This is a genomic window from Bacillus sp. RO1 (genome assembly GCF_012524115.1).
In the GTDB taxonomy this organism is placed as follows: Bacteria; Bacillota; Bacilli; order Bacillales; family Bacillaceae_I; genus Sutcliffiella_A.
This window is the reverse complement of sequence record NZ_JAAZWB010000064.1, coordinates 1-56,713: the sequence shown is the minus strand read 5'-3', so window position 1 is coordinate 56,713 and position 56,713 is coordinate 1. Positions and strand designations below refer to the sequence as shown.

59 protein-coding genes are annotated in these 56,713 nt (G+C 39.5%); 10 read left to right on the top strand and 49 right to left on the bottom strand.

The window, feature by feature from the left end; all coding sequences use genetic code 11:
- Positions 1-534: 534 nt before the first annotated feature.
- The 22 genes from ftsZ to HC179_RS09090 form a co-directional block, all read right to left on the bottom strand.
- Positions 535-1,704: a cell division protein FtsZ gene (gene ftsZ, locus HC179_RS09195; protein ID WP_060665815.1), complete on the bottom strand. Its 1,170-nt coding sequence runs from the start codon at positions 1,702-1,704 to the stop codon at positions 535-537.
- A gap of 218 nt (positions 1,705-1,922) precedes the next feature.
- On the bottom strand, positions 1,923-3,215 hold the full coding sequence (ftsA, locus tag HC179_RS09190; protein WP_168864057.1) for a cell division protein FtsA: 1,293 nt from the start codon (positions 3,213-3,215) through the stop codon (positions 1,923-1,925).
- Positions 3,216-3,327: 112 nt separating this feature from the next.
- Positions 3,328-3,690 carry a small basic family protein gene (locus HC179_RS09185; RefSeq protein ID WP_060665813.1) on the bottom strand — a complete coding sequence of 121 codons (363 nt, stop codon included), beginning with the start codon at positions 3,688-3,690 and terminating at the stop codon, positions 3,328-3,330.
- 2 nt (positions 3,691-3,692) lie between these two features.
- Complete coding sequence (locus HC179_RS09180) at positions 3,693-4,409, bottom strand: DUF881 domain-containing protein (RefSeq protein WP_168864056.1); 717 nt, start codon at positions 4,407-4,409, stop codon at positions 3,693-3,695.
- A 39-nt stretch (positions 4,410-4,448) separates the two neighbouring features.
- Positions 4,449-5,135: a DUF881 domain-containing protein gene (locus HC179_RS09175; RefSeq protein WP_168864055.1), complete on the bottom strand. Its 687-nt coding sequence runs from the start codon at positions 5,133-5,135 to the stop codon at positions 4,449-4,451.
- Positions 5,119-5,910 carry a cell division protein FtsQ/DivIB gene (locus tag HC179_RS09170; protein WP_168864054.1) on the bottom strand — a complete coding sequence of 264 codons (792 nt, stop codon included), beginning with the start codon at positions 5,908-5,910 and terminating at the stop codon, positions 5,119-5,121. Before HC179_RS09170 ends, HC179_RS09175 begins: the two co-directional genes overlap by 17 nt.
- 107 nt (positions 5,911-6,017) lie before the next feature.
- Positions 6,018-6,926 carry a UDP-N-acetylmuramate dehydrogenase gene (murB, locus tag HC179_RS09165; RefSeq protein WP_168864053.1) on the bottom strand — a complete coding sequence of 303 codons (909 nt, stop codon included), beginning with the start codon at positions 6,924-6,926 and terminating at the stop codon, positions 6,018-6,020.
- 456 nt (positions 6,927-7,382) lie between these two features.
- Positions 7,383-8,483, bottom strand: a complete 1,101-nt coding sequence (gene spoVE, locus HC179_RS09160; protein ID WP_168864052.1) for a stage V sporulation protein E — start codon at positions 8,481-8,483, stop codon at positions 7,383-7,385.
- 156 nt (positions 8,484-8,639) lie between these two features.
- Complete coding sequence (gene murD, locus HC179_RS09155) at positions 8,640-9,989, bottom strand: UDP-N-acetylmuramoyl-L-alanine--D-glutamate ligase (protein ID WP_168864051.1); 1,350 nt, start codon at positions 9,987-9,989, stop codon at positions 8,640-8,642.
- 1 nt (position 9,990) lies between these two features.
- Positions 9,991-10,965: a phospho-N-acetylmuramoyl-pentapeptide-transferase gene (gene mraY / locus HC179_RS09150; RefSeq protein ID WP_168864050.1), complete on the bottom strand. Its 975-nt coding sequence runs from the start codon at positions 10,963-10,965 to the stop codon at positions 9,991-9,993.
- Between the two features lie 504 nt (positions 10,966-11,469).
- Positions 11,470-12,939: a UDP-N-acetylmuramoyl-L-alanyl-D-glutamate--2,6-diaminopimelate ligase gene (locus tag HC179_RS09145; RefSeq protein ID WP_168864049.1), complete on the bottom strand. Its 1,470-nt coding sequence runs from the start codon at positions 12,937-12,939 to the stop codon at positions 11,470-11,472.
- Between the two features lie 149 nt (positions 12,940-13,088).
- Entirely contained in the window at positions 13,089-15,026 is a 1,938-nt protein-coding gene (locus HC179_RS09140; RefSeq protein WP_168864048.1) for a stage V sporulation protein D, read from the bottom strand.
- Positions 15,027-15,206: 180 nt separating this feature from the next.
- Positions 15,207-17,438 carry a penicillin-binding protein gene (locus HC179_RS09135; RefSeq protein WP_168864047.1) on the bottom strand — a complete coding sequence of 744 codons (2,232 nt, stop codon included), beginning with the start codon at positions 17,436-17,438 and terminating at the stop codon, positions 15,207-15,209.
- Positions 17,439-17,798 (bottom strand): cell division protein FtsL, encoded by a 360-nt coding sequence (gene ftsL / locus HC179_RS09130; RefSeq protein WP_168864046.1) that lies wholly within the window; start codon positions 17,796-17,798, stop codon positions 17,439-17,441.
- Between the two features lie 33 nt (positions 17,799-17,831).
- Positions 17,832-18,770 carry a 16S rRNA (cytosine(1402)-N(4))-methyltransferase RsmH gene (rsmH, locus tag HC179_RS09125; protein ID WP_168864045.1) on the bottom strand — a complete coding sequence of 313 codons (939 nt, stop codon included), beginning with the start codon at positions 18,768-18,770 and terminating at the stop codon, positions 17,832-17,834.
- 130 nt (positions 18,771-18,900) lie between these two features.
- On the bottom strand, positions 18,901-19,332 hold the full coding sequence (mraZ, locus tag HC179_RS09120) for a division/cell wall cluster transcriptional repressor MraZ (protein ID WP_060665799.1): 432 nt from the start codon (positions 19,330-19,332) through the stop codon (positions 18,901-18,903).
- A gap of 299 nt (positions 19,333-19,631) precedes the next feature.
- A complete protein-coding gene (gene bshC, locus HC179_RS09115) occupies positions 19,632-21,287 on the bottom strand; it encodes a bacillithiol biosynthesis cysteine-adding enzyme BshC (protein ID WP_168864044.1) in 1,656 nt (551 codons plus the stop codon).
- Between the two features lie 57 nt (positions 21,288-21,344).
- The gene (locus tag HC179_RS09110) at positions 21,345-21,734 is read right to left on the bottom strand and encodes a DUF3397 domain-containing protein (protein ID WP_168864043.1); all 390 of its coding nucleotides are present in this window, start codon (positions 21,732-21,734) and stop codon (positions 21,345-21,347) included.
- Positions 21,735-21,808: 74 nt separating this feature from the next.
- Positions 21,809-22,726, bottom strand: a complete 918-nt coding sequence (locus tag HC179_RS09105) for a 2-dehydropantoate 2-reductase (RefSeq protein ID WP_168864042.1) — start codon at positions 22,724-22,726, stop codon at positions 21,809-21,811.
- A gap of 129 nt (positions 22,727-22,855) precedes the next feature.
- Positions 22,856-24,400 (bottom strand): acyl-CoA carboxylase subunit beta, encoded by a 1,545-nt coding sequence (locus tag HC179_RS09100; protein ID WP_168864041.1) that lies wholly within the window; start codon positions 24,398-24,400, stop codon positions 22,856-22,858.
- A gap of 36 nt (positions 24,401-24,436) precedes the next feature.
- A complete protein-coding gene (locus HC179_RS09095; RefSeq protein WP_148986613.1) occupies positions 24,437-24,649 on the bottom strand; it encodes an acetyl-CoA carboxylase biotin carboxyl carrier protein subunit in 213 nt (70 codons plus the stop codon).
- 34 nt (positions 24,650-24,683) lie between these two features.
- Positions 24,684-26,027 (bottom strand): acetyl-CoA carboxylase biotin carboxylase subunit, encoded by a 1,344-nt coding sequence (locus HC179_RS09090; RefSeq protein WP_168864040.1) that lies wholly within the window; start codon positions 26,025-26,027, stop codon positions 24,684-24,686.
- Positions 26,028-26,245: 218 nt separating this feature from the next.
- Here HC179_RS09090 and HC179_RS09085 point away from each other — a divergent pair, with 218 nt between their 5' ends.
- On the top strand, positions 26,246-26,740 hold the full coding sequence (locus HC179_RS09085) for an N-acetyltransferase (protein WP_010193040.1): 495 nt from the start codon (positions 26,246-26,248) through the stop codon (positions 26,738-26,740).
- 48 nt (positions 26,741-26,788) lie between these two features.
- On the opposite strand, the gene HC179_RS09080 is transcribed toward HC179_RS09085, so the two are convergent.
- The 6 genes from HC179_RS09080 to HC179_RS09055 form a co-directional block, all read right to left on the bottom strand.
- Positions 26,789-27,418, bottom strand: a complete 630-nt coding sequence (locus HC179_RS09080) for a methanogen output domain 1-containing protein (RefSeq protein ID WP_205825271.1) — start codon at positions 27,416-27,418, stop codon at positions 26,789-26,791.
- Between the two features lie 15 nt (positions 27,419-27,433).
- A complete protein-coding gene (locus HC179_RS09075; RefSeq protein ID WP_481747966.1) occupies positions 27,434-27,844 on the bottom strand; it encodes a thiol-disulfide oxidoreductase DCC family protein in 411 nt (136 codons plus the stop codon).
- 152 nt (positions 27,845-27,996) lie between these two features.
- The gene (locus tag HC179_RS09070; RefSeq protein WP_168864038.1) at positions 27,997-28,614 is read right to left on the bottom strand and encodes an RsfA family transcriptional regulator; all 618 of its coding nucleotides are present in this window, start codon (positions 28,612-28,614) and stop codon (positions 27,997-27,999) included.
- Positions 28,615-28,702: 88 nt separating this feature from the next.
- Positions 28,703-29,464 (bottom strand): enoyl-CoA hydratase/isomerase family protein, encoded by a 762-nt coding sequence (locus tag HC179_RS09065; protein ID WP_168864037.1) that lies wholly within the window; start codon positions 29,462-29,464, stop codon positions 28,703-28,705.
- Between the two features lie 470 nt (positions 29,465-29,934).
- Positions 29,935-30,108: a 50S ribosomal protein L32 gene (rpmF, locus tag HC179_RS09060; RefSeq protein ID WP_010193033.1), complete on the bottom strand. Its 174-nt coding sequence runs from the start codon at positions 30,106-30,108 to the stop codon at positions 29,935-29,937.
- 47 nt (positions 30,109-30,155) lie between these two features.
- Positions 30,156-30,671, bottom strand: coding sequence for a YceD family protein (locus tag HC179_RS09055; RefSeq protein WP_168864036.1), 516 nt, complete (start codon positions 30,669-30,671; stop codon positions 30,156-30,158).
- A 159-nt stretch (positions 30,672-30,830) separates the two neighbouring features.
- Between HC179_RS09055 and HC179_RS09050 the strand changes: the two genes are divergently transcribed.
- Positions 30,831-32,075 carry a nucleotidyltransferase gene (locus HC179_RS09050; RefSeq protein WP_168864035.1) on the top strand — a complete coding sequence of 415 codons (1,245 nt, stop codon included), beginning with the start codon at positions 30,831-30,833 and terminating at the stop codon, positions 32,073-32,075.
- Between the two features lie 342 nt (positions 32,076-32,417).
- On the opposite strand, the gene HC179_RS09045 is transcribed toward HC179_RS09050, so the two are convergent.
- Positions 32,418-33,443: a SepM family pheromone-processing serine protease gene (locus HC179_RS09045; protein WP_168864034.1), complete on the bottom strand. Its 1,026-nt coding sequence runs from the start codon at positions 33,441-33,443 to the stop codon at positions 32,418-32,420.
- Entirely contained in the window at positions 33,433-34,230 is a 798-nt protein-coding gene (locus tag HC179_RS09040) for a patatin-like phospholipase family protein (protein ID WP_168864033.1), read from the bottom strand. Before HC179_RS09040 ends, HC179_RS09045 begins: the two co-directional genes overlap by 11 nt.
- A 327-nt stretch (positions 34,231-34,557) precedes the next feature.
- On the opposite strand from HC179_RS09040, the gene ylbJ reads away from it, so the two are divergent.
- Positions 34,558-35,814 carry a sporulation integral membrane protein YlbJ gene (gene ylbJ, locus HC179_RS09035; RefSeq protein ID WP_481747965.1) on the top strand — a complete coding sequence of 419 codons (1,257 nt, stop codon included), beginning with the start codon at positions 34,558-34,560 and terminating at the stop codon, positions 35,812-35,814.
- Between the two features lie 53 nt (positions 35,815-35,867).
- Here ylbJ and coaD read toward each other — a convergent pair whose 3' ends face one another.
- From coaD to HC179_RS09020, 3 genes are all read right to left on the bottom strand, one after another.
- On the bottom strand, positions 35,868-36,356 hold the full coding sequence (gene coaD, locus HC179_RS09030) for a pantetheine-phosphate adenylyltransferase (protein WP_148986628.1): 489 nt from the start codon (positions 36,354-36,356) through the stop codon (positions 35,868-35,870).
- Position 36,357: 1 nt separating this feature from the next.
- Entirely contained in the window at positions 36,358-36,930 is a 573-nt protein-coding gene (gene rsmD, locus HC179_RS09025) for a 16S rRNA (guanine(966)-N(2))-methyltransferase RsmD (RefSeq protein ID WP_168864060.1), read from the bottom strand.
- Between the two features lie 310 nt (positions 36,931-37,240).
- Entirely contained in the window at positions 37,241-37,558 is a 318-nt protein-coding gene (locus HC179_RS09020; protein WP_168864031.1) for a hypothetical protein, read from the bottom strand.
- A 93-nt stretch (positions 37,559-37,651) separates the two neighbouring features.
- On the opposite strand from HC179_RS09020, the gene HC179_RS09015 reads away from it, so the two are divergent.
- Positions 37,652-38,041, top strand: a complete 390-nt coding sequence (locus tag HC179_RS09015) for a glycine--tRNA ligase subunit alpha (RefSeq protein WP_168864030.1) — start codon at positions 37,652-37,654, stop codon at positions 38,039-38,041.
- A gap of 86 nt (positions 38,042-38,127) precedes the next feature.
- Here the strand turns inward: HC179_RS09015 and HC179_RS09010 are convergent, their stop codons facing one another.
- Positions 38,128-38,403, bottom strand: coding sequence for a YlbG family protein (locus HC179_RS09010; protein WP_168864029.1), 276 nt, complete (start codon positions 38,401-38,403; stop codon positions 38,128-38,130).
- A 131-nt stretch (positions 38,404-38,534) separates the two neighbouring features.
- Between HC179_RS09010 and HC179_RS09005 the strand changes: the two genes are divergently transcribed.
- Positions 38,535-38,867 carry a hypothetical protein gene (locus HC179_RS09005; protein WP_168864014.1) on the top strand — a complete coding sequence of 111 codons (333 nt, stop codon included), beginning with the start codon at positions 38,535-38,537 and terminating at the stop codon, positions 38,865-38,867.
- A gap of 233 nt (positions 38,868-39,100) precedes the next feature.
- Here HC179_RS09005 and HC179_RS09000 read toward each other — a convergent pair whose 3' ends face one another.
- The 4 genes from HC179_RS09000 to HC179_RS08985 form a co-directional block, all read right to left on the bottom strand.
- The gene (locus tag HC179_RS09000) at positions 39,101-39,550 is read right to left on the bottom strand and encodes a YlbF/YmcA family competence regulator (protein ID WP_148986976.1); all 450 of its coding nucleotides are present in this window, start codon (positions 39,548-39,550) and stop codon (positions 39,101-39,103) included.
- A gap of 67 nt (positions 39,551-39,617) precedes the next feature.
- Positions 39,618-40,031 carry a hypothetical protein gene (locus HC179_RS08995; RefSeq protein WP_168864028.1) on the bottom strand — a complete coding sequence of 138 codons (414 nt, stop codon included), beginning with the start codon at positions 40,029-40,031 and terminating at the stop codon, positions 39,618-39,620.
- 109 nt (positions 40,032-40,140) lie between these two features.
- Positions 40,141-40,380 carry a YlbE-like family protein gene (locus HC179_RS08990; protein WP_088018023.1) on the bottom strand — a complete coding sequence of 80 codons (240 nt, stop codon included), beginning with the start codon at positions 40,378-40,380 and terminating at the stop codon, positions 40,141-40,143.
- A gap of 15 nt (positions 40,381-40,395) precedes the next feature.
- On the bottom strand, positions 40,396-40,788 hold the full coding sequence (locus tag HC179_RS08985) for a YlbD family protein (RefSeq protein WP_168864027.1): 393 nt from the start codon (positions 40,786-40,788) through the stop codon (positions 40,396-40,398).
- A 137-nt stretch (positions 40,789-40,925) separates the two neighbouring features.
- Between HC179_RS08985 and HC179_RS08980 the strand changes: the two genes are divergently transcribed.
- Together HC179_RS08980 and HC179_RS08975 are read left to right on the top strand one after the other, a co-directional pair.
- Positions 40,926-41,411, top strand: coding sequence for a PaaI family thioesterase (locus HC179_RS08980; protein WP_168864026.1), 486 nt, complete (start codon positions 40,926-40,928; stop codon positions 41,409-41,411).
- 14 nt (positions 41,412-41,425) lie between these two features.
- Entirely contained in the window at positions 41,426-41,797 is a 372-nt protein-coding gene (locus tag HC179_RS08975) for a hypothetical protein (protein WP_168864025.1), read from the top strand.
- Between the two features lie 20 nt (positions 41,798-41,817).
- Here the strand turns inward: HC179_RS08975 and HC179_RS08970 are convergent, their stop codons facing one another.
- Positions 41,818-42,879: a CAP domain-containing protein gene (locus HC179_RS08970; RefSeq protein ID WP_168864024.1), complete on the bottom strand. Its 1,062-nt coding sequence runs from the start codon at positions 42,877-42,879 to the stop codon at positions 41,818-41,820.
- Positions 42,880-43,429: 550 nt separating this feature from the next.
- A complete protein-coding gene (locus HC179_RS08965; RefSeq protein WP_168864023.1) occupies positions 43,430-43,843 on the bottom strand; it encodes a CBS domain-containing protein in 414 nt (137 codons plus the stop codon).
- Positions 43,844-44,084: 241 nt separating this feature from the next.
- Between HC179_RS08965 and HC179_RS08960 the strand changes: the two genes are divergently transcribed.
- Positions 44,085-44,441 carry a YugN family protein gene (locus HC179_RS08960; protein WP_168864022.1) on the top strand — a complete coding sequence of 119 codons (357 nt, stop codon included), beginning with the start codon at positions 44,085-44,087 and terminating at the stop codon, positions 44,439-44,441.
- A gap of 65 nt (positions 44,442-44,506) precedes the next feature.
- Here the strand turns inward: HC179_RS08960 and HC179_RS08955 are convergent, their stop codons facing one another.
- Positions 44,507-44,851, bottom strand: coding sequence for an Asp23/Gls24 family envelope stress response protein (locus HC179_RS08955; protein ID WP_168864021.1), 345 nt, complete (start codon positions 44,849-44,851; stop codon positions 44,507-44,509).
- Between the two features lie 211 nt (positions 44,852-45,062).
- On the opposite strand from HC179_RS08955, the gene ytvI reads away from it, so the two are divergent.
- The gene (ytvI, locus tag HC179_RS08950; protein ID WP_148986641.1) at positions 45,063-46,121 is read left to right on the top strand and encodes a sporulation integral membrane protein YtvI; all 1,059 of its coding nucleotides are present in this window, start codon (positions 45,063-45,065) and stop codon (positions 46,119-46,121) included.
- Between the two features lie 48 nt (positions 46,122-46,169).
- Here ytvI and HC179_RS08945 read toward each other — a convergent pair whose 3' ends face one another.
- The 7 genes from HC179_RS08945 to cyoE all read right to left on the bottom strand — a co-directional run bounded on the left by HC179_RS08945 (position 46,170) and on the right by cyoE (position 53,458).
- The gene (locus tag HC179_RS08945) at positions 46,170-46,637 is read right to left on the bottom strand and encodes a DUF420 domain-containing protein (protein WP_168864020.1); all 468 of its coding nucleotides are present in this window, start codon (positions 46,635-46,637) and stop codon (positions 46,170-46,172) included.
- Positions 46,638-46,926: 289 nt separating this feature from the next.
- A complete protein-coding gene (gene ctaG / locus HC179_RS08940; RefSeq protein WP_168864019.1) occupies positions 46,927-47,835 on the bottom strand; it encodes a cytochrome c oxidase assembly factor CtaG in 909 nt (302 codons plus the stop codon).
- A gap of 478 nt (positions 47,836-48,313) precedes the next feature.
- Positions 48,314-48,646, bottom strand: coding sequence for a cytochrome c oxidase subunit IVB (gene ctaF / locus HC179_RS08935; protein WP_060666854.1), 333 nt, complete (start codon positions 48,644-48,646; stop codon positions 48,314-48,316).
- Between the two features lie 6 nt (positions 48,647-48,652).
- Complete coding sequence (locus HC179_RS08930) at positions 48,653-49,276, bottom strand: cytochrome (ubi)quinol oxidase subunit III (RefSeq protein ID WP_168864018.1); 624 nt, start codon at positions 49,274-49,276, stop codon at positions 48,653-48,655.
- Positions 49,276-51,147 (bottom strand): cytochrome c oxidase subunit I, encoded by a 1,872-nt coding sequence (ctaD, locus tag HC179_RS08925; RefSeq protein ID WP_481747964.1) that lies wholly within the window; start codon positions 51,145-51,147, stop codon positions 49,276-49,278. Before ctaD ends, HC179_RS08930 begins: the two co-directional genes overlap by 1 nt.
- A gap of 25 nt (positions 51,148-51,172) precedes the next feature.
- Entirely contained in the window at positions 51,173-52,234 is a 1,062-nt protein-coding gene (gene coxB, locus HC179_RS08920; protein ID WP_168864017.1) for a cytochrome c oxidase subunit II, read from the bottom strand.
- 282 nt (positions 52,235-52,516) lie between these two features.
- On the bottom strand, positions 52,517-53,458 hold the full coding sequence (gene cyoE / locus HC179_RS08915) for a heme o synthase (RefSeq protein ID WP_481747963.1): 942 nt from the start codon (positions 53,456-53,458) through the stop codon (positions 52,517-52,519).
- A gap of 492 nt (positions 53,459-53,950) precedes the next feature.
- Between cyoE and HC179_RS08910 the strand changes: the two genes are divergently transcribed.
- Complete coding sequence (locus tag HC179_RS08910; protein WP_168864016.1) at positions 53,951-54,889, top strand: COX15/CtaA family protein; 939 nt, start codon at positions 53,951-53,953, stop codon at positions 54,887-54,889.
- A gap of 44 nt (positions 54,890-54,933) precedes the next feature.
- Here HC179_RS08910 and HC179_RS08905 read toward each other — a convergent pair whose 3' ends face one another.
- Positions 54,934-56,358: a cryptochrome/photolyase family protein gene (locus tag HC179_RS08905; RefSeq protein WP_168864015.1), complete on the bottom strand. Its 1,425-nt coding sequence runs from the start codon at positions 56,356-56,358 to the stop codon at positions 54,934-54,936.
- Positions 56,359-56,713 lie beyond the last annotated feature (355 nt).

Sequence of the window (56,713 nt, the reverse complement as noted above, 5' to 3'; positions counted from 1 at the left end):
GCGGCGATGAAGACTTCTCGTCTCCTTTTTCCTGCTTACTGAAGTCTTCATGATGACCATGAGGACCTCCCTTCTCCTTTTTCCTCGTCACGCAGGTCTTCATAGCGGTGATGAAGACTTCTCTTTTCCTTTTTCCTCCTTACTGAAGTCTTCATGATGACCATGAGGACCTCCCTTTTCCTTTTTCCTCCTCACGCAGGTCTTCATTGCGGCGATGAAGACTTCTCGGCTCCTTTTTCCTCCTTACTGGAGTCTTCAGGATGACCATGAGGACCTCCCTTCTCCTTTTTCCTCGTCACGCAGGTCTTCATTGCGGCGATGAAGACTTCTCGGCTCCTTTTTCCTCCTTACTGAAGTCTTCATGATAACCATGAGGACCTCCCTTCTCCTTTTACCTACTCCCACACGTCTTCATCCCGACGTTCAAGAATTACCTAGACAACTATGCCAACATTTCCTTAAACAAAAAAAAAGCACCAAACCATCCTCAAAAATGGTTTGGTGCTTTTGGTTTAAGCCTGCAGCTAATGGAAATTAGCGGCGGCGGTTTCTGTTACGTAGGAATGTTGGGATATCCAACGTTTCTTCTTGTTGCTGAGATTGCTGTTGGCGACGTGGTTCTTGTTGTTCTTGTTGTTGATGAACCGGCTCTTCACGTCTTACTTCACGTTGCGGTTGTTGTGGCTTCTGCGCTGGAGCTTTTTGCGCTCCGAACACTGGACGTGCACCTTGTTTTGTATGGTTAATTTCTGCTTCGCTGAAACCTGTAGCGATAACCGTTACAACGATTTCGTCTTTAAGATTTTCATTGATAACAGAACCAAATATCATGTTCACTTCTTGATCAGAAGCGGATGCCACGATGTCTGCAGCTTCCTGTACTTCATACAAGCTTAAGTTAGTGCCACCTGTAATGTTCATTAATACACCTTGAGCTCCGTCGATAGAAGTTTCAAGTAGTGGAGAAGATACAGCTTTTTTCGCTGCTTCGGCTGCACGATTTTCACCTGTTGCAACACCAATACCCATCAATGCAGAACCTTTGTTTGACATGATTGTTTTCACATCGGCAAAGTCTAGGTTGATTAGTCCTGGAGTAGCGATCAAGTCAGAGATACCTTGTACACCTTGACGAAGTACGTTATCTGCTTCACGGAACGCTTCAAGCATTGGTGTATTTTTGTCCACGATTTCAAGTAGACGGTCGTTTGGAATGACGATTAACGTATCTACTCCTTCTTTCATGGAAGCGATACCGCCAGCTGCTTGAGTAGCACGCTTACGACCTTCGAAAGTAAACGGTCTTGTTACAACACCGACAGTCAATGCACCAAGATCACGTGCAATCTGTGCGATTACTGGAGCTGCACCGGTACCGGTACCTCCGCCCATACCAGCTGTGACAAATACCATGTCGGCACCTTTAAGAACTTCTTCTAATTGTTCTTTACTCTCTTCAGCAGCTTTTTTCCCTACTTCTGGATTTGCACCTGCTCCAAGACCACGAGTAAGTTTGCCACCGATTTGCATTTTCACTTCTGCTTTTGATAGGTTAAGAGCTTGAGCATCTGTGTTGACCGCGATGAACTCTACTCCTTGAACACCATGCTCTATCATACGGTTTACAGCGTTGTTACCGCCTCCACCAACTCCGATTACTTTTATGGTAGCTAATTGATCGATACTGTTATCAAAATCTAACATGACTGTTCCTCCTATTTCTCGAAAGTACTTGCAAGCTAAAGCTAGTAAGTTTACAAACACCGCTGTTATTTCCGCACTGGGCTTCGCTTGGGGGCTGACGAGAGCTTCCTCGGCCAACCTGCGGGGTCTCCACCTAGCGCTATCTCCCTCAGGTGTCTTCGCCCTGTGCTCCAATCAACAGCTATGTTATCCTAGCTACATTTCTTTGACTTTAGACCTTATTCAAAGAATAGTCCGAAGAATTTTTTTACTTTGTTGCCTACTTTTTCTTCTTCGTTTACTGGTTGCTTTGCCTGCTTTACTTTTTGTTGAGTTTGTTTTCCACTACGTTTTTCCGGGTATTCACTAGGTGCTGATGTAGTTTCAATTTTTCTTCCTTGCAGTTTTGCATTTTTGTAAGCAAATTGGATAAGCCCTACTCCTGTAGTATATTGAGGCTCTCTTACGCCTATATAATCCGGAACGGCTTTCCTTACATTATTGTTAAGAATTAATTGTGCCAATTCCAGAACTCCTGGCATGGCTACTACACCACCAGTTAATACGTATCCGCCAGGAATCTCCCGGACACCTAATCTTTTAATCTCATGTTGCACTAGCTCAAAAATCTCTTCCATTCTTGCTTCTATAATATCAGAGATTTCGAGTTGGCTGAATTGTTGGTGTTGATCGCTTCCGATAATAGGTACACTAAATACTTCTTCATCGGATGCATGGTCGTAAAAAGCATGTCCATGTTTTTGTTTGATTTTTTCTGCGTCTTCAGTGGAAGTACGTAAACCTATGGAAATGTCTTTCGTGATGTACTCCCCGCCAACTGGTAAAACACTTGTCGCCTTAAGGAATCCATCTTCATAAACGGCAATGGTAGTTGAACCTCCACCAATGTCTACAAGCGCCACACCAAGATTTCGCTCATCCTTTGACAATGCGATAGATCCAGATGCAAGTGGCTGCAAGCAGATATCCGTTATTTCCAATCCAGCTTTCTCTACACAACGCAGTAAGTTATGTAAGACTGTTTTTGATCCAGTGATGATGGTACCTTCCATTTCAAGTCGAACACCAAGCATTCCTCGTGGATCATTAATCTCATCCAATCCGTCAACAATGAATTGTTTTGGGATACAATCAATAATCTCTCTCTCAGGAGGGATGGAAAAGACTTGCGCCGCGTCAATCACCCTTGCGATGTCCTCGTCCCCTATCTCCCTGTTTTCACTAGAAACTGCTACCACTCCATGGCAATCCTGAAGTTGTACATGGTTTCCGGTGACGCCAACGACCACTCTATTAATTGGCATCCCTACCATTCTCTCAGCCTGTTCGATTGCCTTATTAATGGAATGAACAGTTTCATCTATGTCTACTATAGATCCTTTTCTTAAACCTGTTGATTTTACATTACCGACTCCAATAATATTTAAAGTATCATTCACCATTTCCCCAATGATTACTTTAACACTGGATGTACCGATGTCCAAACTGACGTATATTTCATTGCTGTTCATTCTATGGCACCTCCTTCTACTCCTAAAAAAACCAAATATTTAAGAACAACACCTGAAAAACATATTATATTAGAAAGTATTCCACAAATATGATGTTTTCCCTTTTTTAAAATCATTTTTTTTCGTTTTTTTCTTTAGAAAGCGTCCATTTTGACAATAATATTCTTCTTATGACTGCAATGTTCTGAAATAGCCTTACTCCAAAAGCAAATACTGCGGCTAAATATAAGTCTACACCAAGATGTACGCCTAGAAAAGCTAAACTTGCAGCTAGTAGGATATTAAAGAAAAAACCGGATACAAATACTTTATCATCATAATTATTTTGTAAATGAGCACGAATTCCACCGAACAATGTATCCAGTGCAGCAAGAACCGCAATTGATAAATAATTAGAATATTCATCAGGTACACGTATCTCTGAATATAGGCCCAAAACAATTCCTACGATCAAGCCCAGAAGAGGGAGCCACATAATCAGTTCCCCTCCTTCCCGGTTTTCACCGGTTCCATATGCTTTACGCGTATCTGCTCGTCATAAGGCGGAACGGTTACTTCGTTAATGGGTGTTGAAACTTCAAGCAGTAGGTTTTCTATCGCGAATTCATCCATTGCCCTTGATACTTGCAAACGATTATAAAGTTTTGTTGGGTCACTGATGATAACGATGATTTCAAAGTTTGCATTTGGAATCCAAGCATTGTTCACTTTCGTCCTACCATTTATTTCTCTTATAATCGTATTGCTAATAATTCGTTGATTGGCAATACTTATTTCTTCTACACCATAGGAATTCAATTCATTAACAAACCTTCTGAGGAGATCTGCAGATATGTTTTCCTGTATGTTTCCTAGGACATCTTCATCAAACAAAGGTTTGACAGTCATCTTTATGCCCGGTCCCTTCATTTCTGTTAACCCTGCTTCGACTTTTAGTTCTTCTAACGTTTCCCGAACGATAGTCTCTTTAGACTCATCACGTTCTTTGGAATAGTCTTGAAGTATTTTGTCATACTTTCTAATTTCTTGAATAATCTGTGATTGTATTTCTTGCTCACGATTCAAATCGCTCCTAAGTTGCCATGTATCACGAGTATCACGAATAATTGGCTGCTTTACGGTTTGAAATTGAATGGCAATCATCAATCCAACAATAATAGTAATAATGGTAAAACTAAATTTACGCTTGTCCATCTTGAACACCTTACCTCACCACAAAGCATGCATTCAGCCTTATCGAATAACAGGGTCAAGAACTACTTGATCTTTTTTTTGCATCTTCACTGTAATATTATCAGCAACCAATTGATCTTTCACCCCGCCAAGGATACTGAGTGCCGGAATGAGCACATCGGAATCTCCAATGGCAGTTATGACGAATGGCGCAGGATATTGATTTCCATCAATGGTTATAACAGGACCATTGCAAATAATATAGGAGTCTTTAGTAATTCTTTGTCCGTTTATGGCTATCCCTGCAGCACCTGATATAAACAGCTCATTCATTACCTTGAACACATGACTTTCGTGGACAATATAATTATTGATATTCTCCTCGGAAGGAACATAAGAAGCGTCGGCCAATGTTACTTCTACGCCTTCTCCTTGGACTTTGACATTACCATTGAACATACGAAGCTTTTCAACATCTTCCACTAGATTGAATAAAAGCTGTTCGCCTTCTGCAAGCTCTTCTTCTATGGTTTGAATTGCCTCTTGTTTTTCTTGTAGCTCTTTTTGTAATTCAAGATTTCGTTCTTCTGTCCTTATTAATGTTTCTCTAATTGCTCTATCACGTTGCCATTGTCTGTCAGTACCTACGACTTCTTCCTCGTTTGTTAGTTGAAACGAGTAAGAGACGATAAAGCCAAGGACTAGACAAACAAAGGACAAGACAACATGTTTACCCGTCACTTTCATCTGTTTCTTCCTCTTTCTCTCCACCAGTTTCGTACGGCTTGAAGAATGTACCCACTTCCAAATTGATGACACCTTTAACTTCTGGATCCAACTGTTCTACAATGGAAGGATAGGCGGCCATCTTCTCCGAGAAATCTCTAATCGTCGCACTAACTTCATAACCGTCATTCATGAACATGGTTATATGATAAGGGTCGATATCGGTTGGAGTATGATGTATTTCAGAAATGGAGTAAATGATGGATTCAGGTAATTTTATCAATTCAACAATAAAGTTCTCCACCATTTCACTGTTTTTCCAATTAAGCATGAGTGGCGCATCATCAGGCAAAGAATCCTCTTCATCAAGAACAGAGAGCATTTTGCCGTTTTCCATGACAGGGTAGTAATTTCCACTTTCATATATATATGCAATCCGCTTAAATTCTTCGACAACAATCTCAACACGGTTAGGGAAGATCCTCTGAACTTCCGACGAGGCAATTTCCTTGTGTTGCTGAATCAGTTCCGCTACTTTCTCTTCGTTTACACGCCAGATGCTTGTCTCTTCTGTCACACCACTTAATGTTATGACTTCCTTATCTGTGACATGTAAATTACCGCTTACAGTTATGCCAGAAACCTTACTAAGTGGAGATTGCGAGTAAATGATCAAAAACAACAAAATAAAGAATAAAGAAAGATATATAATTAATCTTCTGTTAGCCTTTTGCTTTCTCTGTTGTTTGATTTTAGGTACACGGTCTTCTAGCGTCACTACTTTCCCTTTTTCCATTAAAGACTATTTCACCCCACCGCGCGCCATGAAGCTACGCATGTTTTATACAATAATTTTCTAGCATAATTATATCATATGTGGGGTGAAAAAACGGAAAAAAACTACTATTTTCTTCCTATAATTTCAACTTCCGTTTCTAATTGGACATTGTATTTCTCAAGTATTGTTTTCTTGATGTATGCAATCAGGTCCAATACATCCTGAGCTTTTGCGCCATCGTCGTTTACGATAAAGTTTGCATGCATATCAGAAACTTTGGCACCGCCAATTTTGTGACCTTTCAGCCCGGCTTTTTCAATCAGCTGACCAGCATATTCGGGAAGTGGATTTCTGAAAATACTACCGGCACATGGATAGGAAAATGGTTGGGTATCACGACGATAATCTTTATTTTTTTGAAGTTGAGCAACTACTTCTTCCCGATTTCCCTGTTCCACATTTAACACAGCTTCCAAACAAATTCCTGGACGCTCTTTTTGAAGAATCGATGTCCGATAGGAAAAATTTAATTCATCAGCAGTCAGCCACTCCATCTTTCCATCTTCAAACAAGATATGAGCTTTCTTTAATACTTTAGACATGTCAGAGCCGTGTGCACCAGCATTCATATACACTGCGCCGCCTACTGACCCTGGGATGCCTCCAGCAAACTCGAGGCCTGATAACCCTTTTTTACTGATGATGGTAACTAGTTTGATTAAAGAGTACCCTCCTCCGACATGCACTTCATTATCTTTCAATTCAAAGTGATCCATGCCATTTCCAAGCTTTATTACGACCCCTTCAATACCAAGGTCTGATACCAATAAATTGGATCCACGGCCGATTGCCGTCCATTTGACCTGGTATTTATTAATCGTTTCCATTGTTACTTGAAGTTTTTCCAAACTTTTTGGCTCCACTAGTACATCTGCAGGTCCGCCAATTTTCATGGTCGTATGATTTGCAAGTGGTTCATTAGGGAGTACCTTGCCCACTTCTTTCTCTTGAAGTTCCTTTACTAACGCATCCATATAAAATCCTCCTAAATCCACGTTCATATAACATTTTTCATAACCTTTAATAGTAGAAAGATAATCCTTCATTCAAAGCGTGATGTAGGCTCAAAAATAATTATTAATATACTATGCATGTTAATTTATATCGGTACACTGGCCCATCACATTGAAGGCTTGAAGTTTGTTTCATGACAATTATGTAATTTATTTAAAAATGGACTATGATTACATACCCTAAAGTTCCTAAATATTAAACCTGTTATTTGTCATTTACATATTTTCTTTGAAGTAGGTAATTGTTATGAAATGTAGTTGTGCAAATCTTGTTAGCACAATACTTTAATAGTATATCCCTTGTTAAAGATGTGCAACGAATATTAGTTATTGTAATCAAATTTTTATTTTTTGTCATATTATGTCCGGATATGTAACAATAAAGCCGAAACCAGGAGGCTGGTTTCGGCTTTTAAATTAGTATTTTGCGTATCTGCTTATGTTTAGGAGGATTCCTACTGCTACTAGCATTAGGGTCAAGGAGGAGCCCCCATAGCTTAGGAATGGGAGTGTAATTCCGGTTACTGGCATTAGTCCTGTTACAACTCCAACATTAATGATGACTTGAATTGCGATCATGGCTATGATTCCTACCGCTAAGAAGCTTCCATATAAATCTGGTGCACCTAGTGCAATCCTTATTCCTCTCCATAAAAGCAAAGCAAATAGAAGAACGACAAGTGTGCCTCCGATAAACCCTAGTTCCTCTGCCAATATAGCAAAAATGAAGTCTGTCTGTGGTTCAGGTAGATAAAAGAACTTCTGCCTGCTTTGTCCAAGCCCTAGTCCAAGCAGCCCGCCTGGCCCTATCGCATATAAGGATTGGATAATTTGGAAGCCGCTTCCTAACGGATCTTCCCAAGGGTTCAAGAAGGAAGTGATACGTTTTATCCGATAAGGTGCCGAAAGAATCAGAACAACAAATCCTGCTACCCCTACTAAGCCTAACCCAACAAAATGACTGATTCTTGCACCTGCTACATAGATCATGACAATACAAGTACCAACCATTACAGTTCCTGTTCCTAGGTCGGGCTGGAGCATAATCATTCCAAAAGCCAAAAATACGAGAGAGAGACTTGGAACAAGCCCCTTTTTAAAGGAAGTAATTTTCTTTTGATTTTCACTTAAATATTTTGCTAGAAAAGCAATCATGGCTATTTTCATAAACTCAGATGGTTGAACAGAGAATGCACCTACTCCGATCCAGCTTCGTGATCCATTCCGTTCCATCCCCACACCTGGAATCAAAACGATGACAAGCAGGAAAAAACATACCAGAATAATTAATTTCGCCCAAGTTCTCCAAGTCCAGTAATCGACATTCATAATGAAAAACATCGCTACTACACCCAATCCAGCAAATAATAGCTGTCTTTTGGCGAAGAAGAATGTATCCTGAAACTTGTAATCAGCCCATACCGCACTCGCACTGTAAACCATGACAAGACCTACCGCAAGCAGTGTCAGTGTGGTTAGAATCAATATTATGTCCGGAGTTGATCGCTTGTTTGCCAACGTGAAACACCTCTACTACAAAAATTAGGGCAGATGGTGGCTTAACGTTAATGATACGTTCATGCCAATAGCCAGAAAAAGGCTTTGTCCGTATGCTTCCCATCCTTTAGTTGGGAAGCTATCAGAACAAAGCCTCTTAAACATGTGGCCAAGCCCTTATTTAAGCTTATGCACGGCGTCTATAAAAATGTCTCCACGTTGCTCAAATGTTTTATATTGATCCCAGCTTGCACAAGCAGGGGACAATAAAATGACATCTCCGCTCTCAGACATTTCGTATGCCACCGGTACGGCTTTTTCCACATTATCGACATGTTTTATTTGTTTTATTCCTGCTTCATGAGCTGTGCGTGTCAACTTCTCGGCTGTTTCACCAAAAGTCACTAGCATTTTGACAGTGCTTAAGTACGGCAGCAAATCATCAAACTCATTCCCTCGATCCAACCCTCCTGCGAGCAGTACTACATTGTTATCAAATGCCGAGAGAGCTTTTTGAGTAGCTAATATGTTGGTAGCTTTTGAATCATTATAGAAACGTCGCCCTTTAAGTTCACCAATGAACTGCAAACGATGTTTTACACCTGAAAAACTTGTAAGCACCTTTATAATTGCTTCATCACTGACTCCAAGAAGTTTAACAGCTGCCACAGCTGCGAGGATGTTCTCCAAATTATGTTTTCCAGGCAACACGATTTGGTCTATATCAATAACCTTCTCCTCTTTGAAGCATACAGAATCATCTTTCAAATAAGCGCCATCCACTACCCCACTAGTGGAGAATGGAACGATGGTCGGCTGAATTCCTTCAGCAAGTTTCATAACTTGTGCATCATCAGCATTGATAACCGCATAATCTTTTTCTGTTTGGTTGGAGAAGATTTTTGCTTTTGCTTTTCCATACTCATCCAACGTCCCATGATAATCAAGGTGAGCTTCAAAAAGATTCAAAAAGACAGAGATCTTTGGTCGGAATAACTCCGTGCCCATCAATTGAAACGATGATAATTCGGTAACCATAATATCTTTATCAGTAGCTTGCTGAGCCACTTCTACCGATACATTCCCAATATTACCGGCTATTAACGGTGATTTATTATCCGCAGACAACATTTCATCAATTAATGTAGTGGTAGTGGTTTTCCCATTGGATCCTGTGATTCCGATAATTGGTGCTTCACTGATTTGATAAGCAAGTTCTACTTCAGTAAGAACAGGAATTCCTTTATCACCAGCAAGTTGTACTAAAGGATTATGATAAGGAATGCCCGGATTTTTGAAAACAACATCAATTTTCTGATCAAAGATACTTGTCGGATGTCCCCCGCATACAACTTCCATTCCTTTAGAAAGCAGATACTCAGCTTGCTCGTTTCCCTCTAAAGGACTTCTGTCATTGACAATCACCTTTGCGCCTAACTTATGTAAAAGTTCTGCAGTGGCAGTTCCACTCTTTGCTAAACCTAGGACAAGAATCCTTTTTCCTTCATAATGGCTGATTTTCTTCATATTAGATCCACACCTCTAAATAAATTCCAAGCAACGCACACAACAATCCAACTGTCCAGAACGTAACAACCACTCGCCATTCTGACCAACCAACAAGCTCATAATGATGATGAAGAGGACTCATTTTGAAGACCCTTCTACCTGTCGCTTTGAAAGAGATGACCTGGATGATAACGGAAAGTGTTTCCATTACGAAAACTCCACCGATAATAATAAGAAGAATTTCTAATTTCAACAGTACAGCTACAGTTGCAATAGCACCACCTAGCGCCAAGGAACCTGTGTCTCCCATAAAGACTTTAGCAGGATGAGCGTTAAATACTAAGAAGCCAAGTAACGCACCAACAACGGCAACACTGAAAATAGAAACTTCAAATTGTGACTGGTACCATGCTAGTATGGCAAAGGCTCCAAATGCCACAGCAGCTGTTCCGGATACAAGACCATCAAGTCCATCTGTGAGGTTGACGGCGTTGGAAAATCCAACTAGCCAAAAAATTAGGAATAGAACATAAAAGAATCCTAACTCAATGGAGATACTTGTTCCTGGAATACTAACTGCAGTGGAAAATTCAAACTGAACAAATACAAAATAGAATATTACTGCAATTACAATCTGTCCAATTAACTTCTGCAAGGACGTCAATCCTAGGTTTCTTTTTAGGACAACTTTGATAAAGTCATCAAGAAATCCTAATAGTCCGTAACCTACCATCACAAAAAGCAGTAAATAAGTTTCAACGGAAGCTTCCGCAAATTGTCCTGTGATGACTAGAGTAGTTACCGCAACAGCCAGGAGTATCATTATTCCGCCCATAGTTGGGGTACCTGTTTTCTTTTGGTGGGATTGTGGCCCTTCTTCTCTGATACTTTGACCGAATTTCAGTCTGCGCAGGAAGGGAATAAATATTGGTGATACTAAAACGGTAATTAAAAAAGACATAACGATAGCAAATAAAATAACCTGTTGTTCCATCGTTATTCCCTCCTTTCTTGAATCTCATGATTAGAGGTATCATCCACCTATGATAACCGGCAGATAATACCCGTTTTTTCGTTTAGATTTCTTTTGGTTTACCACCGCTGTGGATTTCCGCAAATGGCTTCGCTTTCCTAGGGGCTGACGTGAGCCTCCTTCGGCTTCGCCTGCGGGGTCTCCACCTAGCGCTATCTCCCTCAGTAGTCTTCGCCTTTTGCTCCAATCCACAGCTAGAAATTACCATATACATTACATATCAGTTTTTCAGTGGCCTTCTTCGCCCTGTGCTCCAATCCACAGCTAGGAAAATCCACAAAGTTAGATGTTATACCAAAAGTAAATTTTATCGGTTTTTGGGGCATATGAAAATACTTTTTTTCATCTTTTTAATATTTCTTGATAAAACAACACTTTTTTATTATCCCCTGTTCAAATTCTGGGAGATTGTGAGGCTTAGGCAATGGTCTAATTGTTACATACAATCTTACACACCTTAACAGTCTATGAACTTTGCTTTGACTGTATGGCTTCTAAAGCAATTTTTCTATCATCAAATTCAAGCACTTTATCACCTATAACTTGATAAGTTTCATGACCTTTGCCTGCAATCAGCACCACATCACCTGATTTTGCTTGAGCTATTGCTTTGAAAATCGCTGATCGCCTGTCTTCTACTATTTCGTATTGCCGGTCCTTCACACCAGCTTCCATATCTTTGAAGATTTGCAGTGGACTTTCTGAGCGTGGATTATCCGATGTGAAAATAGCTTTACTAGAATAATTCACTGCAACTTCAGCCATCAACGGACGCTTTGAACGATCTCTGTCTCCTCCACAGCCAACAATACAATATATATTTTTTTCAGAAAGTTGTTTGGTTGTCTTCAACACATTTTCCAGGCTGTCTGGAGTATGAGCATAATCGACAATCACCGTAAAATCCTGCCCAGCTTCTACCGCTTCAAAACGTCCCGGCACCCCTGTCATGTTTTCAACTACTGGAATGATAGATTCCATGGGGATATTGGATACATAACTGGCGCTTATGGCAGCGAGAACATTGTACACACTGAACTTTCCGACCAATTTCAAATGGATAGGAACGGTTTTATTATCGTAAAATAGGTCGAACGAAGTGCCCTTCGCGGATATCTTCACATTCATTGCCCTGATGTCACTGGATTCATTTATCCCATAGGTTATGACTTGAGCAGCCGTTGCTCTTTTATATACATCACTCGTTGGGTCATCTGCATTCAAAACCGCATATTTAGGTTTAGTGAGATTATAGGAGTTTCCTAATGAAGAGAATAACAAAGACTTAGCATACTGATATTCTTCCATCGTTTTATGATAATCTAGATGATCTTGCGTTAGATTGGTAAACACTGCCACATCAAAGTCACAACCATGCACCCTTCCCATATGGAGAGCATGAGAGGAAACCTCCATCACTACAGTGTCAACGTTTTTCTCCACCATTTGGTGAAAGGATTCTTGTAAAGTTAAGGCATCTGGAGTGGTGTTTTTTACAGGGTATGTCTTGTTTCCTATTTTCATATAAATAGTACCGATCATTCCAGTCTTTCGCTGGTGATGTTGAAAAATGGATTCAATAATGTGTGTGGTAGTTGTTTTTCCATTTGTACCGGTTACACCTATTAAATGAAGTTTGTGTGTAGGCTGTTGGAAGTATACATCCGCCAAGATAGCCATTGCCCTCATTGTATCTGGAACCACGATGACCGGGACAGCAACATCCAATGGCTTTTCAGATATGATTGCGACAGCCCCTTTATTCACTGCATCTTGTGCGAATTGATGTCCATCTACCGTGTACCCTTTGATACAAAAAAATAAACTCCCTTCATTGACCTTACGGGAATCCATGACAATGGAAGATATCTCAGGGTTATCCTTAGAGGATACTTCATATCTGTGAAGATATTGAATTAATGTTTGAAGTTTCATGCGAATCAAACCCCTTTGGCTTACTTGAAGACCTAAATGCAGGATGAAAAACTAACAGGATAGATGGTGAGAGATAACCTTTATATTTTTCTGACTTACCTTTATCACCATTCTATCCTATTTAGGGAAATTAAACCAATCCTCTAGATTTATTCTTCATCAGTTTTGCTTTTCCCGGACATGTATACCCTAACGGTCGACCCCTCTTCCACTTTTGTTCCAGGAGCCGGCGCCTGCTGAACCACTGTATCCCCATCTCCGCTTATATCAAGTTTGAGAGTAACTAATTGTTGAAGGAGTTCTTTTCTTGTCATTCCTTTTAGATCAGGAACTTCCACAAGAGGTACATCCGGCCATTGCAATTCTTTTTCGATTTGTCCTTTTCTCTTTTCCACTCCCAAAGCATTTAGGCTATCCTCCATTATATTCCCAACAATCGGGGCTGCTACTACCCCACCAAACTGTACGGTGCCCTTAGGATTATCGACAGCAAGGTACACGACAAGTTGAGGATCATCAGCAGGTGCCACACCAATAAAAGATACGATATGATTGTTTTCCATGTATCTACCGTCTTTTACTTTTTGGGCAGTTCCTGTTTTCCCTCCAACTCGATAGCCCTCTACAAAAGCATTACGTCCCGTACCTTGCGCAACTACGCTTTCTAATGCATACCGGACTTGTGCGGAGGTTTCCTCAGAAATGACTCTTCTCTTCTCTACCGGTGTCTTTCTCGAGACTATATCTCCAGTGATTGGATCTACAAACTCTTTCGCGATAAATGGAGTGTATAATATGCCACCGTTCACCGCAGCAGAAACAGCCGCAACCTGCTGTATTGGAGTAACAGAAACCCCTTGCCCAAAGGCAGTGGTGGCTAGTTCTACTGGCCCTACCTTTTCTGGTTTAAACAGGATCCCCTTTCCTTCTCCAGCTAAATCAATCCCTGTCTTCTCCCCGAATCCAAAAGATTTTATATAATTGAAAAGGGTGTCCGTCCCTAAACGTTGGCCTAGCTCTACAAAACCTGGGTTACATGAATTTTGAACCACTTCCAGGAATGTTTGGTGACCATGTCCCCCTTTTTTCCAACAACGAAGCCTTGCTCCATCTACCATTGCAGCTCCGCTGTCATTGAAGGTATCGTTTTTTAAGTTGACTTTATTTTCTTCGAGGGCTGCTGCTAAGGTTATAATCTTAAAGGTAGATCCAGGCTCATACGTACTCCAAACAGGGAGATTTCGGTTATAAATTTCTGGTGCCACACTTTGGAATTCAGCAGGATCAAAATCAGGCCTACTCGACATTGCCAGAATTTCTCCTGTATTAGGGTCCATCGCAATTGCAATTATTCCATCAGGGTTATACAGTTCCTGTGCAAGGTCTAACTCTCTTTCCATGATAGTCTGTACCTTTGAATCAATGGTAAGCCTTAAGTCTAAACCGTCCTGGGGGGCTTCGTAATCATCTGGAATATCCGGCATTCTTCTTCCCTTTGCATCCGAATAAAATTGTACGTAGCCTTTTTCCCCTTTTAATTGTTCATCGTAATATAGTTCCAGACCCATTAATCCTTGATTATCAATTCCTGCAAAACCTAAAACATGAGAAAGATAACTACCGAAAGGATAATGTCGTTTTGAGTCCTCCGCAATGTAGACACCTTTTAAGTCTAGCGCTCTTATCTCTTTTGCTTTTTCATGTGAAATTTTTCTTCCTTCTGGGTTGATCCTCTCCATGGATGAGCTTTTAGTCACCAGCTTGTACACCTTTTCTTTGGACATATTTAAGACAGCTGCGAGCTTCTCAGCCGTGTCATTGGGATCTTTGATTTGTCTCGGTACAACCAAAACCGTCGGTGCACTCATGTTTGTTGCCAATGGAACGCCATTTCGATCTAGGATTTCTCCCCGCTCTGGTTCAAAAGGGATATTCCGACTCCATGAATCTTTGGCACGGTCTGTAAGCATATTCCCCAATGCGAATTGAACATATCCTAGGCGTAAATCAATAATACTGAAAAGTAGAATTCCTATAAGAAGTACAATGGTCAACCTTCTCCGAACCGTTACATGAGATACCCGCATATCCTATGAACCCCCTTTAATATTCGTAGTAATATATGCTTGTACGAAAGAGGATAGAACATGGTATTCACGGACCGCCCACAGGCAAGCGAAGCGCCTGGAACAAAAATCAACTGTTTTTATAACTATTAACATAAAAAAACACTGCCAAAGGTCATAGCCTTTAACAGTGCATATAAATTAACTACCCTCAGAGTCTTCTTCAGATTCTGATTCTTCCGTTTCTTCTTCCTCCTGCTCCTCCGTTTGCGGCAAAGGTCTATTTGAACCCAATTCCACAACAAGGCTGTTTCCTTCTTCAACTGGAGTTCCAGGAATAATATTTTGCTTTTGCACATACCCATTGCCAATAATCTCGGTTTCAAGCTTGAGTAAATTGGATATCTTGCGAACATCACGCAAACTCCAACCTGTCATATCTGGAATTGCCGGGGTATTTTCTGTTAATAGTATAACCCTCTCACCTTTTATGACTTCACGGCCTGGTTGAGGTGTTTGTTTTAATACTTTAGATCCTTCACCCACTAGGACATATTCCGGGCCTTGTGCATCAGCAGAAACATCCTGAATATTTTCCCCAACAAGATTTGGAACTTTCACTCCGACACTTTTCTTTTTCGGAGTATTCGCTTGACTTTCATCAGGTTGAATACTTAAATATTGCAGGCTTCGGCGCATCACGGTATTGAATACTCCCGATACAGGGCCTGCCCCATTTTCATGTTGAGCAATTTTAGGCTTTTCTACTGCAACATACATCAACAACTCCGGATCATCAGCCGGAGCCATCCCTGTAATAGAATAAATATATTCGCCATGACCAGATAAATAACCTCCTGGACCAGGAATTTGAGCAGTTCCAGTCTTGGCTGCAACTTTATATCCTTCAATACTGTAAGGACGACCTGTACCGTTTTCAGAACTTACTACTGATTCTAAGACATCTAGGACTTTATCAGCAGTCTTTTCTGAAATTGGATTTCCTTTTTGTTTTGGCTTATTTTCTAGTACGACTTCATTTGTGTTAGGATCGACAATCTTATCAATCACATAGGGCTGCATCATTTTTCCATCATTTGCAATCGCAGTTGCAGCCTGAATTTGTTGAATTGGAGTGAATGCAGAGCCTTGTCCAAAAGCTGTTGATATTCTATCTCTATAATAATTGTAGTTGATGTTGCTTGTCGTTTCATCCGGAAGGTCAATACCTGTCGGCTCATTCATACCAAAGGCATGAATATATTTTAAAAGAGTATCTGTTCCCATCTTATCTGCTAGCAAAGCAAATGCTACGTTGGAAGAACGTTGGACCCCTTCATCAAAAGATATAGTTCCCCACCCTGACCTGTTATGGTCGTAAACCGGGACAGGGTCTTTTGGAAGACTATATGAACCAGACTGATAGAGTTCAGATCCATTGTAAACCCCTTCTTCAATGGCTGCTGCCAATGAAAAGATTTTCATAGTCGAACCTGGCTCATACCTATAGGATATGGCATCGTTGTTCCAATTGTCCGTCAATCCTTCTCTTGTGTTTAAATCAAAGGTTGGCCGAGATCCCATTGCAAGTATCTCCCCGGTTTTCGGGTCTGCCACGATGGCTATGATTCTTTCTGGTTCATATTCTTCCACCACATTGTTCATCGCTTCTTCTAAAAATGTCTGAATGGTCTTATCTAATGTCAGATGCACATTTTTCCCGTTGATCGCAGGAACATAGGATACATCTGAGTCCATAGTAAGTTTAACCCCTTTATTGTCAGTTTTGACTGACAATGAACCATTCTGTTCTTTTAGTTCTTCTTCTAACATCTTTTCCAGGCCTGTTACACCAGTAACTACACCATCATCATTTGCTCTTGCAAAACCGACCACGTGACTGGAGAATTTGCCGTTGAAATAATAGCGTTTAGATCCTTCCACAAAGCCTATTCCCGGCAGTTTCATGTCTTCGATTTCTTTTTTTACTGACAATGGAAGATCTCTGCCCAATGCTCCAAATTCTACTTGTTTGCGATCCAACTGTAATTTTTCTAAAATCTCACTTTGATCAACTTCCAAGACAGATGCCAATTTTGCAGCCGTCTCGTTTGGATCGACTACATGACGAGGTTTCTTTTCATCTGTTGTCAAGGACTCGTCCAACACCGCCACTAGGTTGAAGGACGGGGTATCTTCTGCAATCGGATCTCCACTTCTATCAAATATGGATCCCCTTGTTGCATCAATTGTTTTGTTTACATTATATCTTTCACTAGCTTCTACAGATAAATTATGTCCATGTGCTTCGCCGGTTGCTTGAAGGTAAAAAAATCGCCCAATCAATAGAAAAAAGAGCAACGCAAAAAATCCGAGTAGAATTGCTGCTCCTAAGTGAATTCTTTTTTTATGAACGATGTTATGGGTACTCATCTAGTTCCCTACGTTCTTCACATTGTTCTCGTTTAATGTCAGACCAAGGTTTTTGGCTTTTTCAAGAATGACTTCATAGCTGCTCTCTTCCGCTACACGAAGTTCAAGTTCACGATTTTCCTTTAATTGCGATTCAATGGACCCTTCAAGCGATTGAATTTCGCTATTTACATGATAGATATTCACATGGTTAGTAACGACGTGGACTGCTCCGAAAGCCAGCATGCCAATAAACATATAGCCAAGTATCTTTTCCCCAAGCGTAATTTTTGAGCGTTTCTTTACGACCAATTGTCTTTTTGGCGCCTGCTGTATACGTTCTTCATGCTGCCTCTGAATTTTGTGAGCTAAGTTACTCATTCTCTTTCCCCCTAGTCTATATTTATTTTATATTTAGTCTTTCGCTTTTTCTGCAATTCTTAGTTTTGCCGATCTTGCGCGATTATTGGCTTCTAGTTCTTCTTCACTAGGTAGTATCGGCTTTCTTGTAATAAGTTTAAGCGTCGGCTGATATTCTTCTGGAATTATCGGTAGTCCAGGCGGCAGTTGTGGCAGCTGGCTTTTTTCTTTAAAGGCTACTTTACACATTCTGTCTTCAAGTGAATGGAAGGTGATAACAGATACTCTTCCCCCGACTTTTAAAACATCAATTGCTTGATGGATAGCATCTTCAAAAACACCCAACTCGTCATTTACCGCAATTCTTATTGCTTGGAAAACCCTTTTAGCAGGATGGCCGCCAGTTCTTCTAGCTGGAGCCGGTATGCCATCTTTGATGATTTCCACCAATTCAAGAGTCGTTTCAATCGGCTTTGATTTTCGATATTCTTCAATTTTCCTTGCAATTTGTTTGGAAAACTTCTCTTCTCCATATTGAAAGAATATTCTTACTAGTTTCTCATAAGGCCACTCATTAACAACATCATAGGCACTGAGGGGACTGTCTTTGTCCATTCTCATATCTAAAGGTGCTTCGTGATGGTAACTAAAACCTCTTTCAGGTGTGTCCAATTGAGGAGAAGAAACGCCAAGGTCGAACAACACGCCATCCACTTTGGTAATTCCTTGCTCATACAATTTCTCTTTTAGGTGCTTAAAATTGCTTTTAATGAAAATGACCCGATCCAGATAATTATGTAGCACACTTTTTGCATGTTCTAGCGCATGGTCATCCTGATCAAATGCAATCAATCTTCCTTTGTCTGATAACTGTTTTACAATTTCGGAACTATGTCCTGCACCTCCTAATGTGCAATCAACATACGTACCGTCTTCTTTAATGTTAAGACCTTCTACTGCTTCATTGAGTAGTACTGTTACATGGTGAAACATTCTCCACCGCCTTTCTAGCTCTAAGCTGTTTTCCTCTTAGCTGCTGCAAATTCTTTTCTCTCGGTATTTTCTCACCGACCATCTTGTTTTATCCAGGCTGTTCTTTGTATTCGTTGTAATTAAGTCCCTTTTATAAGTCAAAATCCACGAGGTTCTCTGCAATCTCTGCGAAGGAGTCTTCCGAGTCTTCTACAAAAGTATTCCAGTTGTCCTTGCTCCAGATTTCTATTCGATTAGATACTCCGATCACGACACATTCTTTTTCTAATTGTGCATACTGAACAAGTGGGGTGGCAATGTTCACTCGACCTTGCTTGTCCAATTCACACTCAGAAGCACCAGAAAAGAAGAAACGTGTAAATGCACGGGCATCCTTTTTAGTAAGTGGCAATTGTTTCAATTTGTCTTCAACAGTTTTCCATTCAGAGAGCGGATAGCCAAAAAGGCATTTATCGAGGCCTCTAGTAAGAACAAAGGTTTCACCTAAATGATCACGGAATTTCGCAGGCACAATCATACGCCCTTTTGCATCAATTGTATGATTATATTCGCCCATGAACATTTGGCTCTCCCACCCTTCTTCTACTTTCCCCCACAATCCCCCACTTCTCTCCACTTACTTTATTGTACTATTCTCTTCCCCAAAAGAAAATCCTTTAAGCCTACTTTTTTTTCGTTTTTCATCTTTTTACAACATTTTTTGACAAAAGGACGAATTAAGGTCAAACTTGGCTTTTTTTGACTCCATGAAAACATAATAAACGACCATTCTTCAGTAAATGCTCGTTTACGACTCTCTTTTTTACTTGTTAATGTCAGAAAAAGAATATAAAAAAACAGCAGGATTTTTCCCGCTGTTTCTTAAAGTTTAATTATTTTATGCTTCCCGTTATGCTCCAATGGCAATTCACATAGCCTTTGAACGAAATCCAGACCATATTTATTAATAAAATAGTAGATATTCCATACTCTCTCTTGCGGCATACCTTTTGGCAAGACAGCAAGTTCCACTCGTTCATATTTGTTCATCATGTTTTCATGTTTCTCATATGCCGAACGTTCAATCAGTCGATGAATGTAGGCGAATTGTTTATCAATCAAATTCCAATTTTTTTCAAAAGTTTTCTGATGATGCGGTATAGTATGATTGCCTAAATCTCGGAATCGATCATGAACTTTGGCATATTGTTCATGGTACGACGTCAATGTCGCTTCTATTGATTCAAGTTCTTCTTTATACAACCAAGCTTTACGCTTTTCTTCCAGGCCGTGTTCCACTGCATCTGAAATATCTTCACCCAATTCAAGTAACGTTCGATCGATATGGCGTTCCAATAAAGTCAAAGATATCCTAGGTACAACTGGTGGCATTTCAAGGCCCACTGAACGGAAACATCGACCGAGTTCAGCCCAGTAACTGATTTCTCCAGGTCCTCCGATAAAGGCAAGAGTAGGAAATAGAAACTCCTGCATAAGCGGCCTCGTTACAACGTTATTGGAGAAATTTTCAGGTTGTTCCTCCATCAACTTAGTTAGGTATTCAACCGTATACTGACGGTTAGAATCCTTTAAATAAGCAATCTGTTTCGTTTCATCCCAACATAGGAGTTCCCGCTCACCGTCTTGGTGAAAGAATAAATTCATCGATTCTGAGTCAATTTCTAACATCGGTGTATATCCTTGCTCCTCAAGTTCCATTTGAGCCTGCAGCATACCTTCACGAATTTGACTATGCTTCATTAAAAGTTGTTGCAAATAAGGAGTTTCAAGCTTCCGCAAAGATGGGTCGGAGGCATTCACTAAAACCAGTCCGGTACCTTTAAAGAGTTTTGTAATCAAGCGAGCAAATATATCCACAAAGGTAGAAGAATCTTCAATTGCTTGGGATAATTCTTGTTTTAACTCCTTTGTAAAAGGGCTTTCCCTATAAGAGTTAACAATTTCAAGAAACCAAGCGTGTAACTTTTCTTTATCATAGTGAAGCTCCGATACCATTTTTTTGCCTGCTTCTTTCATTTGAAACACATGTTTTTCTATTTCATTATTTTTTGGAAGGTTCACATGATTTATTTCCTGAAAATCATGATCTTCACCTGCTATCCAAAATATAGGAACAACCGGGATACCAAGCTTTAGCTCCTGTTCTTGGGCAAGTTTGATCGTACTGATTATTTTTGAAATAGTGTAGATCGGGCCAGTCAATAACCCTGCTTGTTGCCCACTGATAACAACAACCGACTGGCAGTCAGATAATTTTTCAATGCTATGTAAGGTTTGTGCATCCGCATCGTATCTTTGATTAAATTCAAGAAGATGGGCAACAAGCTCTCTTCTCCTAAAGCTTCTATTTTTCAATTGATCGTTTCTCTTTGTGTAGGTATCTACAGAAAAAGGATTATATGTAAAAAAGGGAAGTATGCTCTCCTTTTGAGCTAAATAAGCGGAGGAAAACTTATTAATAGTAGGGAGCGTTAATTCTACTACATTCATAAAGTACGTCCTTTCTGAATCGTTCATATGTGTTGATGTCTCCATGAGTATAGCATTGATTTCCATTGTTTCAAAAAATATTGCTTAAGTAAATGTTTCAAAAATCCGTTTAACTATTCCAAATGTCAAAAGAGAAAAATATGCTAGGAAAAACAGAAGGAAATTCAACCTCCAAAACCCTTTAAATAATCTTCTAAAATGGATTTCCTCTTTGATTTTATAATGTGTCAAAACCATCACGGTTGCAATCAACAATAAAACAGTTAAAATGACCGAAAGAAACGACGTATCCCAGATAATAATCATGATAAAGTGCACGGCTAAGATAAAAAATAGTGTCGAAGCATCAATCGCCAAATGAAAGGACTTTTTACTATTTCTTGTTACCAATTTAGCTATATAAAAAAAAGCAATCATCGCGAAGATAGGAAGAGTAACGATTGTAGCGAAAGTCCCTGCTAAAATTCCAGACATTTTTAACATACCTCTTTTCACTTACTTGATTATTTTTTGTAATTTACAAGCAGGATGAACTAGCATAAGAGGTATTAACAGCTTGCATCGTTTTGAAGCCCTTTAACTGCTTCATAAATAAATTCTGTTAGCGGAACTGATTTTCCTTGTTTTTCAGCCAAATTTATCATATATCCCAAGATTGCATCGACTTCGGTTTCTCTCCCTGCATTTATATCCCGTTTCATAGAAGAGGAGTTTTCCGCAGTTTTCTCGCAAATGGAGTAGATATGATTCCACATATGCTCCCTATTATCTGTTTCAACCAAAAAATCCATCTCATTATATAAACGCTTCATGCAGTTTTGATAATATTGGTTTGATAACAGGTCCCCATTACGAACATCAAAAATAGCCGTCAACGGGTTGATGATAGCATTAACAAGCAATTTTTCAATCATCATTCCGTAATAATCCTTGCACACTTTAAGTGGGAAATCCACACCTAAAGAATCCATCCAACTATTTATGAAAATAGCTGCTTGCCGGTCTTTGCTTGTCAAAGGATAACCTGCTATTTTCGTACGTCCTTTTCCTGTCCACATTACGGTGCAATCATTGATTTTCTTTACACCATGCTCTACTACCCCTAATAAAATTTGAGGTTTCGAGAGCTGTTCGAGCAAATCAACATGTGACATTCCATTTTGGAGAAAAAGGATCGATTGTTCTCTCGAGCACATTTTTAGGACAGGGAGGATGGCGGTTAGGCCATATTGCTTTGTTGCAACAATGATTAAGTCGTCCTTTAAAGGAACATCGTTATCCCACTCCATGACTCCAACTTTTCTTGTTTCTTTCCAATTTTCACTGTGCAGGACAGTTATCCCTTGTTCTTTTAGTAGTTGTTGTTGTTCTTGCCGCTTAACATATAGAGAGACAGCAAATTGTTTTGATAACTGGGAGGCATATAGAAGGCCGACAGCACCTCCACCAATGATTCCAATATTCATCGTATCCCCTTCTTTAGTCCTATTTTCTACTATTGTACCAATTTATCGTTATAGGTTGTACTGTTCTTTTCCCCTGCAGGTATTGCACATAAAAAATATCCAGTGCCATAAATGGGCACTGGACATTTTTTACACCGGATAAACCGGGTGTTTACGATGACTAAATGTCATTTGCTTGCTAGAGTAATAATGGAAGCGGCTAATCAATACATTTCGCAAATCTTTTGCAGGTACAATATCATCTACAATCATTTCCGAAGCTAATTTATAAATATCGATATGCTCCTTATATTCCTGGTGTTTTTCTTGCACAAAAGCAATTCTTTCCTTTGGATCTTCAATTTCATTAATTTTGTTGGAGTATACCGCATTGACCGCCGCTTCAGGTCCCATTACTGCTATTTGTGCAGTCGGAAGTGCAATGCAGCAATCCGGTTCAAATGCTGGACCTGCCATCGCATAAAGTCCAGCCCCATAAGCTTTTCTTACCACAACAGAAATTTTTGGAACCGTGGCGGAACTCATCGCTGCAATGAGTTTTGCTCCGTGGCGGATAATACCTGCTCGTTCCACTTTTGTGCCAATCATGAAGCCTGGAACATCTGCAAGGAACAGTAAAGGAATGTGGTATGCATCACAAAGTTGAATGAATTTCGCACCTTTGTCTGCAGAATCTACAAAAAGTACTCCACCCTTCACTTTTGGCTGGTTCGCGATAATCCCGACAACCTTTCCATCCATCCGGGCGAAACCGGTTATTAATTCTGGCGCGAATAATTTCTTTATTTCAAAGAAACTGTTTGCATCAATCAACTGATCTATCGCTTCATACATATTAAATGGCGCGTTTTGATTTACAGGGATGATATCTGTCAGCGTTCTTCCTTCTTTTGGGCTGACAGGATCCACTTCTTTTGTCTTCTCTTGGTAACTACCAGGAAAATATTCAAGGTACTTTCGGGCTTGATGAATAGCTTCTTCTTCAGTAGCAGCTAGGACATCTCCACAACCACTGACAGAGCAATGCATTCTTGCTCCACCCATTTCCTCTAATGTAACCTTCTCCCCAATTACCTTTTCCGCCATCCGTGGTGATCCTAAATACATGGATGCATTTCCGTCTACCATCACAACAATGTCACAGAAAGCCGGGATATAGGCACCTCCAGCAGCAGATGGACCGAATAACAGACAAATTTGAGGTACCATTCCAGAAAGCTTCACTTGGTTATAAAAGATTTTCCCAGCTCCACGTCTATTTGGGAACATATCTAATTGGTCTGTAATTCTCGCTCCTGCAGAGTCAACAAGATAAAGAATCGGAACCATTAATTTTTCGGCAGTTTCTTGAATTCTAATGATTTTTTCTACCGTTCTTGCTCCCCATGAGCCTGCTTTTACAGTAGAGTCATTTGCCATCACACACACTGTCTGACCATTTATTTTCCCAATGGCAGTTACAACACCATCAGCCGGAAGACCTTTTGCTTTATTATTGGCAAAAAGCCCATCCTCCTCGTATTGTCCGTTGTCAAATAGAAGAGCAAGGCGGTCACGAACAAATAGCTTGTTTTGTTCTTTTAATTTCTCGTGATATTTCTCACTTCCGCCGCTCTTGATTGTTTCTACCGTTTCTTGAAACTCTTGTTCTAAATCAGTGGTGGTTTTTATCATCTTATTCCCCCGCTTTCTTCTCAACGTTGTAAAATACTATTCCAATTCCAGCAGCACATCTCCATCATTTACGAATTCTCCTTCTGCAGTAGAAATGCTCGCCACTTTTCCGTTCATCATTACTTCCACTGGAATCTCCATTTTCATGGACTCTAAAATAATAACAGTTTGACCAGCTGTTACTTCATCGCCAACTTCCACTAACACTTTCCAAACTGTACCTGCCATTGCCGCTTCAACTTTTTTCATTGTAATTTCCTCCTGATCTCATGTTGTAATAAATTTAAGTAGTAATTGGGTTCATCGACTGAATGAAACCAGTATGATAGTGACCTGAGACAAAATCATCTGTCTCCAGAGCGCGAATCAAAAATGGAAGATTCGTTTTTATTCCTTCAACTGAAGCTGCCGTTAAATACTCCTTCGCCCTTTCAATTGTCGCTTCTCTCGTCTCACCGGAAACGATAATTTTTGCAATCATTGGGTCATAAAATGGTGTTACTTTTAGATCTGGGCCATAACCGCTGTCCACTCTGACTCCCGCTTCCATAGGAAGGTGCCATTTTGTGATGAGCCCAGGTGAAGGAAAGAATTTCACTGGATCTTCTGCATACAGACGAAATTCTATCGCGTGTCCAGTGCTTGTGATTTCCTTCTGTTGCAACGGCAGCTCTTCGCCAGCTGCCACATGAAGTTGCCATTCTACAAGATCAAGGCCAGTGATGCACTCCGTAATCGGGTGTTCAACTTGCAGTCTTGTATTCATTTCAAGGAAATAAAAATTCTCCTCTTCGTCCATGATGAACTCAACAGTACCGGCATTCTTGTAACCTACTTCTTTGGCAGCCAGGACAGCAGCTTCACAAATTTTCATTCGAGTCTCTTCGCTCATTGCCGGACTCTGCGCTTCTTCAATAACCTTTTGATTCCGTCTTTGAACAGAGCAGTTCCTTTCAAACATATGTACGACATTTCCATGTGCATCTCCGAAGATTTGCACCTCTATATGCTTGGCATTACCCACGTATTTTTCAATAAACATATCCTCATTCTTGAAATAAGCTTTCGCTCGTTTCTTGGTCTGTTCGAAAGTGTTCTCGATATCCTGTTTGTTTTCACAGCGGTGCATACCAATTCCACCGCCTCCTCCACTAGCTTTTAACATAACAGGGAAACCGATTTTCTCTGCAAGAACCAGCGCTTCCTCTAATGATTCAACTGGCTGCTCAGAGCCAGGAACAACTGGAACTCCAGCTTGAATCATCGCTCTGCGGGAAGATAATTTATCTCCCATTAACTTAATGACATCTACATTTGGACCGATAAATGTCAGTCCTGCATCATGAAGCGCTTGTGCAAACTCTCCATTCTCCGATAAAAAACCGTAGCCTGGGTGGACTCCATCTACCTTTTCTTCCTTAGCGATTTCCAAAATCCGTTCAACGTTTAAATATGATTTTTGAGGCGGGGCCTCACCTACATGTCTTGCTACTGTCGCTTGCTGAACATAAGGCAAATCTTTATCAGCATCTGAATATATAGCAACTGTTTCTACCCCTAATCGCTGACATGTTCGTATGATTCTTTCTGCAATTTCTCCTCGATTAGCAATCAGTATTTTTTGCATGGAGTTATCCCCTTTCTAAAGAACTTGCAATTTAAACCCCTAACAAACTACTATTTCTACATAATTCCTGGATTTCCTTCTTTAATTGCAAGCGCTTTCTAAAATTATTGCAGAATTTTTTGTTTTTTTGTTATATAATTAATATTAAAATAAACCATTCTGCCTAATATGTATAGTGGTAGGCGCTTCAATTAGAGATATTCAAGGGGGAAATGTAAATGACTGTAAAAAAACTATCAATTAACTATAAAACATTGGAAGAGTTCAAACAGTTCAGGGAATACGGCATACAGGAACTATCTATGTTAGAAGACCTTCAAGATAACATTATCGAGAATGACAGCGAATCACCATTCTATGGAATTTATTATGGTGAAAAACTTGTGGCAAGAATGAGCCTTTACCGTGTTTCTAAAGAACTTGATAAATATTTCGAACCTCGCCAAGACTATTTAGAGTTATGGAAACTAGAAGTATTATCTAACTACCAGCGCAAAGGCTTTGGAAAAGAACTAGTTGATTTCGCGAAAGGATTTGGGCTTCCAATTAAAACGAACCCTCGTGTCAAATCGGCCGACTTTTGGAATCGTATGGGCTTCACCTCTGTACATTATGATGTGGAGCGTGATTTAGGGGAAAACCCGCTTGTGTGGTATCCAGAAGGAGTTAAGGCACAAGAAAGACTCTCCACTAAAGAGGAAACTACAGATTAAAAATAAAAAAGGTAATTGCTTCAATTTTGGCAATTACCTTTTTTGGTTTCACTTTTTATCCACCTGTTTTTTCAAGCTTTCCAATTCGTCGATCAGCTTGACCACAAGTTCATCACTTTTTCGCAGCTCCTCATTCAAAAGCACAATCGTCTCACTTTCCCACTGAAAAGGATCTGCATTCTCTGGTGTTCGAGGCAGGTTTTCATATACATCACCATTGACAAGTTCATTGGGTTTAATATAGATGACTACTTCACAGCCATGATCACCAACGGCTATTCTTTTCTTCAAATCAACCTTCCCATATCCAAACTTCCTTGAGGCAATTCCCCCAAAAACACTAGACGTCATATTACAAAGGTGTGGAGCATCCCTTACCATTTCGCCGAAAGGGCAACGGTTCGCTTTTACTATTACATACTCTGGAGTAATGGTTGAGATATAGAATTCTCCACCTATGGAGTTTTTCAAATCGACAATCACTTCTGCATATTTGTTCACAGACCAATCATCATCTCTTTTGCCATAAAAGTCCTCAATCCATTCGCCTGTTCTCAGTCCTATTTGGCGAATATATTCACCGGCGGTTTTCCCCACTGTCTTTTCATGGATAAATGCATATTGCGTAATGAGTTTTGAAAGAAATATCGAGCCCGTCAGTTGTGTTTTAGTGCTCATTATTCTCTTCCTCTCCTATAAAAATCTTTTTTTCATTTCTGGACTTGGCAACATACATTGGTCTTTCTTTCCAAACCACCTATATCGATTTTTTGCAATATAGGAATAAACTAAATCTCTTAAAGGCTTAGGTATAATAATTAATGGATAGAAAAGCTTCCACGAGCCATCTAATTCTTTTGCCACTTTCAAAGCTGCTGTCGACTTCGTAAATAATTTATTGGATTCAACATAATAGAAGCTATCAAAATGGTCCAACGGCAGAGAGTGTTCCTTTAAAATGGTTTGTCCCACTTCAGACTGAAGGGAAGCAAATTTAAAGGTTGCTTCTTGATCACGTTTAATTACAAAAGTCACCAATGAATTACACAAATTACATACACCATCAAAAAGAAGAATAGGATGCTCAGTTTGAATCTCAGGCACTAAATCTCTCCTTTCAAGAACCATCCAGATCATTCCAATACATTACTTCTTCATTATACAACTAATATTTCAATATGTATCTAAATTACTATCATCATTACTAATTAACATGAAAAACCACCCTTGAATAGGATGGTCTTGATTTGTAGATGCTATTTCTCCACTCTCTCTAAATTTCCGTTGCGATCCATTTGAAATTTAACTTTTTTGTTTTTTTCATCATCTTGTAATACAACCATTTTCCTGGCGCGCTCCATAATTTCGATTAAAGCTCGGTAATCTTCTTCTACCAAATTCATCGATGATTCCAGTTCCAGCTTAGCCTCTGCTATATGTTTAAGATCAGCTTCTAGCTGTTCCACTTGTTTTTTCAAGCTTTGATTCTCTTCTTTGATTTTGGTATATTCATTTTCTAATTGCTCTAGATGGTTTAAGTAACTAATCACAGCTGAAATTGTCAGGTTATCACCTGCATATAATTTATTATTTATTGCACTAAAGTCATTTTCAAAGGTGACAGGTTGAGGAGCAGCTTGCTCTTTTTTTAGCTCTTTACGTTGTTTCTTCGCCAGTTCAATTCCTGTTGCATATTGTTTCCTCACATATGAATTCCACCTAAAACCGCAAGCAGCAGATGTCCGAGAAAGCTTTTTTCCCACTTCCTCAAACGCAGTCAATTGGGTTCCACCTTCTCTTATATATCGTAAAACCACTTCCGCCAACAATAAATCTTCATCTTGAGTCCAAGCATCTTGACGAACAGTAGACATATTGCTATCCCCCTTACACACATTTTTTACCTATACATATGCGTGTAATAGAAAAGATAGACTACGTGATGACTAAAATGCCCTCATTCTATTTTTTCTTACTTTCTAAAAAAGCTTTTACGGCATCGTGATGTTCATCTTGTTCCCAAAGGACGGAACATTGCTCTATCTCAGCTAGCATTCTTTCTTTTAATGCTGTCTGTTCCCACCTAGAGATAAAAATCTTTTTGTAGCTTCTCAGCACTGAGGAAGAGACTGAGATTTCCTCTTTTAATGACTGGGGCTCGAAGAATGGGACCACTTTCTGAATAAACCCTAACTCCACTGCTTCACTCGCGGTATACGTTTTTGCTGACGAGAGCATTTTGATTGCACTAGCATGCGGTACCTTTTCCATCAACATGCTCGCTCCTCCCCAACCGGTGGTGATGCCGAGTTTCCCTTGAACAAAGCCAAGTTTTGCATGATTCAAAGCCCAGCGTTGATCACAGGCAGATGCAATTTCGCAGCCTCCCCCTATTGCTGTACCATTAATTAAAGCAACGGTTGGAACTGGTAGCGTCATGAGGTCATATAAAATCCCCCCCATTTTAGAAAGCATGCTATAGGCTTCTTCTTTTGTATGTAATGCATGAAACACGGACAGGTCTCCACCGGAGCAAAAAGATTGATTCCCACTGCCAGTGATGATGAAAGCTCGGATGGCAGGGTTTTCACTTACTTGCTTTAGTGAAGACATTAATTCGTTCATTACATCATAATCAATGGCATTTCGTTTGTCGGGGCGGTTGATGGTAAACCAATAGTATTGGTCATCATCTATGTGAGTGTGGACTTTTGATTCTGTCATGATATTGTGGACCACCTTTTTTGGAGTATTGTGTTTATTTTAACTTATTTTTGGTGGACTGTGGTGAATTTTGTGGACGTATTGTATTGATAGAAGGAGAGTGTTGAAAATGTTTCTCTTACCGTTTGCGGTTCCTCGGGCGAGTTTGGGCTTTGAGACGGCTTCTCTCTTACCGTTTGCGGTTCATTGAACGAGTTTCGGGCTTTGAGACGGCTTCTCTCTTACCGTTTGCGGTTTCTTCAGCGGGTTTCGGGCTTTGAGACGGCTTCTCTCTTACCGTTTACGGTTTCTTCAACAGGTTTCGGGCTTTGAGACGGCTTCTCTCTTACCGTTTGCAGTTTCTTCAGCGAGTTTCGGGCTTTGAGACGGCTTCTCTCTTACCGTTTGCGGTTTCTTCAGCGGGTTTCGGGCTTAAAGAGAGTTGCAGTGCATAAAAAAAGCACAAGGCAGCAAGCCTCATGCTTTTTTCATTATTTATTTACTACTTCTTTCCCTTTGTAAGTACCGCATGCCGGGCATACACGGTGTGATAACTTCTGTTCACCGCAGCTTGGGCATTCTACCATACCAGGAACTTGTAGTTTAAAGTGTGTACGACGCTTTCTTTTTACAGTTTTAGACGTTCTTCTGAAAGGTACAGCCATTCTTCCCACCTCCTTAAAAAATGAGCATCTACTACATCATGTAATGTCTACTCTTGGTCTTTCTCAAAAAACTTAGCCAGTCCTGCAAGTCTTGGGTCCACTTTTTCTTGTGTATCCTCTTCTGAAATGACGCCCCAGTCTTTACCTGATTGGGGAGCTGCCTCTTCCTTATCGGGAGAATCACTGAAAACCTGCATCGGCACTTCTAGGATAATCGCTTCTCGAATAATTGGCATTAAATCGACAACGTCTCCTTCGACCGTATGCAACTCTTCTTCGTCGGTTTCATACTCGCCAGGCTGAAATAAGAATGTTTCAGTTGTTTTTATCGTAAAAGGATAGTCCACATCAACCAACGTACGTGAACATGGTAAAACCATACTACCTTCCACAGTTAGATGAAACGTAGCTTTTCTTGAACTTAAATCAGCTCTTCCAGTTACGTGAACTGGTTTGACAGATCGAATTTCACTATGTGCCGTAATTTCACTTACATCAACTGTTTCATCGATTTCTAAACCTTTATGTTGTAACTGATTTAACTGGAATAATGTCCATTTCAACAAGATATTCACCTCAAGGCAACAAAAGTAATTATAGCTTTCGCAAGTTTATTTGTCAATATTTTTTCTTTACACTATAATTATAGACATAATAACTTAAATTGAACAAGTATCCAAGTAAATAATTGATCAATGAAATATAGACGGAGTGGGTGTGAGATGAAATCCTTAGGTGTAATTGTGGAATACAACCCTTTTCATAACGGACATTTGTTTCATTTAACAGAATCAAAGAGACTGACAGGTGCAGATGTTGTAATTGCTGTAATGAGCGGACAATTTCTTCAACGAGGCGAACCTGCGCTTGTATCCAAATGGACCCGCACAAAAATGGCACTTTCTAACGGCATTGACATTGTCGTGGAATTACCGTACGCATTTGCTACCCAAAAGGCAGAAGTTTTTGCTGGTGGCTCGATCTCCATTTTGTCTGGATTAAAATGCGAAAATGTGTGTTTTGGTAGCGAACAGGGTAACATTCAGGACTTCGAACGTACGATTCATTTAATGAACGATCATAAAGATACCTATGATTTGTTTGTTCAGGAGTATATCGCAAAAGGCTACAGCTTTCCGAAAGCTTCTTCTCTCGCTTTTAAAAGACTTACTGAAAACAGAGAAAAGGTGTTGGATTTGACCCAACCGAATAATATTCTTGGATTTCATTATGTAAAAGCAATACAAGATCAAAAAAGTTCCTTGCAACCTTGCACTATTGAAAGGACTGGGGCTGGTTATCATGATCCAGAGTTCAATGATTCACCGATTGCCAGTGCAACAAGCATAAGGAAACATCTTTTTGATCATAGTGGAAATATTGAAAAGGTCCAAAGGTTTGTACCGCAACCTACATATAATCTGTTAGGTTACTATAAAGAGCATGTAGGAAGTTTTCATCAATGGGAGGATTATTTCTCACTCCTTAAATATAGAGTTCTTTGTAGCACCCCGTATGAGCTTTCAGAGATATATGAAGTGGAGGAAGGTCTAGAGCACAGGTTAATCCATACGATGAAAGAAAGTTCTACTTTTCATGAATTTATGACTAAGCTAAAAACAAAGAGATACACGTGGACAAGACTGCAACGAATGTGTACTCACTTACTTACCAACACGAAAAAGGATGCTATGCTGAAAGTTTCCTCATCAAAGCAAAGTGAATATATTCGTTTGTTAGGTATGACGAAGCGTGGGCAAGCTTACTTGAAGCAAATCAAAAAAGAAGTGGAAATTCCTATTCTTTCTAAAGTGTCTGGTGTTGAAAGTGCGATGCTTGAAATGGATATTCGTGCAACCAATACATATGCCATGAAGTTTCAAGAGCCTGCACGGAGTGATTGGATGCTTCAGGAGTTTTCCAAACCACCGATACGCTATGATGAACAGGAACGTAGGTTTATATAAAAAAGTCCGTCCAATGAACTTTCCCATTATTTATTAATAAAACATTGTTAAATCCCTCACGCTGATGATCTGAGGGATTTTTTGTTTCGGTTAGTTTTCAATGGGCTTTTAGGCTTTCTTCGCATTATTCGTCATCTCAAGTAGGTATATTACCTGGATGGTAACTTTTCTAACTCTTCAGGGACTTATTGTAACTATTACTGCAGCTATTGTGACTTTTCAAACAATTATTGTGACTTTTTTACGGGTTATTGTGACAATTCGGAATTCGCAAGAATAATTCTCCATAAAAAACGCCTCACCACCATGTGTGAGACGTTTGATTTTTTTGGCATTTACCCTTTATTCACTTTTAGCTTCCAATTGCTCCAAATACTCAATCGCATCTTCAAATGTATCTACAGGCACAATCTTCATGGATGTGTTAATATCCTCCGCCGCTACAAGGGCTTCTTGATAATTAGACCCTTCCAAACCTTTTTCATTTGGGGCAAAGAAGATATCAACGCCTGAGTTATCGGCCGCAACAATCTTTTGGGCAATTCCACCGATTCGGAGGACTTCTCCCTTTTCATTAATTGCTCCTGTACCTGCAATTTCATATCCCTTGGAGATGTCTTCATCCATAAGCTGATTATATATTTCCAAAGAGAACATCAAACCTGCAGATGGACCTCCTATTTGAGCAGTATTGATTGTGATCGGAGGGTCCATGGTAATTTCGTAATCTGTTAATAAACTGATTCCAAGGCCCGCACGGTTTGGGTCCTCGGGATGCTCTCCTAATGTAATGGAAGTTGTTTGTTCTTCCTCGTCGCGATCAAATGTAAGATCTATTGTGTCCCCGATACTTTTTTCACCGACCACTTCCATCAATTCCTCTGCGGTCGCTGTTGCTTTTCCATCAATATGTGTAATTCGGTCACCAATATCAAGCTTACCTTCAGCTGCTAGTCCTTTTTTAACACTGAACACATATACTCCCTTGGAAATGAGTTCCACTTCTTTGCCAGCCTTCTCATAAGCTATTTTTATAGCTGTTTCTTTAGAACTTTCCATCATATGTAACTGTCGGTAGTTATACTCTTCGTCTGTCTCATCCTCAGCACGGATCTGGTTGATAGGGAAGATATTTTGATAGTCACTTACCTTTGCAAAAGCGTAGGTGAATATGTTTGCCTTCCCCATTTTAACGGTGGTCAGCATAAAGCTTCCTTCGTCTTCATCCCCGCCTTCTACCGATACCAGGGGTCTCAATTCCTGTGCATCACCAGGACGTGTTACATAATAGGGCAATGTCACAAAATTCAAGACCACTGCAAGCACTATCCCAATTAAAAGGGACCTCATAAAATATCTACTTTTCATGTTGCTGTTTCTCCTTCCACTCCTCTATCGTCTTCTTAATATAAGGTATCTGCAGTCTAGTCGCTTCTTCACCTATTCGAATGATTTCCTCTATGTTGGTAAATGCCCGTGAACTATAGTGTGCAACAGAAGGCCTTATCATAATATCTGCCTCCGTTTCACTTCTTTTTACCAACTCGTTTTGCATAATATCTATTGTTTGCAAAATAACATCGAAAATCGAATCAATCGGTTCATTCGTTTTTACTTGTGAAACGTCAATCGCGATAACAATATCCGCACCCATTTCTTTTGCTACGCTAGCCGGGACACGGTCTACAACTCCACCGTCGACCAGCAGCCGTCCATTAACCTTTTCTGGAACAAAAATACCTGGAATGGATATACTTGCCCTTACAGCATCGGATATTGGCCCACTAGTTAAGACTACTTTCTCCGCCTTTTCCAAATCTGTTGTGACGATGGAAAGGGGAATGTCTAATTCTTCAATGTTTTTGTTTTGAGTGAACATGCGGATAAGCTCTTTCACCCGGTTTCCACTTACAAATCCCATTTTCGGAACAGTAAAGTCAAGGTAATACTTTCGTTTGAATGCAGTGGCAATTTTATATAGGCGATCCATATCATGTCCCATTGCATAGAAGCTTCCTACAAGTGCTCCCATACTGCTTCCTGCAATCAAATCCACGCTTATATTCTCTTCTTGTAATACTTTCAATGCCCCAAGGTGAGCAAAACCTCGTGCACCACCAGATCCCAATGCGACTCCTACTATAGGTTCTTTCAAGTTATCACCTCAAGCTGTGTACAGCCACCTAAAGCTTTACAGCAACCAAATTATCAAGTCCTATACCATTATCCTTTGATTCTTCTAATTTATCATACGCTATTCCTTTTTCTTGGTGAACAAACTGTGAAGACTTGGGTCATTTTTAGTTCTATTCCACTATCCCTTTTACGTATATTGAAAGGTAAGGTGGTGGGACAAACCTGGTTGCTAATCTAAGGGTAATTATTATTATTCTAACAAAAACCTATTCATTCTTGTACAAAAAAGAAATCAAGTGCTTCTTGATTATTTTCATATGTGAACATATTTGTTGTTTTTATTCTTATGAAGGGGGTTAATAGGTTGGACTATTCGAAGGTCAAGACAGTTTTCTTCGCTTTAATCATTTCCATGCTTACACTATCTCTTATTCTTAACCCTCAAGCATCTTTTCAAGCAAGCGTAAGAGGACTTAATATGTGGTGGGATATAGTTTTTCCGTCCCTACTGCCATTTTTAATTATCAGTGAATTGCTAATTGGGTTTGGTGTTGTGGCTTTTATCGGGGTCCTATTAGAGCCTTTTATGCGGCCACTTTTCAGAGTGCCTGGAGTAGGAGGTTTTGTATGGGCTATGGGCATGGCTTCGGGTTATCCTTCTGGAGCGAAATTAACCGTGAGGCTTCGTCAGGAAAACCAGATTACGCAAATTGAGGGAGAACGACTTGTCTCCTTCACCAATTCTTCTAATCCACTCTTTATATTCGGAGCTATAGCAGTTGGTTTTTTTCATAACCCAAAAGTCGGCATCATACTGGCCGCTGCTCATTATTTAGGCAATATATGTGTCGGGTTAATTATGCGATTTTATGGTCCTTACTATGTTTCCAAACGTCAAGATGACCTGTCTAGAACTCCTCAAAAGATATCGATCAGAAAAGCTTTTTCCGAGTTGCACAAAACACGCCTTAAAAACAACAAGCCTATTGGGAAACTGCTTGGGGAGGCAGTATTGTCCTCTGTTCAAACTTTACTTATGGTTGGCGGGTTTTTAATTCTTTTTTCAGTGTTAAACAGCATGCTTTCCATATTTTCCGTTACTGCTATACTTGCCACCCTTATCAGTGTGTTTCTGGGTATATTTGATATTTCAAAAGACCTTAGCTATCCACTTATATCCGGACTGTTTGAAATTACTCTAGGCGGAAAATTGACAAGCGAAGTAAAAGGGGTCAGTTTAATGGAGCAGATTATCATAACCAGCTTCTTCCTTGCTTTCAGCGGGTTCTCCGTTCAAGCACAGGTTGCAAGCATTTTAGCAGAGTCCGATATCCGCTTCAAACCTTTCTTCCTGGCACGAATCCTGCATGGTGTCTTTGCAGCAGTTATTACTTTTATTCTATGGCAGCCTTTAGATCAAAGGTTAAAAGGGTTTGAGACTGCTGACGGAGACTTGCCCGTTTTTTCCCCCTATTTGCCGGAAGGATTTTGGGAAACAGTCTTTGGCCTGTTCCAGACATATGGTCCCATTTTTACAATTGCCATGCTTTGGATTTACCTTTTGCTGCTATTAAAAAAAGTTATTAAAAATGAACATGCTTAAATGATGTGATAAAAAAGCTGCCATGAACATTGATTTTCATGACAGCTTTCGTTCTATTCTTTATTATGGAACTTCTTTTTCAAAGCTTCTTCCACTGTGGGCGGAACCAATTCTGAAACCGATCCATTATATTTTGCAACTTCTTTCACAATGCTTGAGCTTAAGAATGAGTACTGATTATTAGTCATCATAAACAATGTTTCGATACTTTCATCTAGTACCCTGTTCATGGATGTGATTTGCATCTCATATTCAAAATCAGATACTGCTCGTAACCCTCTCACAATGGAACGGGCATTTTTGCTATGTGCATAATCAATAAGCAAGCCATGGAATTCTTCTACTTCTACATTCCCAAATTCTTTTGTCACCTGCTTGATCATATCAACCCGCTCATCAACAGAAAATAAAGGTTTTTTAGATGAATTATTTAATACGCAAACATACACCGTATCAAAAACTTTAGAAGCCCTCTTGATTATATCTAGATGCCCGAAAGTTACCGGATCAAAACTTCCCGGACAAACTGCTACACTTGCCACGTCATTCTCCCCCTTTTTCTCCACTGCTATGGTGGTAAACGGAGATGACCGTCAACCCATAGACTTCCTTTCTTTTTCTTTGAAATGTACCCATAATTTCAGGCAACTCCACTTCATTGCTATGTTCTGCCATGATCAGACCGTTTTGCGTGAGAAGATCAAATTCACTTATTTTATGTATCAATTCTTCTAAATGATGCTTTTTATACGGGGGATCTAATAAGATTAAATCAAATTTGACCTCACGTTTTTTTAATGCGTTGAGTGCTCTCACTGCATCGTTTCGGTAGACTTCAACCTGTTCTCCTAAATGGAAGGTTTCTATATTCTGCTTGATTGTCTGGATGGCCTTTCCGTCCTTATCAACAAAAATTACTTTGTCCACCCCACGACTTAACGCCTCAATGCCAAGAGATCCGCTTCCTCCGAATAGGTCAAGTGCCAAACCACCGTCAAAATATGGACCGATAATATTAAACACGGACTCTTTCACTTTATCTGTTGTTGGTCTCGTATTCATTCCCGGAACCGCTTTCAATTGTCTACCTTTCCATTTCCCTGAAACTACTCTCATCTTCTCACCATACTTTGTTTCTAAATTGCCAATCATCAATATCCTATCATATTCGACATGAATTTCAAAAGTATTTCTCAGGCTTCATTTTAGTTTTATCATTTGTGTATAGCTTTACACCTTTTGGTTCATACTTAGTGTTAACAACATCCTTTCGTGTGATGTTGTTGCCAACCGCGGAGAAGACTTACGTTTCCCCATAAGTTCTTCCTCCGGTTTCTCCTCTCCCTTTGCCTTCTTAACCTTGATTCGTTTCAAGGGATGGAAGGACCCTGCCCGGACATCCGAGCAGGGTTTTTTTGTTCGGTTATTATGTTGGCATATCTATATCAAAGGCATTGTCATTTGTCTCACAATGGGATAAACATAAATTTCCCCATTCATGTTGATTCAAGATACCTTTCTCTGAAACATACCCTTCTATTTCTTCAAGACTTCTATCTGCTAAAAGTTTTTCTTCTTCCTTGGTTAAAAGCCCTTCTTGTACGAGGTAATATAAAATTCCTGTTACAAGCATTCCTTTAATAGGCAGACTCTTATTGGATGAGGAAGCATTCTTTCCGTAAAAGTGATCATGAATATACAAAACGATCAAACTTATAATAAGAAACAAGGTGAACCAAAGCATCGATATACCTCCTTTAGACTGTATATTCGCTTCAATTTTCAAATGGAACATGGTAAAGTATGTGTGAGTAAGCTCGTTGAGAGGAGAAAAAAAATGATACAACGCTTTATTGAACTCGGAGAAGGCTATTCTGATATATATGAACTTATGGAGCTCGCAAGAAGTAATAAAAATAGACTACAGCATCTCATTATGCTCCATACGGTAAAAAACGAACGAAATCTTTCTTCTTTTGTAGTTGTAATGAAACCTACAAACCCTGGTGATTTTCAAGCTCTTTATATTAGTTTGGAAGGGATTCCAAACCATCAATTCCAACCGAATAAACGCGCTGACCTTTTTCAAGAGCTGGCTAAGGAATTGGACAAAGAAATTATTCAATTCGAGGTAAAACCTACAGACGTTTTTGCTGAAAAAGAACTTTATTTTCAATATTTAATTGGAATATTGCGGTTAAATCATTATATTCCCGCTTTAAGGTAATCATGAAACATATCAGTATAAAAGAAATCTATGTATAAAACAAAAAGCAGTACCAAACCTAATTTCTTAAGTTTGTACTGCTTTTTCTATAAGCCCATCTTATAGTCATATTCTTTTGCTTTGTCTGGTCTCGAGTTTTCATAATGTGTTTTAATGGTCGGCTTATGTGAAACCTCTACCTTTTTGACATAAGATTGTCTGTTAAGCTTGTCCACCAACATTTCCGTATCCTCACTGTTACAATAGAACAGGACATATTTCAATTTTTTTGATATATAGATGACATTTCCATAGCGCCTCAGCAATTTGGCTTGCTTCAATGAATGTAGCCACACCACAATGCCTTGTCTTTGTGATAGCATATGATTTACCCCTTTAAAAATATTAATCCACGTTTTTATTATAGTTTAGCATGAATGGAAAAATTATGACATACTTAACGCACACCAATTGGGGAATATTCAATCATTAAATAGAGGAAAGGGCGTTTTTCATGGAGTTGGAGCAGATTTGGGATGTTTTTTTAGAAGAACTTGATAAAAATGATTTAGTCTTCAGCTGTTTCCGAAAACATGTAGCTGGAATTCCCTTTCTATACGTAGAGGTTGATCCTAAACATATTGATGGTTGGGAGGATAAAGGAATATCCTTTATTGGGGTTTGTTCGAAAGTAGCGATGCATAAGAAGAAAGTGACAGTGGAAACGCATTTTGTAAGAAGGCAAAAATCTTTGTTTGTTTATAGGCACCGCTTCTATGTTCCTCAGGAAAAGATGTTCTGTTGTGGCAACCTTTGTGACGATTGTATACGGTTAAGAGTAAAATAGTTTAGATGCTTGGTTAAGCGCCGCTGTTGATCTCCGCAAAATGGCTTCGCTTTCCTAAGGGCGCTGCTGGAGCCTCCTCGGCTACGCCTGCGGGGTCTCCACCTAGCGACCTAGCGCTATCTCCTCAGGAGTCTACGCCATTTGCTCCAATCAACAGCTATGTGTATTTAGCTCCAAGCGTTCCCTTTTAATCACAAAAAAAGAAGCTACAATTTATGCAGCTTCTCTCTTTGTTAGCTTGCTTTACAACCGCAACCGCCGCCAGAGCCACAGCCGCCACCGCAGCTTGATAGGGAATCGAAGAATGGGTTACCAGTTGGCACTTTTACGTTTGTAGAAACTGCCTGCCCTATCATCACACTAATCTCATCGAGTGTTTTTTGTATGGCATCTTCAGCTTGTTTGAAAGCATGGATGGTTTCGTGGAGATCCACTTTACGTTTTAACTCCCGTGTTTCTAGGGTTACTTTGCGATAATCGGGGTGATATTTCCCGAATCGCTGTACTTCCTCATATCTTTCTTTTATAGAATCGAATGCACGGATAAGCTCCTGTGCTTCTTCGTCATGTTGTAAATTATATAAACAGCGATGATAGTCTTCAGCAAGTTCGGACTGCCAAATCATTTTCGCTAATTCTTCTGCTTTTTCAACCATTTGAACATGCTCAAAAGTTGCAATCATCATCGAATACACCTCCAAATCCATCATACCATGTTTTTCTAGAGATGTATAATACCCAAAGTGTTGATCAAATTTCTACTTTGATTGACTGTTCTATTCCGTATTCAGTCTCATCATTATGTATTAATTTCACGGTCAAATTATGTTCTCCTTTTGGTACGCCTTTAAGGATGAATGCACCTTTTGCGAAGCTTCCCCATTTTTTATTATCTACGTAGACAGCAACCTGGCCTTCTCCTTCTTTTTTAGTCTTGCTATTTTCCTTGAATTCAAACTCTGGAGTAATAATACATTCTAGATAGACATTCTGATCTTTTACGGAATGATGCAAGGTCATAGAGATTTCTTTTGTATTTGTAGAAATGACCTCCATCACCTCTACGTCTGTTGCTGCTTCACTTTCAGGTTTTTTTTGATCTTCTTTACAGCCGCCAAGCGCAAGTGTTAACAGGCAGATCATAACCAACATTGATTTTTTCATATTTTTTGCTCCTTTCTAGTACTGCTTTTTCTATAGTTTGAGAAAGGAGGTTATAATCTATTCTAATAAAAAAACGCCCACATAAAAGTGGTGCGCTAGAATTTAAAGTTTAGTCCATATTCTTCATTGTTTGAAACATGTGGACCATCATGGAAGCCATTTGAACGGAGTTTTGAAACTTTTCCACTTTGTGAGGAATCGTTTGCTTATAATAATGCATGGAGGATAACTCAAAGTCGTTAAGCTTCTCAGGATTTCTAGTAAGCGTACGATACCATATAGGTTGTTCGCGTAAGTAGCTTTTTAACGTTTTCTTTTTTTGGATATATTCATAGACGTCTTTTCTCATTTGCCTCATCCATTCCTAGTCTTTTCGAAACGAAAACGGATTTTTCACTCCTTGGGTCGGGGAACTGCCTTTAGTTGAATTCGGAATGAACTGTTGAATTAACTGCTGGATATTGCCTATAGCAGAATTGACATTTGTCAGATGATACTGCATCTGGTTCACATCCATCTTTTTCAAAGATTGCAGCAGTTGAGGAATAACATCGGATTTTTTTTCTAGTTTCTCCTCTTGTGCTTCGTCATCACGGTAGCTTTTCCAGCTCTCATCCTCTTCCCCTAGCAAATACCATTCCTCAAACAAATCCTGCCAGGTCTTTTTCTTACTCTTGACTTCTTGTGAAAGCTTTGGATGTCGTTTTACAAAGTCTTTGAACTTTTCGATGCTAGGATGTTTTTGATTAGTTGCCATTCTCTCACCCCTCTCCTCGTTAATATGCCTAGTTTATTTTATTTGGAAAAAGTAAAAGCGTTCGCCTATTTTTCTTTTCTTCCTTGCCAGCCCTTGATAAGATGTAGGTAGACTTTTCGAGAAAGAAGGACAGAGTAATGGATATTAAGCAACAATGGAACCACTTTTTATCAGATGCTACGGAGGAGGAAAAACAGGTAGCTTCCTTATATTTAAAAAGCATCGAACGCATAAGGAATGGTTCGAACAGCACACACATCGGAGCACTTATGGAAATCAACAGTGAATTTCAAGAGCCAGATACTTTAACTATGACGATACCTAACACCGAACTGCTTCAGAACTCATTGGATATTTTACACGGAGGTTTAACGGCGACATTGCTTGACTCTGCTATGGGTACGCTTGCTTTCAAATTGATCCCTGAAGATAAGGCTGCAGTTACGACTGAAATGAAAGTAAATTACGTAGCAAAAGGCGTAGGGGATCATTTTACATGTGTGGCTTCTGTGATTCATAAAGGATCAAAGTTATTAGTGATGGAAGGCAAAGTCTATAGAAGTGATGGTGCTTTGATTGCCCATGCTACAGGCAGCTTCTTTGTTATTCCAAAAAGAAACTAGAAAGGGAGTGTGAAATGGTTACTGCCATCGTTATCCCTATTCTGATTGGTTATTTTTATTGGATTACCAAAAAAGAGGCTAAGAAACAGAAAGAACGTTGGAAGAACCTTTCACACGTCCCTTCTGAAGCTAGAGTGGATGGGAAACTCCTGTCTATACATACTGAAAACAAACGGTTTTATCATCAACTGTATTTACTTGAAACTACCTGTCGGATACAAAATGATACTGGACTTACAACAGTAGTTTATAGACAACCATTTACTCCTACAAGTAGCCCTCCTTCATTTAGTAAAGGGGACCAATTACAGATTGTTGGAAGCTGGGATGGTGAGGTTTTTCTTGCAGGCGATATGAAACTAGTGTACAGAAAAAGACAGCCTTGAATGACTGTCTTTTTTCTGTTCTACCATGTTTCAATAAAATTTTGTGTATAATATTTCTCCTTTACTCCTACGCCAAGGTGGGTGAACCTTGGATTTAATAGTGTATTCCTGTGCCCTTCACTATTTAACCAGCCTTCCACAGCTGCAACTCCGTCCACATACTTTGCAGCGATATTTTCCCCAGCTAAACGAAATGGGACTTCTCCTAATGTAAGTCTATCAGTCAAGTTCCCTTTTGTGGGGGATGTATGAGAAAAATAGTCTTCCTCCCTCATATCTTTACTATGTAAGTATGCAACCCCTGCTGTATCTTCATCCCATTCAACTGGTGATAGCTCAAAGCGATGTCTAATGATATTTGTAAAGTCAATAATTTGTTTGGCGTCCCCTTCCTCAACCCTTGCCCATTCATCCTCGCTTAACTCTTTTGGTTCAACCAAAGGACCTCTATATAAAAGTTCATAAGGGCGTTGTTTAATCAGGGTAGAGCTGTCAATGTAGCGGACACTTGAAAGAGATTGTTCGAAATTGTCAAAATATAACTGCGCATAGAAGTCTTCCACTTTAAGCAAGGGCCTTGTTTTCAATTCTTCTTCTTTTAACTGAAAACGATAAGAACCTTCTTCATGAGAAACGGTCAAATCATTTGAAAAGTTGTATATATCATTCAACTCATCGTAAGATTGCCCTATATTAAACAGTTCATTTTCACTTTCACTTCCTGTATTAAAAATAGTAACGACCTTTCCCTCACTCACACCAAATTGCATGTAATTCTCCAAATTCTCATTATAAATCCACCATTCGTAATCATAGGAGGACAGATCCTTTCTTATCGGTTCTCCTAGCTTATCCAATAAGACTTGTGAATCCTCCCCCATAAAAGAAGCTAGACCGCCTATCTCTTGATTCATTTGAATTTCAGATTGAACAAAAGCTTTTTCTTCTGATTGCCTTTTCTCTGTGTCAATTTGGCCAGTTAGTGGTTGTTCTGTAATAAGCTGTTCCAATTCATGTGGTTCAACATTTACAAATAAATATAAACAAAATGCAATAAATAGCAAAAAGAATAAACCCCTCATTTCTCTTTTCCCTCCCTTTTCTATCATTATATTTACTAGAATCACTTTCATTACAATTTTACGTTTTAATAGACAATAGTAGAGTTATTCTATCTATACCCTTTAAAAGTAGAATGAATACTTTTTTTTATAACATAAATAAACCGGTTAATAATCAACCGGTAATTTTAAAAACTTTAGATATTGGTTTTGCGCCGCTGTTCCTTTCCGCAAATGGCTTCGCTTTCCGCGGGACGGTGCTTGAGCCTCCTCTCTTCGTTGCGGGGTCTCAAGCTACCGTTACTCCCCCGCTGGAGTCTACGCCATTTGCTACAATACACGGCTAGTAAGTCATTAAAAGAAACTTCAAGGGTACTTTAATAACTCTGTTAGGTCGTCTTTTTGACCTATGGTGAATGAAGTAACCTTGTTGATTGGAGTGGAAGGCGCGAAGACGCCCGCGGGAGGAAGGGACAGGTGAGACCCCGCAGGCGAAGCCGAGGAGGCTCACGGACCGCCCGCAGGCAAGCGAAGCGCCTGGAACGGAAATCAACAGCGTACAATGTTTAGGTTATTTTTCTGAAATATCACTAAGCGCATCTCCTGCTTGATCATCGGAGTAATCCCTCACTGCCAAATCTCCTAGTGATACTATTCCGATCAACTGCCCATTTTCCACTACAGGCAATCTCCGGACTTGATGTTCTGCCATTAGATGCGAAGCCTCTGCAATAGAAGTATCAGGACCAATGGTAATTAAGTGGTCGCTCATTACATTTGTTACTGGATTAGAACCTGGATGTTTTTCTGCAATACCCCTGACAACTAGGTCCCTATCCGTAATCATTCCCAATAGCTGTCCATTTTCCACAATTGGAATGGCCCCTACATTCAAATCCTTCATTTTTGTTGCCACTTCGAACACATTATCCAATGGTGTGCAACAATCTACATTCGTTGTCATAACATCTCTTACCGTTTGCATTTTTTCAACCTCCGATTTATTTCATACATAGCTGTCCACTATTTTGAAGAGGATAAAGGTATCTTCTTCTACAACATTAGGTTCACCATTTTCTACAAAATCATGAATTTTTCCAAAAAACTTAACTGGACGAGCCTGAGATTGAGAACCTTTTATTGAAAGTTGTCCGCATTCGTACTATTATAAAACAGGGAGCATACTTTATTTGGTTTCACAGTGATAGAAAAAGGAGTGTACATACATGAAAATTGAGAATACAGGCTTTGAAAATGAAAGAGTGGAATTATCCCGTTTAACAGATATCATGGAGGATTTAGGTTTTGACCTTGCTGGTCAATGGGACTATGAGCGAGTAACCTATGACCGTAAATTTGAAACAAAAGAAGGCACATTCTACCTTCGTGTACAAGGTTATGCTGTAGAAGGTGATATTGGTGGTTCACATGCCATCATTAACTTGATGACACCGCTTTTAGGTAAGCATTACTATCCACATGGTGTGGAGTATGGGGAAGGCGAAACATTTCCTTCCAATATTGTATCTACATCAACCTCTTTATTAAAACAAGCTAAAGAACGTATGGATTCAATTAAATAATTGAAATGAGTTCTCAAGGTGAATTGCAGGCATAACGGGCTTGCTTCACCTTTTTTCTTTAAACTTTATTTAATCCATATATGATCAACGTATATATTTACTTCCGATACCGTCTCTCCGGTAATGACTTCAATTTCCTTTTTTATTAATGCTTGTAGTTCCTTGCATTTTTGTGGAATACATTTGTTGTATACGACAGCAACAAAAAGTTCGATACATAGCTTATTTTCCTCATTATAATTAATGACTGCATGATTGATTTGGTCTCTATTAATGATAGAGTACAATTTCCCTACCGACCGTGGTGGAAGGAGTTTTATATCACCAATATCTGAAACACAGATAGATATAACTGTTTGCAGCAGCATATTACTCATCTCTTCCTGTCCTTTCTTCAGTACCAACATCATGTATACCTCCTTTTCTCTTTAGGGGTTTTATTATTTTATGCTTTTATACAATAACTGTGCTTACTTATCTTTTATTTACTTTTTCCCTTTTACGAAAAAAACAATGTATAAATAGAAACCGTTCTCATATTTATTTTCATACATACTGTTATTTCAATAAAATCCATACTATAATTAATATAGGAGTATGGTATTAGAAAGGAGACATCCATTGTCAACGCTGTTTAGTATTCGAACACTTTTTATACTAATTATTATTGCTGTAATAGCAATAATTGCATTTTTTATATTGCCTGTATCCATTCCCATCATCATTGCTTTGATTACAGCAATGTTCCTTGAACCTCTTGTGAGGCTTTTACAAGCCAGAGCAAAATTACAAAGAAACCTTTCTGTATTCATCGTTTTCCTCTTGTTTTTGACAAGTATCGGGATTGTAGGTTATTTTCTAACGACAAAAGTAATAACTGAAGGTATCAACTTGGTGGAAAATGCCCCTTCTTACATAAATGAAGTTAACAGGGTATGGCGTGATTTTCAATCCGATATGAATAATGCTTCTGAAGATCTACCACCTGAATTTGTTACCGAAATCAGCCTGCAAGTAGACAAATTTCTTTATGAATTGAGAATATACTTAACAGATTTGTTTAATATACAAAACATTAAAAGTATTTTCACGAATATCCCAAATTATTTGGTCAGTTTCATTGTCTACCTGATTGCACTTTTCTTATTTTTGATTGATATGCCTCGCTTAAAAGCGGGTCTTTATTCACATCTTAAAGAAGAGACGGCCGCAAAAGTAAAATTCATGAGTTCAAGATTATCTTATGTTGTATTTGGTTTCTTTAAAGCACAATTCCTTGTCAGCGTTATAATTTTTTTCGCAAGCTTGATTGGATTGTTATTTATTTCACCGGAGGTAGCTTTACTAATGGCTTTCATTATCTGGGTCATAGATTTCATCCCGATTATTGGTTCTATCGTCATCTTGGGACCATGGGCTATATTCCATTTCATTACAGGTGATATCGGTCTTGGAACTCAATTGTCCATTCTGGCTGTTGTTCTTTTAGTCATTAGAAGGACTGTCGAACCGAAAGTTATGGGAAGTCATATCGGACTTTCTCCACTAGCAACTTTGATTGCCATGTATCTTGGTTTAAAGCTTCTCGGCATTCTTGGGTTTATTGTAGGACCATTATTATTGATTGCATTTAATTCTGCACGTGAAGCAGGTATTATTAAACTGAACTTTAAAATATAACATGCAAAAAAGGTGATTGGACTATTGTCCAACCACCTTTTTTTGTTCTTATAGACCAAGTATAGCTTTGAAAACCGAAGTAGTTTCGCCACCCTGATAAATTACATATAAAAGTAGGTAAACAGCAACACCTGTAATTGCGGTAGAAAACCAGATGATGCTTGTTATCGGGCCAAGCTTTCGATGCTTTTCCAGCTTGTTTTTGTAGCCTGTCCATAGAGTGATAATTCCCATGACAGCACCAACCGTAGCAAGGGTGATGTGAAAAAGTAAGAAGATTGTATAATACACTTTTATATCATCAGGTCCTCCGAAGCTGGTATTTCCGACAAAAATAGTTCTTGATGCATAGATGACAAAGAAAATTATAGCGAAGATTGCTGCAAAAAACATTGCTTTTTTATGTGCTTCTATTTTGCGTTTACTAATTAAGTACCAGCCTATTGCGACAAATATGGCGCTCAGTACGATAAAGAATGTACTGATTGTAGGCATTATTGGGATTGAGTAATCCATCTTGTTCTCCTCTCGTACGTCTAATTCATTCCTTTATTTTAGAAAACATTTCAAGTTGATTCAATATGATTTTCAAACGTTCATGATATTGTAAATAATCTTACATAAAAAACAGCAACAGGAAGTGTTGCTGTTTTTCACAGTTGACCTCCGTTCCAGGCGCTTCGCTTTTCGCGGGCGGTCCGGGAGCCTCCTCGGCAAGCCTGCGGAGTCTCCCCTGTCCCTTCCTCCCGCAGAAGTCTGCGCGCCTTCCACTACAATCAACTTGGTTATTGCGAAGAAACTTACTTTACTCCACCACTTTTGGTTGCATGGCTTTGTTTAAGTCGATTTCGTCTTTTTCTCGTTCACGCTTGGCCCAACCGAAGAATACATAGGCTAAAATGCTGCCGTACATGATTTCTTGGATGATTTTCATGATGACACCACCAAGCTGTTGATCTTCAACCAATGGCAAGGCATTGAACAACTCTGGCCCACCAAGATCAAGACCGCTTAAGGTTCCGGCTGGCACACATAATGCAAGTGCTGCCATCCATGCAGTCAATTCTGAATACGTAGAATATAGTGGCTGATCTGCGAAAATAATCAGGGCACAAGCTGGTGTCAATAACATTCCGTCTGCCATGATATAACCAATTTTCTTGATGCCTGAAAGACGTTGCTCCTCAGGAAGTGGATTAACAAGAGGCCACCACATAATAAAAGCACCTAAGAACATTACAGATGTATATGCCGTATGGTACACCATATCAACCTTTATCGTGTCAAATACGACTGGTATGTGATAAAGAGAGAACAATACGTTAAAAACGAATAAGGCAATAAGTGGTTTGGAAATGAACCGGAACACAGGTTTTACCACTGGAAGATTGATGATTTTTCTAAGTACCCAAGCAGGCATACCCATAAGTAAAATAGGGGGAATTACCAGATATAATATCGCCATTTGCGTCATATGAGCACTTAACATTAAATGAGATAACAAATCAACTGGTGATCCTTTTACAAGGTAAAACAGTACCATACTGATGAGGAATAGAGTACGTTGCTTGTTTGATATCTCCTCCGAGTCCTGGAAACGGTGTCTCCCTTTGCCGGTAATATAGAAATATAATACTATGGTAAGGACAGTGAAAATTAATAAAAATGGACTCCATAAGGCTTGGAATCCAAACATATCCAAGTTGCCGATCATTATGCTGTCACCTCAATTTTATAGAGACCTTAATGAGTCTCCCTTTGCATAACCATATTATACTATACAAGACCAAGCTCGTTCAATGTGATACAAAAAGGATAGTCCTCATTAACTGAAAGTGTCATGAATTAGACAATGTTACCCTTTTGTATGAACTTTAAGTGATAAGTCTATCGCCGCTGTTCCTTTCCGCAAATGGCTTCGCTTTCCGCGGGACGGTGCTTGAGCCTCCTCACTTCGTTGCGGGGTCTCAACCTACCGTTACTTCCCCGCTGGAGTCTCTGCCATTTGCGGAAGTCCACAGCGGTGTCTTAACAACATCTAAATTCAAAGACTTTTTCAGTGGCTTTCATGCGTTGTGAGGAGGCTCACGGAGCGCCCGCAGGCAAGCGAAGCGCCTGGAACGTAAATCAACAGTTTTACCTTATACCAAACAAAAAGACAGCCACTAAGGGCTGCCTTTTTTGTTTGGTTATTACCACCAGATAATAGTAGTAAAAGCCAAGATTGTGATTAATCCAACTGCCAATCCAGAATATAAGAATAAAGCTGGAGTTTCATGACCTTTATGGTTCATGTGCATGAAATAGTATAGTTGGAAGATACACTGTACAATAGCAAGCAAGATGATGAAAGGTACGATAAAGTACTTGGACATCTCTGCTCCTACTGCAAGGAATGCAAGAAGAGTAAGGAATATCATCAATACGAAGGAGACAACCTGGTATTTCATTTCTTCCTTATTCTTTTTGCGACGATATGCTAAATCTACTTTTGGGTTACCTGTATTTGATTGAGTATTTGCCATCAGTCATCACACCAATCCCATTAAATATACAACAGTAAAGATGAATAACCATACAACGTCGATAAAGTGCCAGTATAGTGATGCTACATAGAACTTAGGAGCATTGTATAGATCCAAACCACGTCTCATGTTACGGATTAATAGAGTTCCAATCCAAAGTAAACCGAAGAATACGTGGGCACCATGAGTACCAACTAATACGTAGAATGCAGAACCAAATGCACTACTAGTAATTGTATGGCCTAAATGGATATAATGATTGAACTCATAGATCTCTAAAATTAAGAAAGACAATCCTAGAAGCCATGTGATACCCATCCACAATTGCATCTTTTTAAAGTTAAAGTTTTTCATGTGATACATTGCGTACACACTTGTTAAAGAACTTGTTAAAAGAATCATTGTTGCAGCAAAAACTAGTGCTAAATCAAACAATTCTTTTTGGTTTGGACCGGAAACAATGGAATCAGGTCCACTTAGAGCTAAATATGTTGCAAACAATGAAGCAAAAAGTACAGTCTCTCCACCTAGGAAAAGCCAGAAGCCTAGGAACTTGTTTTTGCCTTCAAGGGTCGCCTTTTCAGGCGAAGCTGGGAAAGTTTCTGCTGTGAATTTTTCTTCTGTATGCATTATAGCTTCGCCCCCTTGTCATCATCTTCAGCAAGAAGATCTTCTTTATGAATATGATATCCATGATCATCAATTATAGAACGGAAGAACATGGCACCAAATGTTACAAGTAATCCAATAATCATTACTGGAAGACCCCAAGTGTAATCAGTTCTATACATTACACCGAAGGCTGCAATAAACAATCCGATAGAAATAATAAACGGTAAGATGGAACCATTTGGCATATGAATGTCTCCAATTGGTTCTGCAGGGGTCATGCCTTTTTTACCTTCCATTTTCTCTACCCATAACGGATCAAGTCCACGAACAAGTGGAGTTTGTGTAAAGTTATGTTCTGGTGGTGGTGAAGGAATGGACCATTCTAACGTACGTCCATAGCCCCAAGCATCGCCAGCTACAGTTTGCTTGCTTAACGCAGTCTTTACGATATTGATGAATAATACAACAGTTGCAAGTGCCATGAAAATAGCACCAACGGAACTAACTAGGTTTCCAAGGTTCCAACCATTTCCTTCCGCGAATGTGAATACACGACGCGGCATTCCCATAAGGCCTAGGAAATGCTGGATGAAGAACGTTAAATGGAAACCAATGAAGAATAACCAGAAAGTTATCTTTCCTAAAGTTTCATCTAATATTTTTCCGAAAATCTTCGGCCACCAGTAGTGTAGTCCAGCGAAAAGACCAAACACTACCCCACCTACGATTACGTAGTGGAAATGAGCTACTACGAAGTAAGAATCGTGGTATTGATAGTCAGCAGCAGCTGATGCTAGCATTACCCCAGTTACTCCACCAAGTACGAATGTAGGAATGAATGCTACTGACCATAGCATTGCTGTATTGATTTGTAACTGTCCGCCCCACATTGTGAACATCCAGTTAAAGATTTTAATACCAGTTGGTACGGCAATTGCCATAGTTGCAACCGCAAAGATTGCGTTCGCAATCGGTCCAAGACCAGTTGTGAACATGTGGTGAGCCCACACCATGAATCCTAAGAAACCGATTAACACAGTTGCGAATACCATAGAAGAATATCCGAAAAGGCGTTTCTTAGAGAAAGTAGAGAATACATCAGAGAAAATACCGAATGCCGGTAAAATCAAGATATAAACTTCAGGGTGTCCGAAAATCCAGAACAAATGCTCCCAGATTACAGTGTTACCACCAAGGTTCGGATCAAAGAAAGCCGTTCCGAAAAGGCGGTCGAACATCATTAATGCCAACCCAACAGTTAATGGAGGGAAAGCAAAAAGAATTAATGCAGATGCTACAAATGTAGACCATGTAAACAATGGCATACGCATGTAAGTCATACCAGGTGCACGCATGTTGATGATTGTAACAAGGAAGTTAATACCACCGATTAACGTACCAATACCTGATATTTGAAGTCCTAACGCATAAAAGTCAATTCCATGACCTTCAGAAGCTAAAGACAACGAAGCATAAGACGTCCAACCGGCATCAGGTGCTCCACCTAAGAACCAGCTCATGTTCAGGAATACTCCTCCAAAGAAGAATAACCAAAAACCAAGTGCGTTGATGAATGGAAATGCAACGTCACGAGCCCCGATTTGTAAAGGAACAGCTGCGTTCATAAACGCAAACAATAACGGCATCGCTGCCAAGAATATCATTGTTGTTCCGTGCATAGTAAGTATTTCATTATAAAGGCCTGCAGCTAAAAAATCATTATTTGGTACGGCAAGCTGGATACGAATAAACATCGCTTCCAAGCCACCGACGATAAAGAAGAAACCGCCGGCAATAAGGTAAAGGATGGCTATTTTCTTATGGTCTACTGTTGTCAGATAGTCCCATACCGTTGCGCCAAAGCCTTTTTTCTGTGCTAACGTACTCACAATGTAACCTCCCTTTCTGTGAAATCTATTCTTCGTCCACTTTTAATGACATTAAGTATTCAACAAGAGCGTCAATTTCTTCTTGTTCCAAGTTACCGTAAGTACCTGTCATCAAGTTAGCTGGTTTAACTTTTTCAGGATCTTTTAACCATTTTGCAAGATTATCTGCATCATGGTCCAAAATACCGGCAATCATTGTGCGGTCCCCGAAGTTTGTTAAGTTAGGTGCAACCCCAGCGTCACTTTGTGCATCCGCTCCAACAGCGTGACATGTGATACAGCTTTGGTTGAAGATTTCTTCACCTGCTTGTGCAAGATCAGTTTGAGCAGCATGCTCTTTTCCTTGCATTGTTTCAATCCACTGGTCAAACTCTTCACGAGGCATCGTTTTCACCTTGAAATCCATCAATGCATGTGAAGGTCCGCATAGCTCGGCACATTTACCGTGGAATAAGTTTTCAGCTTGATCAACACGCTTTGAATCAAAGTTTAACCAGAAACGATTCGTGTTGTCTGTGTTTGTATCCATTTTTCCTCCCGCAGAAGGAATCCAGAAGGAGTGCTTTACTTGACTTGCTTCCAAGTTGAAGTAAACATTTTCATCTGTAGGTACATATAGGTCTTGACTCGTTACAACTCCATACTCTGGGTATTCAAACTCCCACCAGTACAAGTGTGCAGTAACATTTACTACAAGTGCATCAGTCTCTTCCTTATCCATTTCGCTGACATCAGCAAGGTGGAAAGTGTAAGATACAGTTGGAACTGCTAAGATTAAAAGTAATAAAATCGGAATAACAGTCCAGGTGATTTCAAGCTTGTGGCTTCCTTCCACTTGCTTTGGAATAATTTCTTTATCGCCTTTACGCTGGCGGAACTTTACTACAACGTAAACGAAGATAATAGAAACCACAACTACTACAAGAATCATAATTGCTGAGCTTAACAAAATCAGTGATTTTTGCATATCTGCCACTTCACCAACTGGCTGAAGTGTAGATAAGAATGGTTTACCACAGCCTGCTAAGAATAGCGCCATTACACTGAAAAGTGATACTATACGCCAATTAGGTAGCCATTTCTTCATAGCCTAATCAAACCCCTCTTTCATATTTAGTGAGTGAAGTAGAATGTATTGATAAATTCCTTCAAAGCTTTGAGAAAGAATCTAATCACAAATATAGAGCCAAATGGCTTTCACCATATCAGCTATACACGTTTTACCTCAAAAGGACAAATTTTGCACCCATTGTTTACTATACCACAGGTTATGTAATTTCACCCTTAAATTTTGAGGTGTTTCGCGTGAAAACAGACAGCTACCCTTTATAAGCAATAGCTGTCATGCTCTCTTATATTTCCCTTGATCTTAAAAGATAGTAACGATGATCATGGAAACAAATAAGATAGTTAGGTAATTCAATGAGTAGACAAACATCAATGTTGCCCACTTCATTCCATCCTTCATTTTAAAACCAGCAATACTAAGAGCAAGCCAGCCTATGTTCAACAATGTCGCCAATACGATTAATCCCATTCCAAGGTCAAACAACCAGAAAGGTAGCGGCAACAAACAGGCAACCCATACAAGCATTTGTCTTCTTGTTATATCAAAACCATGAACAACAGGAAGCATGGGAATACCGGCATTTCTATATTCCTCACATCTCCGGATGGCGATGGCAAGGAAATGTGGAATTTGCCATACAAACATGATGAAAAATAATATCCAGGCAATCAACGATAGATCCGGGTCAACGGCAGCCCATCCAATAAGCGGAGGAACCGCACCTGAAACACTACCAATTACAGTGTTAAGCGTATTTTTCCTTTTTGACCACATTGTATATAAAACCACATAGGTGAAAGCCCCGATAAGTCCAATTACAGCTGCTGTAACCGTTGTAAAACCTAGAATGATGGTTCCTACTGAAGTAAGAAACAGCCCAAGATATAGAGCACCTTTAGGATTCATTCTTCCTGTTACGGTAGGACGGTTCTTCGTTCTAGACATAAGATGATCAATATCTCTGTCAATATAGTTATTTAAACTACAAGAACCTGCAACTACCAGGGAAGATCCTATCATTGTCAAAAGAACGATATCCAATTTAGCGATAAAACCATCTGTCTGGGTAAAATATATAGCTAACCAGAGGCCGGTAAACGTAGTGATGAAATTGGAATTCACAATTCCAATCTTAATTAGCGCTAAGAAGTCTTTCCATTTAGAAGGAGCAACTTCCATACCTTGAGGACGTTCATCTGATAATGAAGCAGGCGCTTGGTCCAAAGTCCTCAAATTTGCCATTTATATTCCTCCTTTGAACCTTTCATGCAATCACTTGTAAAAACAAATGCGCATGTGAATGCGTTTTCACTACCGCAGTATAATGCGGTTTTCATGCACAAAATGAGCAGCATGTGCTCGGTAACATTCTCTCTGTATATTAAATCATATTTGCCAAATACTTTGTGAATTATATTTGAAGAAAATATGACTAATTTGTGTCACCTAAAGAGAATATGACCCGTGCTCAAAAAAACGGTATATAATAGGATTTGTTAAAGCTTTTCACAAAAGTGAACAGGCTTATTACAATCTTCCCTTATATATTACTAGCAAACTCCACACCATTATTCAACCTTTTTCACGATAATAATTTCCTGATTGATAGCTGTATGAGGATATTGTCAATTACCGTAAGATTGTGTAGTATTGGGAGGACGTTTATTATTTTACCATTTCTGTTTCTTTTTTAATATAAGGGAGATACAAATTCTTTCTGAGAAGGTGAATCTAGTGAATAAATTGTTAAAATGGTTCGCCGTTTGTACATCTATTATCATGCTTTTTGTTTTGATCGGGGGAGCACTTGTTACAAAAACCGGATCTGGTATGGGATGCGGAAGATCTTGGCCACTCTGTCACGGCGAGCTTATCCCAAGTAATATTGACTTCGCCCTCATTGTAGAGCTTAGTCATCGCGTCGTTTCAGGGTTAGCCGGTCTTATGGTTTTGACTCTGGCAATATGGGCTTGGAGAGCAATTGGCCATAAACGAGAGACAAAATTTTTAGCACTTTTATCCTTTCTGGTATTAATTTTACAAGCTCTAATTGGAGCAGCAGCTGTAATGTGGGGACAGTCTTCTGCAGTACTCGCACTACACTTTGGAATTTCCCTCATTTCATTTGCGTCCGTCTTCCTTCTTACTTTACTTATTTTTGAAGTAGATAAGAAGTTTGATGCTGAAACGTTGATAGTGGACCGAAAGATGTCGTTTCATATTATCGGTATTATTGTTTACTGCTATCTAGTTGTGTATAGCGGGGCACTAGTGCGACATGTTGGCGCAAGCTTAGCATGCCCAAGTTGGCCTAGCTGTACACGGAACGGACTGGGTCTTCCCACCCAGATGCATGAATGGATTCAAATGGGACACCGAGCGGCCGCCGGACTTATTGTTGTTTGGATTGTTTATGTTACAATCCTTGCCATTAAGAAGTACAAACACCAGCCTGTCATCAAAATCGGCTGGAACATATGCTCCATTCTGGTACTTTCTCAAGCTACGACCGGAGCGTTAATTGTGGTTACCAAGCTAAATATCTTTGTAGCATTATTACACGCTTTAATTATCTCTTGTTTATTCGGGGTATTAAGCTATTTCTTAATGCTAGTAACGCGTAATAAAACCAATAAGGTTAAACTAAACAACCAAACAACTAAATCTATGTAAAAAACGAGTGGGCTTAATTTGACCCACTCGTTTTTTATAGGTAGTCACTTTAACTCTTGAAACATTTGAATTGCTTTTTTTCTTTGAATGGCATGGTCAACCACCGGGCTTGGATAATCTTTGCCAATCACACAACCCGCTTCCTTTTGATCAAGCTCATTCATTTTCCAAGGCTCATGAATAAACTTTTCCGGAACCCCAGCAAGCTCAGGAAGGTATTTTTTTATATACTCCCCTTTAGAATCAAACCGGTTTGATTGTGTTATTGGATTAAAAACACGGAAATATGGTACTGCGTCCGTTCCTACTGACGATGCCCATTGCCAGCCCCCAATATTAGACGCTTCATCATAATCGTGCAACGTCTCCTCAAAGTACCTTTCTCCAAATCTCCAATCCATTAACAGATCCTTCGTGAGAAAAGAAGCTGTTATCATTCTAATACGGTTATGCATCCAGCCTTCTTCATTCAATTGTCTCATGCCTGCATCGACAATTGGAAATCCTGTTTTCCCATCCTTCCATTTCTCCAATAGATCTGTATTGTCATTCCATTTTAGTTCCCGATATCTATCATCTATTTCTTTTGATTTACTTCCTGGGTGGTGATGATAGATCATATTGTAAAAGTCTCTCCAGGCCAATTCTTTTATAAATGTATCCATTCCTGTGCTGTAGGATGTTTGTTGTTTTTCTTGAATGTGATACAAAACTGTCCTAGCGGATATAGTACCTGTTCTAAGATGGACTGATAACCTTGATGTCGCATCTGCTGATGGTACGTCCCTGAAGCGATCATATTCATCTATTTTCTTTTGTAAGAATACCTTTAGCAATTTCCTGGCTGCTTCTTCATGCGGAACAGAGTTTGGATCTGAAAACATCTGTAAATTGGATAACATTTTTTGACCTTTAGAAAACAATGAATCTTTTCTGACGCTATCTATCGTTAGGTCTTCCTCTGTTAAGATGTATGGATCTCTTTTTGGCTGAGCAATCCACTTCTTGAAATATGGGGTAAAAACTTTGTAAATAGAATCGTCCGCTTTTTTCACTTCAATAGCACCGTGGATCGTGTAGTCAATATAGTAAGAAACCTTAATTCCCCTTTGTAAAAAGAACTTGTCTATTTCTTCATCCCGCTTTTGACCAGCACCAACTTCATCCTGGTTGTAGTATAATGACGACATCTCGGGGAAGTGTTCTAAAAGTTGAGAGAAGGCTTCCTGCCATGTCCCCTCTATTATATGAATATATATTCCCAGCTTTTCACACCGTTTAACAAACCTATCCAATGCAGCAAAGAAGTAGCGGTGATTTGGTGTATTATTTTCAGTGAATACCGGATCTAGATGGTAGATGAACAGTATAGGAACATTTCTTTGTTGTGCTTCCTTTACCGCGTGGTATAAAGCAGTGTTGTCTTGCAAGCGAAAATCTCTGCGAAACCACATTACTGATAAAGTCATTAGTTAGTCACCTCACTCACCATTATAGGTACATAGCTATCCTAATAAAAGTTTGGATGGGTTACATTCATATATTAGTGGAAAAACCGACCGACCATTTTTAGTTACTTGGATACACTCCGCTGTTGATTTCTGCAAATGGCTTCGCTTTCCTGGGGTCTGACGAGAGCCTCCTTCGGCTTCGCCGAGGCCACTGAAAAAGTCTCGATTTTAGTATTTTTATAAACACCGCTGTTGATTTCCGCAAATGGCTTCGCTTTCCTAGGGGCGCTGCTGGAGCCTCCTCGGCTTCGCCTGCGGGGTCTCCACCTAGCGCTATCTCCCTCAGGAGTCTTCGCCTTTTGCTCCAATCAAC

Bases quoted from the DNA above. Each gene is read 5' to 3' on its own strand.
- ftsZ (WP_060665815.1), bottom strand. From the start codon at position 1,704: ATGTTAGATTTTGATAACAGTATCGATCAATTAGCTACCATAAAAGTA.
- ftsA (WP_168864057.1), bottom strand. From the start codon at position 3,215: ATGAACAGCAATGAAATATACGTCAGTTTGGACATCGGTACATCCAGT.
- HC179_RS09185 (WP_060665813.1), bottom strand. From the start codon at position 3,690: ATGTGGCTCCCTCTTCTGGGCTTGATCGTAGGAATTGTTTTGGGCCTA.
- HC179_RS09180 (WP_168864056.1), bottom strand. From the start codon at position 4,409: ATGGACAAGCGTAAATTTAGTTTTACCATTATTACTATTATTGTTGGA.
- HC179_RS09175 (WP_168864055.1), bottom strand. From the start codon at position 5,135: ATGAAAGTGACGGGTAAACATGTTGTCTTGTCCTTTGTTTGTCTAGTC.
- HC179_RS09170 (WP_168864054.1), bottom strand. From the start codon at position 5,910: ATGGAAAAAGGGAAAGTAGTGACGCTAGAAGACCGTGTACCTAAAATC.
- murB (WP_168864053.1), bottom strand. From the start codon at position 6,926: ATGGATGCGTTAGTAAAGGAACTTCAAGAGAAAGAAGTGGGCAAGGTA.
- murD (WP_168864051.1), bottom strand. From the start codon at position 9,989: ATGAAGAAAATCAGCCATTATGAAGGAAAAAGGATTCTTGTCCTAGGT.
- mraY (WP_168864050.1), bottom strand. From the start codon at position 10,965: ATGGAACAACAGGTTATTTTATTTGCTATCGTTATGTCTTTTTTAATT.
- HC179_RS09145 (WP_168864049.1), bottom strand. From the start codon at position 12,939: ATGAAACTTCAAACATTAATTCAATATCTTCACAGATATGAAGTATCC.
- HC179_RS09140 (WP_168864048.1), bottom strand. From the start codon at position 15,026: ATGCGGGTATCTCATGTAACGGTTCGGAGAAGGTTGACCATTGTACTT.
- HC179_RS09135 (WP_168864047.1), bottom strand. From the start codon at position 17,438: ATGAGTACCCATAACATCGTTCATAAAAAAAGAATTCACTTAGGAGCA.
- ftsL (WP_168864046.1), bottom strand. From the start codon at position 17,798: ATGAGTAACTTAGCTCACAAAATTCAGAGGCAGCATGAAGAACGTATA.
- rsmH (WP_168864045.1), bottom strand. From the start codon at position 18,770: ATGTTTCACCATGTAACAGTACTACTCAATGAAGCAGTAGAAGGTCTT.
- mraZ (WP_060665799.1), bottom strand. From the start codon at position 19,332: ATGTTCATGGGCGAATATAATCATACAATTGATGCAAAAGGGCGTATG.
- bshC (WP_168864044.1), bottom strand. From the start codon at position 21,287: ATGAACGATTCAGAAAGGACGTACTTTATGAATGTAGTAGAATTAACG.
- HC179_RS09110 (WP_168864043.1), bottom strand. From the start codon at position 21,734: ATGTCTGGAATTTTAGCAGGGACTTTCGCTACAATCGTTACTCTTCCT.
- HC179_RS09105 (WP_168864042.1), bottom strand. From the start codon at position 22,726: ATGAATATTGGAATCATTGGTGGAGGTGCTGTCGGCCTTCTATATGCC.
- HC179_RS09100 (WP_168864041.1), bottom strand. From the start codon at position 24,400: ATGATAAAAACCACCACTGATTTAGAACAAGAGTTTCAAGAAACGGTA.
- HC179_RS09095 (WP_148986613.1), bottom strand. From the start codon at position 24,649: ATGAAAAAAGTTGAAGCGGCAATGGCAGGTACAGTTTGGAAAGTGTTA.
- HC179_RS09090 (WP_168864040.1), bottom strand. From the start codon at position 26,027: ATGCAAAAAATACTGATTGCTAATCGAGGAGAAATTGCAGAAAGAATC.
- HC179_RS09085 (WP_010193040.1), top strand. From the start codon at position 26,246: ATGACTGTAAAAAAACTATCAATTAACTATAAAACATTGGAAGAGTTC.
- HC179_RS09080 (WP_205825271.1), bottom strand. From the start codon at position 27,418: ATGAGCACTAAAACACAACTGACGGGCTCGATATTTCTTTCAAAACTC.
- HC179_RS09070 (WP_168864038.1), bottom strand. From the start codon at position 28,614: ATGTCTACTGTTCGTCAAGATGCTTGGACTCAAGATGAAGATTTATTG.
- HC179_RS09065 (WP_168864037.1), bottom strand. From the start codon at position 29,464: ATGACAGAATCAAAAGTCCACACTCACATAGATGATGACCAATACTAT.
- rpmF (WP_010193033.1), bottom strand. From the start codon at position 30,108: ATGGCTGTACCTTTCAGAAGAACGTCTAAAACTGTAAAAAGAAAGCGT.
- HC179_RS09050 (WP_168864035.1), top strand. From the start codon at position 30,831: ATGAAATCCTTAGGTGTAATTGTGGAATACAACCCTTTTCATAACGGA.
- HC179_RS09045 (WP_168864034.1), bottom strand. From the start codon at position 33,443: ATGAAAAGTAGATATTTTATGAGGTCCCTTTTAATTGGGATAGTGCTT.
- ylbJ (WP_481747965.1), top strand. From the start codon at position 34,558: ATGAAGGGGGTTAATAGGTTGGACTATTCGAAGGTCAAGACAGTTTTC.
- rsmD (WP_168864060.1), bottom strand. From the start codon at position 36,930: ATGAGAGTAGTTTCAGGGAAATGGAAAGGTAGACAATTGAAAGCGGTT.
- HC179_RS09020 (WP_168864031.1), bottom strand. From the start codon at position 37,558: ATGCTTTGGTTCACCTTGTTTCTTATTATAAGTTTGATCGTTTTGTAT.
- HC179_RS09015 (WP_168864030.1), top strand. From the start codon at position 37,652: ATGATACAACGCTTTATTGAACTCGGAGAAGGCTATTCTGATATATAT.
- HC179_RS09010 (WP_168864029.1), bottom strand. From the start codon at position 38,403: ATGCTATCACAAAGACAAGGCATTGTGGTGTGGCTACATTCATTGAAG.
- HC179_RS09005 (WP_168864014.1), top strand. From the start codon at position 38,535: ATGGAGTTGGAGCAGATTTGGGATGTTTTTTTAGAAGAACTTGATAAA.
- HC179_RS09000 (WP_148986976.1), bottom strand. From the start codon at position 39,550: ATGATTGCAACTTTTGAGCATGTTCAAATGGTTGAAAAAGCAGAAGAA.
- HC179_RS08995 (WP_168864028.1), bottom strand. From the start codon at position 40,031: ATGAAAAAATCAATGTTGGTTATGATCTGCCTGTTAACACTTGCGCTT.
- HC179_RS08990 (WP_088018023.1), bottom strand. From the start codon at position 40,380: ATGAGAAAAGACGTCTATGAATATATCCAAAAAAAGAAAACGTTAAAA.
- HC179_RS08985 (WP_168864027.1), bottom strand. From the start codon at position 40,788: ATGGCAACTAATCAAAAACATCCTAGCATCGAAAAGTTCAAAGACTTT.
- HC179_RS08980 (WP_168864026.1), top strand. From the start codon at position 40,926: ATGGATATTAAGCAACAATGGAACCACTTTTTATCAGATGCTACGGAG.
- HC179_RS08975 (WP_168864025.1), top strand. From the start codon at position 41,426: ATGGTTACTGCCATCGTTATCCCTATTCTGATTGGTTATTTTTATTGG.
- HC179_RS08970 (WP_168864024.1), bottom strand. From the start codon at position 42,879: ATGAGGGGTTTATTCTTTTTGCTATTTATTGCATTTTGTTTATATTTA.
- HC179_RS08965 (WP_168864023.1), bottom strand. From the start codon at position 43,843: ATGCAAACGGTAAGAGATGTTATGACAACGAATGTAGATTGTTGCACA.
- HC179_RS08960 (WP_168864022.1), top strand. From the start codon at position 44,085: ATGAAAATTGAGAATACAGGCTTTGAAAATGAAAGAGTGGAATTATCC.
- HC179_RS08955 (WP_168864021.1), bottom strand. From the start codon at position 44,851: ATGATGTTGGTACTGAAGAAAGGACAGGAAGAGATGAGTAATATGCTG.
- HC179_RS08945 (WP_168864020.1), bottom strand. From the start codon at position 46,637: ATGGATTACTCAATCCCAATAATGCCTACAATCAGTACATTCTTTATC.
- ctaG (WP_168864019.1), bottom strand. From the start codon at position 47,835: ATGATCGGCAACTTGGATATGTTTGGATTCCAAGCCTTATGGAGTCCA.
- ctaF (WP_060666854.1), bottom strand. From the start codon at position 48,646: ATGGCAAATACTCAATCAAATACAGGTAACCCAAAAGTAGATTTAGCA.
- HC179_RS08930 (WP_168864018.1), bottom strand. From the start codon at position 49,276: ATGCATACAGAAGAAAAATTCACAGCAGAAACTTTCCCAGCTTCGCCT.
- coxB (WP_168864017.1), bottom strand. From the start codon at position 52,234: ATGAAGAAATGGCTACCTAATTGGCGTATAGTATCACTTTTCAGTGTA.
- cyoE (WP_481747963.1), bottom strand. From the start codon at position 53,458: ATGGCAAATTTGAGGACTTTGGACCAAGCGCCTGCTTCATTATCAGAT.
- HC179_RS08905 (WP_168864015.1), bottom strand. From the start codon at position 56,358: ATGACTTTATCAGTAATGTGGTTTCGCAGAGATTTTCGCTTGCAAGAC.